This window comes from Pseudomonas sp. WS 5411, from assembly GCF_012985595.1.
In the GTDB taxonomy this organism is placed as follows: domain Bacteria; phylum Pseudomonadota; class Gammaproteobacteria; order Pseudomonadales; family Pseudomonadaceae; genus Aquipseudomonas; species Aquipseudomonas shahriarae.
Map to the genome: position 1 here is coordinate 1 of NZ_JAARMC010000022.1, position 55217 is coordinate 55217.

Sequence of the window (55217 nt, forward strand, 5' to 3'; positions counted from 1 at the left end):
CTTCATCTTTCACCGGCACAGCGTACATCCGCTGGATTGCTATCGGCTATTGAGGGCGGGTTATGAACATTTGGGCTAAGTGGGTCGAAGAAGACCAGCGTTTTGCCTTCGGGCTCGCCGACAATGGGGGATACGAAATCACCCGGGAGCAGCATCGCCAGTTGCTGGATGCATGTTCGACCGGGAAAGTTTTACGTCCAGGCAAAGAGGGCGAGCCGTTGGTTTCGGATACTGCCCCGCCATCCTTGGAAGAACTGCAAGATCGTGAGCGGATTTGGCGCTCTGCTGAGCTTTCCCGTTATGAATGGGTGGCTACCCGTCACCGCGATGAGCAGGACATGGACAGCGCCACAACGTTGTCGCCGCAGCAATTTGCGGAGTTTTTGAAGTATCGCCAGGCGTTGCGAGAATGGCCGTCTGTAGATGATTTTCCCGACGTAGCAGTTCGACCTACTCCGCCGAGTTGGCTGATAGACGTAACACAATAACGCCCCGCTCAGACGGGGCGTTTTTGCATCTGTCGCAACAACAAAAATATTCCCCACGGCCTCGCTTATGCGGGGTCTTTTCGTTTCTGGAGATTGAGCCCCATGAGTTTCTTTCACGGCATTACCACCTCTCTGATCGACACCGGCGCGCGCACTATCTCGCTCCCGTCGTCCTCGATCATTGGCCTGTGCGACACCTTCACCCCGGGCGTGCTCGGTGGCGGTAGCGCCAAGGCAGGCGAGCTGAAGCTGATCACGTCTGAGCGTGAAGCCATTGCCGCGTTCGGCACTGACTCGGCGATTACCCGAGCTTGCCAAGCAATCTATGTCAGGGCAAAGGCTGTAATCGTCGCCGTTGGCGTCCCTAAGCTCGCTGACGCCGCGCTGCAAACGACCGCCATCATCGGTGGCGTTCTGGCCGATGGGCAGCGTACAGGCCTTCAGGCGCTACTGGACGGCAAGAGCCGCCACAACGCCCAGCCCAAGTTGCTGATTGCCCCGGGGCATTCTGCTACCCAGGCGGTGGCCACCGCCATGGACGCACTGGCTGGCAAGTTGCGTGCGATTGCAATTATTGATGGTCCAAACACCACTGATGAGGCCGCCATGGCCTACGCGTTGAACTTCGGCAGTAAGCGCATTTACCTGGTGGATCCGGGTGTGCAGTTTTGGAGCACTGTCGAAAGCGCAACCGTGGATGCCCCGGGATCGGCTTGGACCGCGGGCTTGTTTGCTTGGACTGATGCCGAGTATGGCTACTGGGCGTCGCCATCGAACAAAGAGTTTGTTGGCATCACCGGTACCACCCGGCCGGTGGAGTACTTGGACGGCGACGAGACGTGCCGGGCCAACCTGCTCAATAACGCGAACATCACCACGATCATTCGCGATGGCGGTTACCGCCTGTGGGGCAATCGTACTTGCTCCGCTGATGCCAAGTGGTCGTTTGTTACCCGTGTGCGTACCTGCGACATTCTTATGGATGCCATCCAGGCGGGCCACAAGTGGGCTGTAGACCGCTCTATCACGAAAACCTATGTCTCGGACGTGACCGAAGGTCTCCAAGCGTTTATGACCGACCAGAAGAACGCTGGCGCGGTGATCAACTTCGAAGTCTACGCGGACACCGAGCGGAACACGGCCAGCCAGATTGAGCAGGGGAAAATTTACTGGCGCATTCGTTTCACCGACGTGCCGCCGGCCGAGAACCCGAATTTCCTGATCGAAGTCACCAACGAGTGGCTGACCGAAGTACTTGAAGCAGCCTAAGGGGGCCGAGTAATGATTCCTGAAATTTTGAGCCAGTGCGTCATGTTCATGGATGGCGTGAGCTTTTCCGGCGACGTGCCGACCATGACCCCGCCAAAGGTCAAGGAAAAAACCGAGGAATACCGGGGCGGCGGCATGAGCGGGTCTGTTCAGCTGCCCATTGGCCTGGAGCCAATGGACGCTTCCTGGGTCACCAATGGCGTTCGTAAAGAGTCGCTGAAGTTCTTCGCCCTGGCGGACAGGACAGCTTGCAACGTGGTGTTCCGTGCCTCGTTTAAAGACCAGAAAGGCCGCACGAAGCCGGTCAAAGTGACCCTGCGAGGTGCGCTGAATGAAATTGATATGGGGGACTTTGAGGCGGGCAAAAAGTCCGAAATCAAGCACGCCATGTCTGTGACCTACTACAAGCTCGAAATTGACGGGCGTGTGATGTACGAGATTGATGTTGTGAACATGGTTCAAGTGATCAACGGTGTTGATCAGCTTGCCGGTGACCGTGCCGCCCTGGGCCTTTAAGGATTATTGATATGACCAACGTATCTCTCGCTGCACCGCTCCCGGCCTGGCTGACCCTGAGCGACGAAGGCGTTACCGTAACGCTCAAGCACAATGCCAATTTCAATGGGGTTGTGACCGATAAGCTGATGATGCGCGCGCCCAGCGTAAAGGATGTTATGGCCGCAAAAATCGCCGGCAATGGTGACCATGAAAAGGTGGAATTGAACTTGTTTTGCAGCCTGCTAACGGCCACTGAGGCAGAACTCACAAGCCTCAAATACAAGGACTACATGCGCCTTCAGGCGGGCTATTTTCGCCTGGTTGAAGAAGACGACGTGTAACGAGGGCACGCTGAAGGTGCTGGCCAAGCGCTTGGCAAAAGAGACGGGTTTCTCTTCTGCCGAGATCCTGGCCATGCCCTTTAACGTGATGGTGTGGTGGCTCACGGATTGAGCCGCCGCTGTTCTTCCCGACGTATAGGGCGCGCACATGGCAAACAAACTGGCTCTTGGCCTGGTGATCGGCGGCGCCGTCAGCTCGACGGTGGGGGCGGCGTTCAAGGACGTCAGCAACAAAATAAAGAAGCTGGAGGAACAAGGCTCTAAGGCGCGGGTGCTGGAAAAAACCATCGGCGAAACTATGCGCTTGCGTGATGAATGGCGCAAAGCGCACATGGCCGGCGACAAGGGTGCCGCTGCGCTACAGCGAAAGCTTGAGAACAATCTGGAGGGGCTGCGAAAGCAGGGCGTTGAGGTGCGCAACCTGACCAAGGCCTATGGCGCTATGGGTCAGGCGGCGGCCAAGGCTGAGTTAAAGGCCAAGGGCCATATGCAGATTGATGCCGGCAAACAGCAGCTGAAAAGCAGCATTGGCCAAGCAGCGGCGGCTACCGCGTCAATGGCCATCCCGACAAAGGTTAGTGCTGACTTTGGCGCGATCATCCGAGACATTGCGATCAAGGCGAACATTGCCAACACGCCTGAAGAAGCGCAGATGTCGAAAACGATCATCGGCACATCGCGTGATACCGGCATGGCGCGCAATCAGGTGGCCGAGGTGGTCAACGCGCTGGTGGGTGCCGGCATGGAGCTGGATAAGGCTCTGTCATACGCGCCTGTGGCGGCCAAGTTTGCAATTGGCCAGGGTTCGGACGGCGGCGAAACGGCCCGAATGATCAACGCCCTGGGACAGAACGCCAAAATATCCGACCCAGCCGTGATGCAGCAGGCGCTGGAGGCTATCGCTTATCAAGGCCAAGCTGGCAGTTTTGAAGCGGCTGACATGGCTCGGTGGTTTCCTGACCTATTGGCAAAAATGGGCAATATAGGCATTACCGGCATGGATGCCGTGACGCAACTTGGTTCAATGCTTCAGGTGCAAATGAAGACCGCCGGCGGCGCTGATGAAGCGGCCAACAACCTCAAGAACTGGATGGAGAAAATCGGTTCTGGCGATACGGTCAAGGCCTACAAGGACGCCGGGATTGACTACCAAGGGTCGATGAATACCGGCCTGCAGAATGGTAAATCCACCCTTGAATCCAGCTTTGAGCTGGCACAGAAGTACATTGCGGCAACGGATCCGAAGAAAGCTGCAGCGATGGCGGCCGCTACGGCGAAGATCAGTAAGGAAACTGACCCCGAGAAAGCCAAGGCAATGATCGCGTCCCTGGAGCAGGCTTTGCGTACCGGGGATTTGTTCGCCGACATGCAGGTTAAGGGCGCTTTGACGGCCTACCTGCAGAACAAAGAGCTGTATGCCCAGCTCAAGAAAGACTCGGCCAGTGCCACTGGAATCCTTGATAAGAACCTTGAAGAGCGCCGGCAGGCGTCGGCTCAGAAATGGGCAGAAATGGCCCAGGGCATGGACGAAGCTATGCGCGCCATTGGTGACGCATTCCGGCCGGTCACTGACAAAGTGGCGGATGGTTTGGCCTATGTCACCCAGGGGCTGGCAAAGCTTTCGGACGAATCGCCCCGGGTTGTGACGGGGATCGGCGCCGCAGTAGCTGCTGTGATCGCGTTTCAGACCGCTATGAGCGGGTTCAAGATTGCCAAGGGCCTGCTCAACATCGGGCGCGGCTCGCTGATGGGTAATCCGAACATCCCGCAAAAAGTCATAGTTACCAATATGCCCATGGGTGGGGCCGGTGGCGGTGGTTTGGGTGACCTCGATGACACTGGCGTAAAAGACGGCAAGGACAGGAAAGGCAAAGGCAAGGGCGGCGGCCGGGACAGTCGAAGCCCTGGGCGCGGGCAGGGGGTGAACCTCAAGGGGCCGGCATTGTTGGCGTTGATTGATGCCGGATTCAAGGCAAAAGACACCTACGACAACGCCGAAACGCAGGACGAAAAGGCCGAGGGCTACGGCGCGGCCGCTGGCAGCTTTGCCGGTACGCTCGCCGGCGCGGCCGCTGGTGCGGCCATTGGTTCGGCTGTTCCGGTGATCGGAACCATTGTGGGCGGCTTGATTGGGGGCTGGCTGGGAAGCATGGGCGGCGATGCCCTCGGCGGCGCCGTTGGCAAGTCCATGTTTGGCTCCGACGAGTCCAGCAAGGTCATGCCGGTGGCGGGGCCTTTGATGATGAGGGATGCCGGCAAGGACATACCGCCGGTGCTTGGTGATATTGCGAAGTCGTTTGAGCCCGCGCGTACTGGTCCGCTCATGATGGCCAGCCCTGGCCAAGGTGTGTTGTCGACAGCGCCTGGTGCAGTCAATCCGGGGGACGCCGCGCGATCCATGATGCTCCCCCCAGCCAGCGCTGATGCAGCGGTGGGGCCGCTTGCGGCGCCTCTGGCGGCGGCGGTGGTGGCGAAGGTTCAGCCGGCGAAAGTCGATGCAAAGATAGACATCAACGCGGCGCTGACAGTGACAGTACAAGGCGACGTGAAAGACCCGACCGAGCTTGTGGCCCAGTTGCGGCCGTTGATGGAGCAACAACAACGCGAGATCGCCCAGCAGTTGGAAAATCGCAAGCTCTACGATGCGCCGCATATCTAGGAGGAAATATGGAAGCACTGGTACAGCTACAGTCTGGCCTGAAGTACCTGGCCACGGCCGGTGAAGAGGGGCGGCGCAGTATCGACGGGGTGATGGGGCCGGTAAACGGTGCGATCAGTGAAATTACCGGGGCTGCCGATGCCCTGGAGGATCTGCCGTTTATTGGCCCGGCGGTGGGGGCGAAACTACAGCGGGTTATGCGCGGAATTTCCACGGCCCAGGCCAAAGTGGGCCAGGTGATCGCAAAGTACAACCGGGCCACTCGGGCGCTATCGAATGTTGATGAGCGCATGGGGGTCTTGAAAGATCAGGCCGGACGCGCAGCACGAACGATTAACAAAATCGCCGGCATGATTGACCCGTCACTGGCAAACATCATCCCCACCGGTGCATTTGCCACGGACGCAACGCCGGCGAAAGAAGCGGTTAAGCCGTTTCCGCATCTGCTGATTCTTCAGCCGCTGGACCCGAAGGCCCAGCCGTATTACTTCAACCTTGATACGGCGGCTTTCGACTCGTTGCGGCGCTCGACTGAATATCGCTGGGCTTCCCAGGAGCGGTTAACGCGGCGTTCGGCCCAGCAGGCCGTGGGCATGGGGGACGAAAAAATCACGCTGAAGGGCGATATTTTCCCCGGTTTCAGGGGGGGATTAGGTCAGCTCAATACGCTGCGTTCGATTGGCTCAAAGCTCAAGCCTTTGACCCTTACGACGGGCTTTGGCTTTGTCCTGGGCACTTGGTGCCTCAAGACCGTTGAAGAGGATCAAAGCGCCCTGATGCAAGGCGGTATCCCCCGCAAACAGGCGTTTACCTTGGAGTTTGTGCGCTATGGCGACGACATGCAGAACATCTGACGGGGATACGCTAGACACCATTTGTCATAACTTTTATGGCCATCTGGTGGGCACGGTTGAGGCGGTGCTGGCGGCCAATCAGGGCCTGGCGGATGAGGAACAGCCTTACCGTACTGGTGTGGTGATCGTTCTGCCGGATCTGCCAGGCCCCGTGGATGAGCAGGTGGCCCTGTGGGACTGAGTTAGTTCACTGCTTCCAGGCATTCCTGGCGTTCTTTTTCGTAGCTGTCTATGCCTTCATCGAACTGTCGTTTATTGAGGCCTATCAGGCCTTGCCATGACGACGAGGCGCTGATAGAGGCCTCGTTGCAACTATGGAACGGAGTAAACAGCACGCCGAATTTCATGCCTTCATTTTGAAGTGCGATCAAGTCCTGGGCCTGCTTGCGGCGGGCTACAGGATCGATTTTTTCGCTAAGTATCTGCGCGTTGCCGCGTTCCACTGCCGCATCCAGGCGGGTAATAAAGTCCTTCGCTTCACGCTTCGTTGGTTCGGCGGCTTGGCTGGAAAGTGCAACGCCGGCGAGCAGCGCGGCAAATAAAGTCCGTTTCATGGGGTTCCTTACTGACTGAGGTCGAGGACCGGGATTCTATGGGCGGTTGAATACCGAGTCTATTCAGCGTTACGCGTAACGCCTTTCTCTCAATTGCGCCTGGCGCGCTCTCTTGGCCAATGCCTATGACCCCCCAATTTAGAATCGTTGCGAACGGTTCCGACATTACGTCTCTGATCAATGATCGGCTTTTGCTGCTGCGCACCACGGACAAGCCCGGGATGGAGTCGGACGAGTTTGAGTTGCGTATTGATGATCGTGATGGCCTGGTGACACTGCCCAAGCGCGGCGCAGGGATCGAGGTCTACCTGGGCTATGCCGAAACCTCCCTGGTGCGTCTGGGGCGTTATGTGGTCGATGAGATTGAGGTTTCAGGCCCGCCGGATACCATCGTTATCCGTGGAAAGGCCAGTGACATGCGCGGTACCGGCAAATCCATCCGCAGCGGTAGCTGGGAGGACGTGCCACTGTCAAAAATCGTTTCCGATATTGCGGCGCGCAACGGATGGGCCCCGGCCTGCACCGTGGCTACGAAGGTTGTACGCGCTGACCAGCTCCACGAATCGGACTTCAGCTTTGTCACGCGCCTGGCCAAGCAATATGACTGCACTGCCAAGGTCGGTGATGGCAAGTTGATGGTAATGCAGCGCCAAGCGGGGTTGAGTGCCAGCGGCAAAGTGATTGGCGTTATCACCCTAACGCGCAGTGACGTAAGTCGCTGGCAGTTTCGCTTGGGCGACCGTAACGCGCACAAGGCCGTGGCGGCCAAGCATCAAGATAAGAAGACGGGCAAGTTGTCGGTGGTCTCGCTGGACAACGATGACGTGCCGGACGGCCTGCCGGCAGTACACACCGACCGGCATATTCACCCAAACAAGACCGCCGCCGAATCTGCGGCCAAGGCGCGCTTGGCGGCGTTTAACCGCTCGACAGCCGGCGTGCGCCTGGAAATGCCGGGCCGCACGGATCTGTTTGCCGAGCGCTCTATCAACGCCCAGGGCTTCAAGGTGGGGCTTGATGGTGAGTACCTGGTGGATTCTGTGGAACAGACATTCACCCAAGCCGCCTGGTCCACCACCATCGAGTGCAACGGCGGCAAAAAGGGCAAGGCCAAGGCCAAAGGCAAGAAGTCGAAGAAGGCCGCGAAGCCCGTCAAGGTGGTCAGCCTGGCGTAACAGTAATTCCCCTTACCCCGCAGTGCGCGGTTCAGTCATATTAGGAGCTTGCATGGCTATTACTCAGCAGCAACTGCTGCAAATTCTTCCAAACGCCGGCCACCAAGCCGGCGTTTTTGTTCCTGTGCTCAATACGGCGATGAGCAAACACGGAATTGTCACCCCGGCACGGATCGCCGCGTTCATTGCCCAAGTCGGGCATGAGTCGGGTCAGTTGCGCTATGTGCGTGAGATCTGGGGCCCCACGGCGCAGCAGGCCGGATATGAAGGCCGTGCCGACCTGGGCAACACCGTTAAGGGGGATGGCTCAAAGTACCGTGGCCGGGGGCTGATCCAGATCACTGGCCGGGCCAATCACGCGGCTTGCGGTGAGGCCTTGGGCCTGGACCTGATCAATCAGCCTGAGCTCCTGGAGCAGCCGCAGCACGCTGCAATGTCGGCGGCTTGGTTCTGGTCGACGAAAGGCCTGAACACCCTGGCAGACAGGGGCGAGTTCATGAAGATCACCCGCCGGATCAATGGCGGCACCAGTGGGATGGCCGACCGCCAGGCGCTGTACACCCAGGCGCTGAAGGTGCTGGCATGACGCCCGGGCAGATCCTGTCCGTAATCCTGCTGGCGATGGCGATCTGCGCCGGAGGCACCTGGCAGGTGCAGGAGTGGCGCATGGGCAAGATGCTGGTCGAGCAGGCCGGCCTGCACCAGAGCGAGCTGGACAGGATCAGCGCGGTGGCCATCAAGCAAGTGCGCGACGAGCAGGACAGGCGCCTGGGGCTGGAGAAAACGCTGGCCACCTCCGATCAACAACACACCCGAGAACTTTCCGATGCTCAACGCAACCAGGCCCGCCTGCTTGACCGCCTTGCTACTACTGATTTGCGGCTGTCAGTCCTTCTCGACGCCACGGATTCAGCCAGTGGCTGCAACGTGCCTACCGCCCCCGGCGCCGTCGGCGTGGTTCATGGAGCCCAGAGAGCCCAACTTGACCCAGCGCATGCTCAACGAATTATCGCCATCACCGATGCCGGCGACCAAGGATTGATCGCGCTGCGGGCGTGCCAGGCGTATGTCAGGACCATTGCGCCCTGACCCACATTCCCGGTCGCAAAAATTAACATGACCCCCAATAAGCACCCACTTTGCAAAGGATTGCAAAAATGACAAACCCAATCGTTCCATGGATGGGCGGCAAACGTCGTCTGGCTGACCGCCTTATTCCACTGTTTCCACCGCACGAATGCTACGTTGAAGTGTTTGCTGGTGGCGCTGCGCTTTACTTCATGCGCCCTCAGGCTGCACCAGTCGAAGTTCTTAACGATATCAATGGCGACCTGGTGACGTTGTACCGGGTCGTGCAGAACCACCTGGAGGAGTTCGTGCGCCAGTTCAAATGGGCGCTCAGCTCGCGCCAGGTATTTGAGTGGCAGAAGATGACCAGGCCTGAAACGCTCACCGACATTCAGCGGGCTGCGCGGTTTTTCTACCTGCAGCACCACGCATTTGCGGGCAAGGTCAGCGGACAGACCTTTGGCACAGCGACGACGGGCCCAGCTATCAACCTGCTCCGGATTGAGGAGAACTTGTCAGCCGCGTGGCAGCGTCTTTCCGGAACCTATGTCGAAAACCTCGGCTGGCTTGAATGTGCCGAACGTTACGACCGGCCTCACACCTTCCATTACATGGACCCGCCTTACTGGCAGACCGCCGGGTACGGTGTGGACTTTCCGTTCGAAAACTATGAACGGATGGCTGACTTCATGCGGCGCTGCAAAGGAAAGGTGATGGTCAGCATCAATGACCATCCGGACATAAGGCGGGTATTTGAGGGGTTCCACTTTGAAACTGTGGATATTCGCTATTCCACGACGAATCAGCGGCAAGGGAAGGCTGAGGTCAGCGGGGAGTTGGTGATAATGAATTGGAAGCCCTCTGACCTTGGCGGGCTTTTCTAGGTCAGGCGCTCTATCAGTCCCGGGCCTTTGTTCCTTACGTTGCCCACTGCCATATCGACCCTGAACCATTCGAAAGCCTCGGACGGTTCGCCCTGGTGCAATACCATCTGCTCGGCACGCTCCTTGGGTGTGGCTGGGTCCAGCCATTCCCTGGCCAGTTCGGGCGTCAGCACCACGGGCCGCCGGTCGTGAATGTCCACCATGCCGCCGGCGCTGTCTGCGGTGATGATCACAAAGCCGTCATGCTCGCCTTGGCCTTCATCTGTGTCGGGTAGCTGGCCTATGGTCGCACACAGCACTGGCGCGCCATCCCGCCGGCGGATCAGGTAGGGCTGTTTCTTTGGCCCCCCTTCATCAACCCATTCAAACCAGTTGTCCACGGGCGTGATTGCCCGGTGCGGCCAGATCGCCCGGAAGAATGGGCCGTGGGCCACTTTCTCGACTCGAGCGTTTATCGGCGCAGCACGGTCCTTGGCCCAGTGTGGTCGCCAACCCCACCGCACCAGGTCTGCGTGCAGGGTTTCATCCTGCTGGTGGAGCAGGGCGACCTGGGTGGTTGGTGCTACGTTGTACCGCTCAAACGGTGCCTCACCCACTGAGTTTGCCAGGGCGTTGGGCATGCTCAGTACCGCAACGAAGTCATGAATTCCGCTGTACTGTGAAAGTCTTCCGCACATCGGCAAGCCCTCGGTAGAAACTTCAGCTTAGATCACTCGGCAGAATCTTCATGGGGGTACTTCCCCAGGCCCCGTTTGTAGCCCGCGCAAGCGCCCATTCAAGTGAATTGAGCTTGCTTGTGACAAAACCCAGGTCTGTATTGCAGCTAGAAAGAGCGCTATCTGACGCCTTGAGCTCTGCGCGAAGCTTGTCGCGCTCGGTAGATAACTCAGCGTGCATTCGCACCAAGCCGTAGATGCCCTCTCTGGCTTTGCGAAGCTGCAGTTGCAGTTCCTGAATCTCATTCTCTAGGAGCAGCGCGTGTTGTTTGTGCATTTCTAGAGGCGTAGGGCATCCAAGCCACTCGCAGGTGTCTTCATCGATGTTCATGGTTGGGGAATCCGAAAACTGTATATCCATACAGTAATCGAGATTTGTGCGGACAGAGGTTGCGAGACGACGAACTGCAGGTGTTCCCGACGATCAGTCAGGGAGCGTTGAGAACGGCCAAGGTTAGCTTGATGAACTCTTCGTTGCGGTCGATGGTGTCCAGCGCGCCGCGAACGTTGTCGGCAACTTCGGTGCCGCCTTGCTGCTCAACCCAGTTCGTAAGCTCCATGATGGCTGCTTCAAGGGCGAGTTGGTTTTCGTTGATTTTGGACAGCAGGGAAGGGAGCAGGTCAGAGTTCGGCATCGGTGTTCCTCCTTGGAGTGAACAGCGTAGCAGTTGGGTTGCTTGGTGGTGGATTGTGAGCGGTCGGCAGGACGCCGGGGGAGGGGTGAATCTCGTACCAATTTTTGTACCACCGACCGCGTTTCGCTATCGAATGGTGGGTATCCCAAAGTAGGCAAGCCCCGTATTTCCTGGACTTGCCCCCTTTGGAAAACCCAGAAATACCCAAAATTAATATTATTAGTATGGATCAGAAACTGATAGAGAGCCTTTAAATAAAGGCTGTAAGCCGATGATTGGTTAGGGTTGTAGCGCAAAGCGCATTGGCGCGCAGATATGGCAAAAACGCTTCTGTCAGCCCTGGGCATGTAGGACTGATACAAAAGCCTCAGGGCCTTTGAGAGGGGCTTTTTGTCAGCGTTGCGTCGAGTAGGAGTCGTTGAAATCAGGGACGAAGATGAACGGTAAAACGATTCGTTGGGCCACCCATTTATTACTGTGCGTAGGGGTACTACAACGTTGTTGATCGGTGAAGCCGCAGATGCCACTGACCATCATAGGGTTATGGGGTTTGGGGATTGCACTGCTGATTGGCGTTGCTTTTAAGTGCGCAGGCATCACTTTCAGAAAGCCGCGGCGCACTGTTCTATCGAGCGGGAATAAAAAAATCCGCTGCCAGACAGCTGGCAGCGGATTTTTCAGGAAGCCCGGCGTGACCTGTGAACAGCCTTGGGTCAAGGCGGGGCTCTTTTGGCGCTGCAGGTGATCAGCTGTGCAGGGTTTCGGCCGCGTACAGCGTGTTTTCCAGCAGGCAGGCACGGGTCATCGGGCCAACACCACCCGGCACCGGGGTAATCCAGCCGGCACGGGGCAGGGCGGTTTCATACACCACGTCGCCCACCAGCTTGCCGTCGTCCTGACGGTTGATGCCCACGTCGATCACGATGGCGCCTTCCTTGATCCACTCACCCTTGACTAGGCCCGGCTTGCCGGCGGCGACTACCACCAGGTCGGCACGGCCAACATGGCCCGCCAGATCCTTGGTGAAGCGGTGGGTCACGGTCACGGTGCAGCCGGCCAGCAGCAGTTCCATGGCCATTGGGCGACCAACAATGTTGGACGCGCCGACGATCACGGCGTCCAGGCCGTACAGGTCGACGCCGGTGCTTTCCAGCAGGGTCATGATGCCCTTCGGCGTGCAGGGGCGCAGCAGTGGAATACGCTGGGCCAGGCGACCGACGTTATAGGGGTGGAAACCGTCGACGTCTTTGTCGGGGCGGATGCGCTCCAGCAACAGGGAAGCATCCAGATGCTCCGGCAGCGGCAATTGCAGCAGGATGCCGTCGATATTCGGATCGTCGTTGAGGCCGTCAATCAGGTCGGTGAGGGCCTGCTGGGTGGTGTCGGAAGGCAAGTCGTAGGCCTTGGAAATAAAGCCGACCTCTTCACAGTCTTTACGCTTGTGCGAGACATAAACCTGGGAGGCAGGATCGCTGCCGACCAGGATCACCGCGAGCCCCGGCGTGCGCAGGCCAAGCTGGCGACGCTCGGCGACACGTTTGGCGATCTGCTGGCGCAGGCTGGCGGCGATTGATTTGCCGTCGATAAGTTGTGCAGTCATTACGCGTGATTAACCATCGAGAGGGGGAGGAAAAGTGCGCGCATTCTCGCACGCCAGGACGTGAGGGCAAAGGCGCTTGGTCTGCAAATTCCCCTAACCCCTTAAATAAAATGAATTTTTTTCAAAAAAGATTTGACGGCCCCTGGGGGCGTCTATACTATTCGTCGCACTTGTCGGGCACAGCCTAGCACTGGTTAAGAAGGTCGAGCGCAATAGCTGTTTTATTGTGTGAGGCTGGAAGCATTTAGTTTGTAGTCCTCCAAGAGTACAGATTAATCAGGCGCCCGTAGCTCAGCTGGATAGAGCATCCGCCTTCTAAGCGGATGGTCGCAGGTTCGAGTCCTGCCGGGTGCGCCATTAGGCAGCTTTGGCACAAGTAGCGCAAGATGGTGGGCGTAGCTCAGTTGGTAGAGCACGGGATTGTGACTCCCGTTGTCGAGGGTTCGATCCCCTTCGTCCACCCCATATTTCAAAAGGCGCCAGATTTAACGGTCTGGCGCCTTTGTTTTAAAAGTTTCAAGCCGCGGATGTGGTGGAATTGGTAGACACACTGGATTTAGGTTCCAGCGCCGCGAGGCGTAAGAGTTCGAGTCTCTTCATCCGCACCAAATACAGCGTCACCCTTGCCATGGGCTAGGTTGGGGCTTAACAGAGAAGGCAATTGGCTTCTTTGTCACGCAATATGGTGGGCGTAGCTCAGTTGGTAGAGCACGGGATTGTGACTCCCGTTGTCGAGGGTTCGATCCCCTTCGTCCACCCCATATTCCGAAAGGCGCCAGATTTAACAGTCTGGCGCCTTTTTTGTTTTAGCGGTTTGCGTATTCGGCGGCTGCAGGTACTGGGTCGCAGGGGTGGGGCGCTTCGTCGTATTTTTGTTTCTCGATGATGCCGAACTACCCGCCGGCCTTGCGTGCAAGGTCGGCTGTCAGGGAGATGGTCGCTGGCTGCTTCTATATATAGAAGGGTTGGCACAGAGCCCTGGCGTGATTGGCTGTATTTGTCACTGGGGCGAGGAGCATTCGTGCATTCGTACCTGTAAATTGCCTGCTGTTTTTTTACCCGTTTTCAGTAGGGTGACTTCTTGAGTTTGACCCACTAGAATGCATGCCCTTGATTCTTGGGTCGGAAACGGCCGGCTAACGTCTGTGCAACGAGGAATATCCATGCAAGTTTCTGTTGAAAATACTACTGCTCTCGAGCGCCGCATGAGCATCACCGTGCCGGCAGAGCGCATCGAGACCGCGGTCAACAAGCGTCTGCAGCAGACTGCCCAGAAGGCCAAGATCGCTGGTTTCCGTCCAGGCAAAGTGCCGATGAGCGAAATCAAGCGCCGTTTTGGTGCTGATGCACGTCAAGATGCTGTCGGTGACGTGATCCAGGCTTCCTTCTACGAAGCGGTTGTCGAGCAAAAGCTGAACCCGGCTGGCTCGCCTTCCATCGAGCCTAAGTCCCTGGAAGCTGGCAAGGACCTGGAATACGTTGCTGTATTCGAAGTGTTCCCGGAGTTCACCGTTGCTGGCTTCGAAGGTATCGAAATCGAGCGCCTGAGCGCCGAAGTGGCCGATGCCGACCTGGACAACATGCTGGAAATCCTGCGCAAGCAGAACACCCGTTTTGAAGTGGCCGATCGCGCTGCCCAGAACGAAGACCAGTTGAACATCGACTTCGTGGGCAAGGTTGACGGCGAAGTGTTCGCTGGCGGCTCGGCCAAGGGCACCCAGTTGGTACTGGGCTCCAACCGCATGATCCCGGGTTTCGAAGACGGTCTGGTTGGCGCTAAAGCCGGCGAAGAGCGCGTTCTGAACCTGACTTTCCCTGCTGACTACCAGAACCTGGACCTGGCTGGCAAAGCCGCCGAGTTCACTGTGACCGTCAACAGTGTTTCCGAGCCTAAGCTGCCAGAACTGAACGAAGAGTTCTTCGCCCAGTTCGGTATCAAGGAAACCGGTATCGAAGGTTTCCGCGCCGAAGTTCGCAAGAACATGGAGCGTGAGCTGCGCCAGGCCATCAAGTCCAAGGTCAAGAACCAGGTTATGGACGGTCTGCTGGCCTCCAACCCGATCGAAGTGCCTAAGGCCCTGCTGTCCAACGAAGTGGATCGCCTGCGCGTACAAGCTGTTCAGCAGTTTGGTGGCAACATCAAGCCTGATCAACTGCCGGCCGAGCTGTTCGAAGAGCAAGCCAAGCGCCGCGTTGTGCTGGGTCTGATCGTGGCTGAAGTGGTCAAGCAGTTCGACCTCAAGCCAGACGAAGATCGCGTTCGCGAAATGATCCAGGAAATGGCTTCGGCCTACCAGGAGCCTGAGCAGGTCGTGGCTTGGTACTACAAGAATGACCAGCAGCTGAACGAAGTCCGTTCGGTTGTGCTGGAAGAACAAGTTGTGGATACTGTTCTGCAGAAGGCTAAGGTGACCGACAAAGCGGTCTCTTACGAAGAAGCAGTCAAGCCGGCAGAAGCAGCACAAGCCGACTGATTGTCCAACTCGTTTGAAAATACACCCATAAGCCAGCCTCGCGCTGGCTTATGCGTATTCAAGACATGACTATTTGGGAGTAACTGCAGAGCATGTTCCGTAATTCGTATATTCAGCAGAACTCTGATATCCAGGCCGCAGGCGGCCTGGTCCCGATGGTTGTCGAGCAATCTGCTCGTGGCGAACGCGCCTACGACATCTATTCGCGCCTGCTCAAGGAGCGAGTGATCTTTCTGGTTGGTCCGGTAGAGGACTACATGGCCAACCTGATCTGTGCGCAACTGCTGTTCCTTGAAGCGGAAAACCCGGACAAGGACATCCATCTTTACATCAACTCCCCAGGCGGTTCGGTGACAGCCGGCATGTCGATCTACGACACCATGCAGTTCATCAAGCCGAACGTGTCCACCACTTGCATTGGCCAGGCCTGCAGCATGGGTGCATTCCTGCTGACAGCCGGTGCTGAAGGCAAGCGTTTCTGCCTGCCTAACTCGCGTGTGATGATTCACCAGCCACTGGGCGGTTTCCAGGGCCAGGCGTCGGACATCGAAATCCACGCCAAGGAAATCCTGTTTATCCGTGAGCGCCTCAACACGCTGATGGCCAAGCACAGCGGGCACACCCTGGAAGAAATCGAGCGCGACACTAACCGCGACAACTTCATGAGTGCCGAAGCCGCACGTGAATACGGGCTGATCGACGCCGTGATCGACAAGCGCCCCGCTTAATATAAGCAGCTCAAAATAGGCCTGGTCGGCATGTCCGACCACCGGCGGGCTTGAAAAAGCCCGCATAAGCCTTCATCTTGTGTTGCAAGCCTATCGGATTTGGATCGAACGAATGACTGACACCCGCAACGGCGAGGACAACGGCAAGCTGCTCTATTGCTCCTTCTGTGGCAAAAGCCAGCATGAAGTGCGCAAATTGATTGCCGGCCCCTCGGTCTTTATCTGCGACGAGTGCGTCGACCTGTGCAATGACATCATCCGTGAGGAGGTGCAGGAGGCACAGGCCGAGAGCAGCGCGCATAAATTGCCTTCGCCTAAAGAAATCAGCGGCATCCTTGATCAGTACGTGATTGGTCAAGAGCGTGCAAAGAAGGTTCTGGCCGTAGCGGTGTACAACCACTACAAGCGCTTGAACCAGCGTGACAAGAAAGGTGATGAGGTCGAACTCGGCAAGAGCAACATCCTGCTGATCGGTCCTACAGGCTCGGGTAAAACCCTGCTTGCAGAAACCCTCGCTCGCCTGCTGAACGTTCCCTTCACCATCGCCGACGCCACCACCCTCACTGAGGCGGGTTACGTGGGTGAAGATGTCGAGAACATCATTCAGAAACTGCTGCAGAAGTGCGATTACGACGTAGAGAAGGCCCAGATGGGTATTGTCTATATCGATGAAATCGACAAGATTTCGCGCAAGTCTGACAACCCGTCGATCACCCGGGATGTTTCCGGTGAAGGCGTGCAGCAAGCCCTGCTGAAGCTGATTGAAGGCACGGTCGCTTCTGTACCGCCCCAAGGCGGCCGCAAGCACCCGCAGCAGGAATTCCTGCAGGTTGATACGCGTAACATCCTGTTTATCTGTGGCGGTGCGTTCTCCGGCCTGGAAAAGGTTATTCAAAACCGTTCCACCCGTGGCGGCATCGGTTTCAGTGCAGAAGTGCGCAGCAAGGAAGAAGGCAAGAAGGTGGGCGAGTCCCTGCGTGAAGTCGAGCCTGACGATCTGGTCAAGTTCGGTCTGATCCCGGAGTTCGTTGGCCGTCTGCCGGTCCTGGCGACGTTGGACGAGCTGGATGAGGCTGCTCTGATTCAGATCCTCACCGAGCCGAAAAACGCCCTGACCAAGCAATACGCCAAGCTGTTCGAAATGGAAGGTGTAGACCTCGAGTTCCGTGCTGATGCGCTTAAATCGGTGGCCAAGCGGGCACTGGAGCGCAAGACCGGTGCGCGCGGTTTGCGTTCGATTCTCGAAGGCGTATTGCTCGACACCATGTACGAAATCCCCTCGCAGTCCGAGGTGAGTAAAGTGGTGATCGACGAAAGCGTTATAGAAGGTAAGTCCAAGCCACTGTATATCTACGAAAACAGTGAGCCGGCTGCCAAGGCTGCGCCAGACGCGTAAGCGTTTCGCAGTTTCGGTACAAACAAGGGGCCTCTAGGGGCCCCTTTGTTTTGCATAGGAATTTTTACTGTGTGTAACTGCCAGCATTGAGCTTGTTTTTTTTACACGCAGCCCCCATCTTGGTTTCAAGCTTACTTTCATCTGTCATAGAGGCGAAATCATGAAGACAACCATTGAATTGCCTCTCCTGCCATTGCGTGATGTGGTTGTGTATCCGCACATGGTTATCCCGCTGTTCGTGGGGCGCGAGAAGTCTATCGAAGCCCTCGAGGCCGCGATGACGGGCGACAAGCAGATCCTGCTGTTGGCCCAGAGAAATCCGGCTGACGACGATCCAGGCGAAGACGCCCTGTATCGCGTCGGCACTATTGCTACCGTTCTGCAATTGCTCAAGCTGCCAGATGGCACCGTCAAGGTGCTGGTCGAGGGCGAGCAGCGCGGTGCGGTCGAGCGCTTCATGGAGGTGGATGGCCACCTGCGTGCAGAAGTGGCGTTGATCGACGAAGTCGATGCGCCTGAGCGTGAATCCGAAGTTTTTGTACGCAGCCTGCTTTCCCAGTTCGAGCAATACGTGCAACTGGGCAAAAAAGTCCCGGCTGAGGTCCTGTCCTCCCTCAACAGCATTGATGAGCCAAGCCGCCTGGTCGACACCATGGCCGCGCACATGGCGCTGAAGATCGAGCAGAAGCAGGACATCCTCGAAATCATCGACCTGTCGACCCGGGTCGAGCACGTCCTGGCCCTGCTGGATGCCGAGATCGACCTGCTGCAGGTTGAGAAACGCATTCGCGGTCGCGTGAAGAAGCAGATGGAGCGCAGCCAGCGCGAGTACTACCTGAATGAGCAGATGAAGGCCATTCAGAAAGAGCTCGGCGACGGCGAAGAAGGCCACAACGAGATCGAAGAGCTGAAAAAGCGCATCGACGCCGCTGGCTTGCCTAAAGACGCGCTGACCAAAGCCACCGCCGAGTTGAACAAACTCAAGCAAATGTCGCCGATGTCCGCCGAAGCCACCGTGGTTCGTTCCTACATCGACTGGCTGGTGCAGGTGCCGTGGAAGGCCCAGACCAAGGTACGCCTGGACCTGGCGCGTGCCGAAGATATCCTCGACGCCGACCACTATGGCCTGGAAGAGGTCAAGGAACGCATCCTCGAATACCTCGCCGTGCAAAAGCGTGTGAAGAAGATTCGTGGCCCGGTATTGTGCCTGGTCGGTCCTCCTGGCGTGGGTAAAACCTCCCTGGCCGAGTCGATCGCCAATGCCACCAACCGCAAATTCGTGCGCATGGCCCTCGGTGGTGTGCGTGATGAAGCGGAAATTCGCGGTCATCGCCGGACTTACATCGGTTCGATGCCGGGAAGATTGATTCAAAAGATGACAAAGGTTGGCGTACGCAACCCTCTGTTCCTGCTCGATGAAATCGACAAAATGGGCAGCGACATGCGGGGCGATCCGGCATCGGCCTTGCTCGAAGTGCTCGACCCCGAGCAGAACCACAATTTCAACGACCATTACCTGGAAGTCGACTACGACCTGTCCGACGTAATGTTCCTGTGCACCTCCAACTCCATGAACATCCCGCCGGCGTTGCTGGACCGGATGGAAGTGATTCGTCTGCCGGGTTACACCGAAGACGAGAAGATCAATATCGCCGTCAAATACCTCGCGCCCAAGCAGATTTCGGCCAATGGCCTGAAGAAGGGCGAGATCGAATTCGACGTCGAGTCGATCCGCGACATCATTCGTTACTACACCCGCGAGGCCGGTGTACGGGGCCTTGAGCGCCAGTTGGCGAAGATCTGCCGTAAGGCGGTCAAGGAACATGCCCTGGAAAAACGCTTCTCTGTGAAGGTCACCGCCGATGCTCTGGAACACTTCCTGGGCGTGCGTAAATTCCGCTACGGCCTGGCCGAGCAGCAGGATCAGGTAGGGCAGGTGACTGGCCTGGCGTGGACCCAGGTGGGCGGCGAATTGCTGACCATCGAAGCGGCGGTTATCCCTGGCAAAGGTCAATTGATCAAGACCGGTTCCCTGGGTGACGTGATGGTCGAATCCATCACTGCCGCGCAGACCGTGGTGCGCAGCCGCGCACGCAGCCTGGGGATCCCCCTGGACTTCCACGAGAAGCACGACACCCACATCCACATGCCGGAAGGGGCTACCCCCAAAGACGGCCCCAGCGCTGGCGTAGGCATGTGCACGGCCCTGGTATCGGCCCTGACCGGCATCCCGGTGCGCGCCGATGTCGCCATGACCGGGGAAATCACCCTGCGCGGCCAGGTATTGGCCATTGGTGGCCTGAAGGAAAAGTTGCTGGCGGCCCACCGTGGTGGCATCAAGACGGTGATCATTCCGGAAGAGAATGTTCGCGACTTGAAGGAAATTCCTGACAACATTAAGCAGGATCTGCAGATTAAACCGGTTAAATGGATTGACGAGGTCCTGCAAATTGCGCTGCAATACGCGCCGGAGCCCTTGCCAGATGTGGCTCCGGAGATAGTCGCGAAGGACGAAAAACGCGAGACTGACTCTAAGGAAAGAATTAGCACGCATTAATACGTTTAAGCCTGGTGGCTTCCTTGACAGCTTTTTAGAGCCCTTGTTATAAAGCGGCTCTTAAGTGTCTGTAGGCCATTCAGCACTGGTTTTTGCTTTCACCAAAAAACTTAGAATCATACTCAATAGATATAAGGGGACTTAGAGTGAACAAGTCGGAACTGATTGATGCTATCGCCGCATCTGCTGATATCCCGAAAGCCGCTGCTGGCCGTGCGCTGGACGCAGTAATCGAATCCGTCACTGGCGCTCTCAAGGCCGGCGACTCCGTGGTACTGGTAGGTTTCGGTACTTTTTCTGTGACCGATCGCCCAGCTCGCACTGGCCGTAACCCACAGACTGGCAAAGCACTGCAAATCGCTGCTGCCAAGAAACCAGGTTTCAAAGCCGGTAAAGCCCTGAAAGAAGCCGTTAACTAAGCTTCGTTCAAGCCTTTGCCTATCCGGGCTGGACGCTGGTCTGGCCTGGCAGCGGAGCGGCAACTGACCCGAGTATCCATCGGGTCGCTACGCCGGGGGGCGGGTTCAATACCCGTCCGTTCCGCCAGTTACGAGAAGGCGCATCCTCGGATGCGCCTTTCTTCTATCCGGATTCTACCCACGCTCCACGGTTGCCTAATTTTGAAGTTCAACCGTTTCTGGGGGACGCATGCTGCAGAATATCAGGGACAATTCACAAGGCTGGATTGCCAAGACCATTATCGGCCTCATCGTTGTATTGATGGCTTTCACCGGTATCGAGGCCATTTTCCAGGCCACGACCAACAGCCAGGACGCGGCCAAGGTCAACGGTGAAGAAATCAGTCAAAACGAGCTGAGCCAGGCCGTCGACATGCAACGTCGGCAGCTGATGCAACAACTGGGCAAGGACTTCGATGCGTCCTTGCTGGATGAAAAAATGCTGCGCGAAGCGGCCCTCAAGGGCCTGATCGAGCGCAAGCTGCTGCTGCAAGGCGCGGCGGATTCGAAGTTCTCCTTCTCGGAAGCTGCACTGGACCAAGTGATCCTGCAGACCCCGGAGTTCCAGGAAGACGGCAAGTTCAGCGCTGAGCGCTTTGACCAGGTGATCCGTCAACTGGGCTACAGCCGTATGCAATTCCGTCAGATGCTGACCCAGGAAATGCTGATCGGCCAACTGCGTGCAGGCATTGCCGGCAGCGGTTTTGTCACCGATCAGGAAGTCCTGAACTTTGCGCGCCTGGAAAAACAGACCCGTGATTTCGCCACCGTCAGCGTCAAGGCCGACCCGGCCGCAGTGAAACTCACTGACGACGAGGTCAAGGCTTATTACGACCAGCACGCCAAGGAGTTCATGACCCCGGACCAGGTCGTCATCGACTACCTGGAGCTGAAGAAGGCTTCGTTCTTCGACCAGGTAACGGTCAACGACGATGAGCTGCAGGCCCTGTACGAGAAAGAAACCGCCAACCTCGCTGAACAGCGTCGTGCCGCGCACATTCTGATCGAAGTCAACGACAAGGTGACCGAGGCCCAGGCCAAGGCCAAGATCGACGAAGTCCAGGCACGCCTGGCCAAGGGCGAAAGCTTCGAGGCCCTGGCCAAGGAGTTCTCCCAGGATCCGGGCTCGGCCAACAACGGCGGCGATCTGGGTTTTGCAGGCCCTGGCGTCTACGATCCTGAGTTCGAAAGCGCCCTGTACGGCTTGAACCAGGACCAGGTCTCGGCACCGGTACGTTCCAGCTTCGGCTGGCACCTGATCAAGCTGCTGGGTGTTGAAGCGCCAGAAGTGCCATCGTTCGCCAGCCTGAAAGACAAGCTGACCCGCGAGCTGAAGACCCAGCAAGTGGAGCAGCGCTTCGTCGAGGCGACCAAGCAACTGGAAGACGCGGCATTCGAAGCCTCCGACCTGGCCCAGCCAGCTTCGGACCTGAAACTGACCGTGCACACCTCGGCGCCGTTTGGCCGTGAAGGTGGCGAAGGCATCACGGCCAACCGTGCCGTGATCCAGGCAGCTTTCAGCCCTGAAGTGCTGGATGAGGGTGCCAACAGCACCGCCATCGAACTGGATCCGGAAACCATCGTAGTCCTGCGCGCCAAGGAGCACCGCAAGCCGGAGCAACTGCCGCTGGAAAGCGTGGCGACCGCCATCCGTGCCCAGATGACCAAGGAGCGCGCAAGCGCTGCGGCGAAGGCTCACGCTGACGAGCTGATCGCCAACCTGCGCGATGGCAAGCTGGCGTTGGACAAGCCGGTTGATGGTCAGGCCTGGAAAGTCACTGAAGCGGCCACCCGTGGCCAGGAAGGCGTTGAGCCTGCCGTACTGCAGGCACTGTTCCGCATGGCCAAGCCTGTTGCTAAAGACAAGCCGACCTTTGCTGACGTGACCCTGCGTGATGGCAGCTTGATGATCGTGCGCTTGAACAGCGTCACCGAAGGGGCTGCGCCAACCGAAGAGGAGAAGGAGCAGTATCGTCGCTTCCTCGCTTCGCGCGTCGGCCAGCAAGACTTCGCTGCGTTCCGCAAGGAACTGGAAGCCAAGGCTGACATCAAGCGCTTCTGATGCTGTGATAGCGTCTCCAAAAAAGACCCCGGCCTGAAACCGGGGTCTTTTTTTGCCTGTTTGTCAGGTGCGGCGAGGCTGTAGGGTGGTGATCAATGCCAGCGTAGCCAAGGCGGCAACGACCCAGGGAAACCACATGACGCCCCATCCCTGAAGCAGTATGCCGCCCAGCAGCCCACCGCCGGCAATCCCCAGGTTCCACACCGTCACCAGCATCGACTGGGCTGCATCCGCCGAGTCACCGGCCGATTTGGCCAGCGCGGTTTGCAGCAAGGCAGGCAAGCCGCCAAATGCCAGGCCCCAGATGGCGACTGACAGGTAGACGACCTCGGTAGAGGCGATCCACAGCCCCAGGGCCAATGCCGCAGCGGCAAACAGCGTGCAACTGCTCACCAGCAAGATCTGCAGCAGGCGGTCAATCAACAGGCCGACGATCCAGATTCCCATCAGCGCGGCCAGGCCAAATACCAGCAACACCCGGTCGATGTCGGCGCTAAGCCCTGCGGGCACCAGGAACGGCGCGATATAGGTGTACAGAATGTTGTGCGCCAGCACGTAGGTGAAGGTCACCCACAGCACCGGACGCACCCCCGGCAAACGCAGGACCTGGTGCAAGCCCAGGCGCTGTTGCGCACGTTGCCCGGCAAAGTCCGGCACCTGCCAGCGCACCCACGCCAGTAGCAGCACCGTCAGCCCGGTCATGATCGCAAAGCTCAAGCGCCAACCCACTGCAGTGCCCAGAAACGTTCCAGCAGGTACTCCAAGGGATAACGCCAGGGGCGCGCCCAGCATTGCCACGGCAATCGCCCGGCCCTGTAGGTGCGGCGCCACCATGCGGCTGGCATATCCTGCCAGCAGTGCCCAGAGCAAACCCGCGAACACCCCGGCCAACAGCCGTGCGACCAGGGTCAGCCAATACACGCTTGATAGTGCCGTGACACTGTTGACTAGCGCGAAGCCACCAATGGCTAGCATCAGCAAGGGGCGGCGGCGCCAGCCACGGGTGGCGATGGTCAGGGGGATGGCGGCCAGCAACGAGCCGAGGGCATACAGCGTGACGAGCTGGCCGACCAGCGCCTCGCTCACCCCGAGGCCGGCGCTCATCTGGGGCAGCAGACCTGCGGGCATCGCCTCGGTGAGGATGGTGATGAAGCCGGCGGTGGCCAGCGCCAGCAAGCCCGCCATGGGCAGGCGTTCGCGCTGGCTGGGCAGGCATTGCGGTGTACTGCAGTCATTCATGTGGCTCGGCTCCGTATTCAAGGCATCAGGACATCGGGGCAGAGTAGGGGGCTGAACCACTTGGAAAAATGGGCTAAGGTTCCGAACTTATCGGACGTTTATGTCCGTAATTCGCAGGAAGTGACAATGGACAGTCTGGGCAGTATGTCGGTGTTTGTGCAGGTCGCGGAGACCCGCAGCTTTACCCAGGTCGGTCGGCTGCTGGGGGTGTCGTCCTCGGCTGTGGGCAAAAGCATTGCGCGCATGGAGCAGCGTCTGGGGGTGCGGCTGTTCCATCGCAGTACCCGCAGTATCACGCTGACGGCCGAGGGCGCGCTGTTTCTCGAGCGTTCGCGGCGGATCCTGGCCGAGGTTGAAGCGGCCGAGCAGGAGTTGACTGAAGCAGCGACCACCCCCCGAGGCAAATTGCGCATCAGCTTGCCCCAGGTCAGGGGCCTGTTGATGCCGGTGCTGACCGAGTTTATGCGGGCCTATCCAGAGATTGAGCTGGACGTGGATTTTTCCGACCGCATGGTGGATGTGATCGAGGAAGGCTTCGACGCTGTGGTGCGCACCGGCAAGCCCGAGGACTCGCGGCTGTCGGCGCGGCTGCTGGGGCACTATCGGTTGGTGCTGGTGGGAGCGCCGCAGTACTTCGCCTTACACGGCGTACCGGCCTGTCCTACGGACCTCAACCATCATGCCTGCCTGCGTCACAAGTTTTGCGCCACCGGCAAGCTGGAGAGCTGGCCCCTGCGCCATTTACCCGGCGAACCCGAGCCGGTGCTGCGTGCACCGTTGGTCAGCACTACCATCGAGTCGCTAAAGCACGTAGTGCACGAAGGCCTGGGGATTGCCTGCCTGCCGGACTTCATGGTCCGCGTATCCGTCGAGCAGGGCCGCCTGCAGCGGGTGCTGGACGATTACCTGGAGCACAGTGGCAGCTTCTGGATGCTCTGGCCGTCGAGCCGACATGCCTCGGCCAAACTGCGGGTGTTTATCGATCATATGAGCGCCAGGCTTTTTCCTGCACCGCGCGTCGAGCCGGCCAGTGACGTTTTACCGACAGGAATCCGCGCGCGCACCCGGTGATCTGTTGCACAATACCGCCCTGACCGTTTTCCTCAGGATGATCAATGTCGACTTCATTTCACTTGCGTGGCCTTGCGCTCGCGCTGGTGCTGGCAGGCGCCACGGGCTGCTCGTCGCCCAAGACCGCTATCTACGAACATGAGAATTTCGACGATTCCGGTACGTTTTCGCGCAATTACCCGGTCAGCGATGTCGCGGCCTGCGAAGCGGCACGCCGGGCGTTGCTCAGCCAGGGCTACATCATCACCAGCAGCGACCCGAAGCTGGTGAGTGGTAACAAAAGTTTCCAGCAGACCGGCGAGACCCATCTGCAGATCAGCTTCAACGTGGTGTGTGCCGAAGATGGCAGCGGCGAGCATCATGCGACGATGTTTGCCAACGCCCTGCAGGATCGCTACGCGCTGAAGAAGGTCAACAACTCCGCCAGCCTGGGGGTGGGCGTGCTGGGTTCGGTGTCGATGCCGATTGGCTCCACCGACGACTCGATGGTCAAGGTGGCCAGCGAGACCGTCACCTCACCCAAATTCTATGACCGCTACTTTGCCTTGGTGGACGTGTTCCTGCCTCAGGAAGTGAAGGCCGCCGAACACATTCCCGAAGCGCCCAAGGCCGATCTCGGCGTGCCGGAGCCCAAGCCCGCGCCGGTGCTGGACAAGGTGCAAGCGCCGCAGGAAGCGCCCGCCATGCCTGTCGCACCGCCCGTCTCGGAGCCGCTTGCACCACCGGTGGAAGCCACGCCGATTGCGCCAGAGGCAGTACCGGCAGAAGTGCCAGCGCCGACTGCGCCTGTGCTGCCGCCACCGACAGAGACCATCCCGCCGCTGCCGGCCAACGGGCAGTAACTAGACGCCGGCCGGGTCGGCTTTATCGACGTCGATCCCGTAGCGGCTGATCGCCTCGCCGACTTTGGTGCGGCTGATCAGGCCGTCATCAGCCAGGGCCTTCAATGTCGCCAAGACGATGAAATGGCGGTCCACCTCGAAGAACTCGCGCAGCGCTTCACGGGTATCGGACTGGCCAAAACCGTCAGTGCCCAGCGCGACAAAGCGCCTGCCTGTGACGAATGGGCGAATCTGATCGGCGAAGATCTTCATGTAGTCGGTGGCAATCACCACCGGCCCCGGGTGGTCCGCCAGGCATTGCTCCACGTAGCTGGTGCGTGGCTCGTCCTCGGGGTGCAAGAGGTTCCAGCGCTCCACCCCAAGGCCCTCACGGCGCAGTTCGGTGAGGCTGGTAACACTCCAGACGTCACTGTCCACGGCAAAGTCCTCACGCAGCAAATCTGCGGCGGCGATCACTTCGCGCAGGATCGAGCCACTGCCCATCAGTTGCACCTGGGCTTGCTGACCCGCCTTCAGTCGATACATGCCCTTGAGAATGCCATCCTCGACACCTTCGGGCATGGCCGGGTGCGGGTAGTTTTCATTGAGCAGGGTGATGTAGTAGTAAATGTCCTCCTGTTCGACGTACATGCGCCGCATGCCCTCGCGGATGATTACCGCAAGCTCGTAGGCAAAGGTTGGGTCGTAGGATACGCAGCAAGGAACCACCGAGGCCAGCACATGGCTATGCCCATCATCGTGCTGTAAGCCTTCGCCCATCAGTGTGGTGCGCCCGGCGGTGGCCCCCAGCAGGAAGCCACGGGCCCGCGCATCGCCTGCGGCCCAGGCCAGGTCGCCGACACGCTGGAAACCGAACATCGAGTAGAAAATATAGAAGGGCAGCGTCATCAGGCCGTGGTTGGCGTAGGACGTGCTGGCAGCGATCCACGAAGAAAACGCGCCGGACTCATTCAGGCCCTCCTGTAGGATCTGCCCGTCTTTGCTCTCTTTGTAGTAGCTCAGTTGCCCGGCGTCCTGCGGGGTATAGAGCTGACCCACGGCAGAATGAATACCGATCTGGCGGAACAGGCTTTCCATGCCAAAGGTGCGCGATTCGTCCGGCACAATCGGCACGATCAACTTGCCGATGTTCGGGTCTTTCAGCAGGGTGCCGAGGATGCGCACGAAGGCCATGGTAGTGGAAATGGCACGCTCGCCAGTGTCTTTGAGTTGGGTGGCAAACGCTTCGAGCGGCGGCACTTGCAGGGCCGGTACCGAACTGTGCCGGGCAGGAACATAACCGCCCAGGGCCTGGCGCCGCGCGGCAAAGTAACGGCCTTCTTCGCTGTCGGCAGCGGGCTTGAGATAGGGGATTTCAGCCAGTTGGTCGTCAGCCACCTCCAGGCCGAACCGGTCGCGGAACGCCTTGACGGCCTCGGCGCCCATTTTCTTGAGTTGGTGATTGATGTTCTGGCCTTCGCCTGCCTCGCCCATGCCAAAACCCTTGACGGTTTTCGCCAGGATCACCGTAGGTTGCCCGGTATGGCGGACTGCGGCGGCATAAGCGTTGTAGACCTTGTCGGGGTCATGGCCGCCCCGTGAGAGCTTCCAGATATCGTCGTCGGAAAGATCCTCCACCAGTGCCAGCAACTCCGGGTATTTGCCGAAGAAGTGTTCGCGCACGTAGGCACCGTTTTGCGACTTGTAGTTCTGATAGTCGCCATCTACGCATTCCATCATGCGTTGGCGCAGCAGGCCACTGCGGTCCTTGGCCAGCAGGGCATCCCAGCCACCGCCCCAGATGACTTTGATCACGTTCCAGCCGGCAGCGCGATACAGGCTTTCGAATTCCTGGATGACTTTGGCGTTGCCACGTACCGGGCCGTCGAGGCGTTGCAGGTTGCAGTTGACCACGAAGATCAGGTTATCCAGTTTCTCGCGCCCCGCCAGGGAGATCGCCGCCAGGGATTCCGGCTGGTCCATCTCGCCATCCCCCAGGAACGCCCAAACCTTGCGCCCCGCCTCAGGCTTGAGGGAGCGCAGGTCCAGATAGCGCATGAATCGCGCCTGATAGGCCGCAGTGATCGGCCCCAGGCCCATGGACACGGTAGGAAACTGCCAGAAGTCCGGCATGAGGCGGGGGTGGGGATAGGACGACAGACCCTGGCCGCCGGCCTCGCGGCGGAAGTTATCGAGTTGTGCTTCGTCGATGCGCCCTTCGAGGTAGGCGCGCCCGTAGATGCCTGGCGAGGAGTGCCCCTGGATATACACCAGGTCGCCGGCAAAGGTCTCGGTTCGACCACGGAAGAAATGGTCAAAGCCTACGTCGTAGAGTACCGCGGCCGACGCATAGGTGGCGATATGCCCGCCCACGCCCGAGTGTTTACCGGCGCGCAAGACCATGGCCATGGCGTTCCAGCGGATAAACGCATTGAGCCGGCGTTCGATTGCCAGGTTGCCGGGGTAGGGCAGTTGCCGGTCCACCGCGATGGTGTTGACGTAGGGGGTGGTGACCCGCCCATGGAAGTCGCCATGTCGCGCTACGTCGAAATCCAGCAACTGATCGATCAGGTAATGGGCGCGGGGGCGACCTTCGGTGGACAGCACCGATTCGATGGACTCCAGCCATTCGCGGGTTTCCTGTGGATCGTCGTCGAGTCTTACTGCGTTGTTCGCGTTCATGTGAGGCTCCAGGTGTGCGGATACCAGCGTGCGGTTTCCTTGTGGGAAGGTGATTCGGCACGCTGCAAAAGTAATTGCAATTGCAACTACATGCCTGAATTTAGCGCGGGATGCGCTACCATTGCAACCTTCTCGAATTCCCCGGATGGTGTTGCATGTCGTCGAAAGAGCCTGATGTCTGGTTCCGTTTTGTCAGGGCCCACAGGACAGTCATCCGTGAAATCGAACGGCGCCTGGCCTTGGCCGACCTGCCGCCATACGCCTGGTACGATGCCCTGTGGGGCCTGGAAAGCGGTCCTGATGGCACTCGGCGCATGCATGAATTGGCCGATGTGCTGGCGATCGAGCGCTACAACCTGACGCGATTGGTGGACCGCCTGGAAAAGGACGGCCTGGTGGTGCGCTCGCGCTGCGAAGGTGACGGGCGCGCCGCGTTTGCCTCGATCACCGATGAGGGCCGGGTGTTGCGTAAAAAGATGTGGGGCATCTACGAAAGTACTGTGGATGAACTGTTCCTCTCGCAACTCGACGCCGAGCAACGCCAGGGCTTTGCCGATGCGCTGGAGCGCACGGCCGGGCTGGCGATGCAGGCCAGTGTGCAGACCCGCGGACGGCGCAGGCCTGAAACACCATAGGCAAGGGCATGCTCTTGCTCATTTGAGGGCGTACTGTTGCAGCGCGCGCTCCACTTGTCGCACCTCGATCCGTCCCTCGTCTGCCAGCGCCTTCAGGGCCAGCACGGCAATCCAGTAGCGGTCAGGTGCCGTCGGTTGGACTGAGCCGGCCCCCAGCGCGACAAACCGTGCATCCACATGGGCCGCCAACGGGTCGACGATGGATTGCGGATAGCCGGTGACAGCGATCACCGGGCTGTGGTGGGCCGCCAGGCAATCGCGCAAGTGGCAGCTACGCTTTTCGGCCAGAGGGTGTAGGCGGTTCCAGCGCTCGGCGGCGCGTGCTTCCCGCGCCAGCCGGGTGTAGCTGGGGCAGCTCCATAACTGCGCCGATACGTTCCAGTCGGTCTCCAGCAGCCTCGCTGCATGCAGGACTTCTTCAAGTGCGCGGCCAGCCCCCAGCAAGCGCACGTGCAATTCGCCGGGTGGCTCGCGCCCGATCCGATACATCCCCTTGATTGCATCCTGTCGGTGCTGTGGCGCCAGTCCAGGTCCGTCGTCCTGGTCATGCAGGGCCAGGTAGTAAAATCCGGGCCTGCCGTCGACATACAGCGCGTGCAAACCCGCCAGCACAATCGCTCGGGTTTCGTCGCCGGAGGCTGGATCGTATGGGGTGCACTGCGGGTTGCTGGCCAGCCATAGCGCAAGTGAAGGGTGCGCGCCGTGGCGCCCGGAGGCGGGGCGGGTGTGGATGTCGTTGCACAGAATCCCGCGTTGATCGGTGCCCTGGCAGAGGGCACGCAACTGCGCCGATGAAGTGGCGTTATGCAGGTACAGCAGTGGTTTTTCCCCGGTATTACGCGCAAACCAGGTGGGCCAGGCGGTGATGCGCCTGGAGTGGGATTGGCCGCGAATGACCCAGGCTTGCCGGCGTGTCGCCGGGTGGAACTCCAGGGTGTTGGCCATGGCCATCACTGTATACAGGGGCGAGCTGCGGGGTGATTGTTGATCGTTGAGGGTGTCGATGCAGATTCGTGCGGATTGCGCAGTGCTGGCAGTCATGAGTCACGTCCCATGGCAATGGAGCGCATCACCCTACTGGAAGTTGACATGTGATTGCAATTGCAATGATTGCAGTTGCATTTAAATCGCTCGGTTAAATCCGCGCCTGGCTGCTGCGTTTAATCTTCAAGCCCAGGAACGTCATGCCCCTGTCTTTTTTTCGTCATGACGGCACTTTACGCTGGTGATGCAGGTCACTTGAGTCACCTGCTTTGATTAAACAAGGAGTCGACGATGGACGATTATCAAGAAGAGCTGCTGGAATACCAGGCCTTTGAACTGGACCCTTCGCACCCGGCCGACGACGCCACCGAGCTTTAGGCAGGCGTCAGGCGGAATGCCGCTGACTGCGGCGAAATTCCCCTGGGGTCTGGCTGTTCCAGCGCTTGAAGGCCCGTTGAAAGGCTTCCGCTGAGGCGAAACCGAGCAAGTAGGCAATTTCCCCAAACGCCAGTTCGGTATCGCGAATGTAGGTCATGGCCAGGTCGCGACGGGTGTCGTTGAGAATGGCGCGAAACTGCGTGCCTTCCTCGGCCAGTTTGCGGCGCAAGGTCCAGGTCGGCAGTTTCAGGCGTGCCGCCACTTCTTCCAGGTCGGGTTCCCGGCCGCCATTGAGCATCGGCCCCAGCAAACGTGTGATGCGCTCGCGCAGGCTGCGGGTGCGGGTCAGTTGTTCCAATTCCCGTTCACACAGCTGCAGCAGCAAGTGCCAGGTACTGGGGCAGTGCTGCGGGTTGCGCAGGCCGAGGCTGTGCTGGCTCAGGCGCAGTTGATTGAGTTCGGCGCCGAACTGGATCGGGCAATCTCCCAGCACGGTGTAGCTTGCGCTGTAGTCCGGCGCGGCGAATTCGATTTCGATCCGCTCGGCCAATACAGGCTGCTGGCACAAGGTCGCCATCTGCTGCAGCCAACCGGCCAGAATCGAGTCCACCACGAAGCGGTTATAGGCGTTGTAGGGGCTGATGGAATAGAAACGCAGCCAGGCACCCTGGGCGTCTTCATGAAAGCTCGACTGGCCACGGTAGTTGGCGCCGTACAGGGCCTCGAAGCGCGTCAGGGTGCGCGCGGCTTCGCGCACGTTGGGCGCCTGGGCGGCGGTGACGCCGGCCAGGCCAAGTTGATTCATGCGGCTCAACTGGCCCATGCGCAGGCCCAGGCTGGGGTCGCCGGTCAGTTGGATGGCTGCATGGCCCAGGCGCATATAGCGTGGGATCGACAGGCGCGCACCGGGCTCACTCAAGCGCGCCGGGTCGAGGCCGTACTGCAACAGCAGCGGCTGCGGGTCCAGGCCATGGCTGAGGATGGCGTCGGCCAGGGTATGCACGATGCCCACCGATAAGTCCCCGAGGCGCATCGGTGCCGGTTTCATGGGCTTACAGCCACACGTTCAGCAGGCGCGCACCACGCGCGTTGCTGTCGGCGAAAACTTGGCCCTGGGCACTGAGAAAGCTCTGGCCGCTGGTGCCCTGGTCCCAGAATTGCCCGCGCATGAATACGCTCATGCCCGCACCCGCGAGGCTGATGGGAGGCTGGCTGATCAGGCTCAGACGATGCCAGGCTTCGCCTTCACTGAGCTCTTCGGGCTTGAGGCTGACTTCCGGGGGCGTGGACACGCTCTTGAAGCCGCGCCATGGCTTGTCCCAGGTGTCGCGGCCAATCACCAGTGCCGGCACGGCCACCAATTGCGCACCTTGTTCGTTGAGCTTGCGGTAGTTGTCGGGGTACCAGCTGTCGCTGCCGATCAGGATGCCCAGGCGCCCGGCCGGGGTGTCGATCACGCTGATCGCGTTTTCGTCGCCCGGGGCGATAAAGCCGCGCTCATCGAAGATCGGGTAGAGCTGGCGCTGGGGTTGGCCCAACGGCAAGCCATCGCGGTCGAACACCAGGCTGGTGTTGTACAGCGCGCCATGACCGACCTGCAATTGGCCCTGGCTGACGCTCGGGTTGGGCAGGGCGATGGAGCCGGCCACCAGGGTCACTCCGAACTCTTTGGCCAGACCGCCAAACAGCACCTGGTAATCACGTGCCATGGCCGGCGCCTTCATGCGCAGGTAGGCATCGTCCAGGCGGTTATCGCCCTGGGCACTGATCAGTGCGCGCAGGAACAGCAACGGATTGCTTGCCGACAGCCAGTTCATCGCCTCTTTAAGGCTGGTGGCCTGATACAGCTGGTTTTTTTCGCCACTGACCATCAACCAGGTGCCGACGTGCTCCGGCAGGACCACGATGGTTTTGTCGTTGATCAGGCCCATGTCCCGGGCATTGCGCAGATAGGCCGAGAGCTTCAGGTGCAGGCGTTCCAGGCTCTGGTAGTCGGCGGGGAACAGCTCCGGCTGGATGCCCAGCAGGTTGCCGTGATCGGCGGGAGTGCCCTCGTTCACCGCCAGGTTGATCCGCAGGTCCGACAGGTAATGCCCCACAGGGCGCTCCTGGGTCCAGACCAGATAGGCGGAAACGGCGGCGACCAGGGCCATGGTCAGGGTCAAAGCAAGTAATTTACGCATGGGGGAACAGACAACAAGCCGTGTGCAGGGTTCGCCCCTAGGGTAGGGCCCGTCGTCCCGCTTGCCAAGGGGCGCTGCACATTTGGATCAATAAGTTGTCAGTTTCAGTCATTGAGCGCTAAGGGCGGGGCTCTTAGTCTGTGGGACATAAACCGATGGCCGGCCATTCGAGCCTGCCACGTCCCGTGATGATCCGTTGTGGAGCTGTACCATGACCGCTGCTGCCTACCCGCACCTGCTGGCCCCGTTGGACCTGGGTTTTACCACCTTGCGCAACCGTACCCTGATGGGGTCGATGCACACCGGCCTTGAAGAAAAGCCCGGCGGCTTCGAGCGCATGGCCGCGTATTTCGCCGAGCGTGCCCGAGGCGGCGTCGGCCTGATGGTCACCGGCGGTATCGGCCCGAACGATGAAGGCGGGGTGTACTCCGGGGCAGCCAAGCTGACCACTGAAGCCGAAGCGCTGAAGCACAAGATCGTCACCCAGGCCGTACACGAGGCGGGCGGCAAGATCTGCATGCAGATCCTTCACGCCGGGCGTTATGCCTACAGCCCCAAGCAGGTTGCGCCGAGTGCGATCCAGGCGCCGATCAACCCGTTCAAGCCCAAGGAGCTGGACGAGGAAGGCATCGAGAAGCAGATCAGCGACTTTGTCACCTGCTCTCTGCTGGCCCAGGTCGCCGAGTACGACGGCGTCGAAATCATGGGTTCCGAAGGTTATTTCATTAACCAATTCCTCGCCGCCCACACCAACCATCGCACCGATCGCTGGGGTGGCGCCTACGAAAACCGTATGCGTTTGCCGGTGGAAATTGTGCGCCGGGTGCGCGAAGCCGTCGGGCCGAATTTCATCATCATCTTCCGCCTGTCGATGCTCGACCTGGTGGAAGGCGGCAGCACCTGGGAAGAAATCGTGCAGTTGGCCAAGGCCATCGAGCAGGCGGGCGCGACGATTATCAATACCGGTATCGGCTGGCATGAAGCACGCATCCCGACCATCGCCACCAAGGTGCCGCGCGGCGCGTTCAGTAAAGTCACGGCCAAGCTGCGTGGCGCGGTGCAGATCCCGTTGATCACCACCAACCGTATCAACACCCCGGAAGTGGCCGAGCAGATCCTCGCCGAGGGCGATGCGGACATGGTGTCCATGGCGCGGCCGTTCCTCGCCGACCCGGAGTTCGTCAACAAGGCCGCCGCTGGCCGGGCCGACGAGATCAATACCTGCATCGGCTGCAACCAGGCCTGCCTGGACCACACCTTCGGTGGCAAATTGACCACCTGCCTGGTCAACCCGCGCGCCTGCTACGAGACCGAGCTCAATTACCTGCCGGTCAAGCAGATCAAGAAAATCGCCGTGGTCGGTGCCGGCCCCGCCGGCCTGGCTGCTGCCACCGTGGCGGCGGAGCGCGGCCATCAGGTGACCCTGTTCGATTCGGCCAGCGAGATCGGTGGCCAGTTCAACGTGGCCAAGCGCGTGCCGGGCAAGGAAGAATTTTTTGAAACCCTGCGTTACTTCAAGCGCAAGCTGCAGACCACCCATGTCGAACTGTGCCTCAACACCCGGGTCGATGTAGCGCAACTGGTGGCCGGTGGTTATGACGAGATCATTCTCGCCACCGGTATCGCGCCGCGTACCCCGGCGATTCCTGGCGTGGAAAACCCCAAGGTGCTCAGCTACCTGGACGTGCTTCTGCAGCGCAAACCGGTGGGCAAGCGCGTTGCGGTGATCGGCGCCGGTGGTATCGGCTTTGACGTGTCGGAGTTCCTTGTGCACCAGGGCGTGTCCACCAGCCTGGACCGCGAAGCGTTCTGGAAGGAGTGGGGCATCGACACCCTCCTGCAGGCGCGCGGTGGCGTGGCCGGGATCAAGGCCCAGCCCCATGCCCCGGCGCGTGAGGTGTACTTGCTGCAGCGCAAGGCTTCCAAGGTTGGCGACGGCCTGGGCAAGACCACCGGCTGGATCCACCGTACCGGCCTGAAGAACAAAAAAGTGCAGATGCTCAATAGCGTCGAGTACCTGAAGATCGACGACGCCGGCCTGCATATCCGGATCGGCGCCGAGGGCGAGCCCCAGGTGCTGGCGGTGGACAATATCGTCATCTGCGCCGGCCAAGACCCGTTGCGCGAGTTGCAGGACGGCCTGGTCGCCGCTGGCCAGAACGTGCACCTGATCGGGGGGGCCGACGTGGCTGCCGAGTTGGACGCCAAGCGCGCCATCAACCAGGGCTCGCGCCTCGCCGCCGAGCTGTAAGGCGACACGAGGGGCGGTGTTAGACTACCGCCCCTTTTTTTATGCAGACATGCACTGATGGGTCCTTTCGACTGGCTTCCCCATGCGCCCCTTGAACCTTTGCAGCTGGAGTGGCTGAACGGGGTCGAGGTGGCCGTGTTGCGCCTGGACCGCATTGACCCGCTGATCAGCGGCAACAAGTGGTTCAAACTCACCGGGCACCTGGTCGAGGCGCAACAGGCGGGGGCCAGCGGTATCATCAGTCTGGGTGGCGCCTACTCCAATCATCTGCATGCCCTGGCGGCGGCCGGCAAACGCTTCGGTTTTGCCACCGTCGGCCTGCTGCGTGGGCACCCACAAGACACCCCGACCGTCCTCGACCTGCAAGCTTTCGGCATGCAACTGCACTGGCTGGGCTATGGCGGTTACCGCGCGCGCCATGGGCCGGACTTCTGGTTGCCTTGGCGCGAGCAATACCCGGATTTGCATCCCGTGCCCGAAGGCGGCGGCGCAATGACAGGGGCGTTGGGCTGTGGCGTGTTGGTCGAGCAGGTGCGCAGGCAGTTGCACACCCTGGGCTGGGCCGATTACCACGGCTGGTGGCTGGCAGCCGGTACCGGTACCACCCTGGCGGGCCTGGTGCTGGCGGAGGCGGGTGCCCATCTTGTGTACGGGGCCCTGGCGGTGCCGGATGACCACGGCGTTGCGCAGAACGTGCAGGCTATCGTGCAGGGCGGGTATGAGTTGCTGGATGCCAGCCGTGGCGGCTTTGCAAAGGTCGATCCGTTATTGCTTGAGTTTATCCAGGCCACCGAGCGGGCCAGCGGCCCGCTGTTGGAACCGCTTTACACCGGCAAGGCGCTGCTGGCGCTCAAACAACAGATCGAGGCCGGGCGCTTTGCCCCCGGCACTCGCCTGATTTTTGTGCACACCGGTGGCCTGCAAGGCCGTCGGGGTTTTGTGGGTTAACGCTTGGGCAACATGCGCAACACGGTGTTATCCCGCATAAAGTAGTGGTGGTACAGACCCGCCGCGGCATGCAGGCCGATCAGCCAATAACCGAGGGTGCCGCCCAACACATGCCAGCCCTCGATCTGCTTGGCCAGGTCCTTGTTCTCACCAATCAGCGGTGGCAACTCGATCCCGTAGAACCACACCGAATGCCCTTCGGCACTGACGATCAGCCAGCCAAAGATTGGCATGCCGATCATGAACACATACAGCGCCACATGCATCAGCGTCGCCAGCAGGGCTTGCCATTGCGGCGGCGCGGGTAAAATCTTCGGCGCCACGCCAAGGCTGCGGGCAAACAGGCGCAGCCAGACCAGTACGAATACGGTCAGGCCGAACATGAAGTGCATTTCCTTGATCAGGGTGCGGCCGCCGCTACCCTTGGGGAAAATCCCGCGAAACTCAATGGTGGTGTAGACCAGCACCAGCAGCACTAGCATCAGCCAGTGCAAGGCGATGGACATCGTACTGTAACGGGACTCGCTGTTTTTCCACGGCATCGCGTCTTTCCTCACTCATCAGGGGCAAACCTCCGTTCTTTGGCGACGAAGTCCCTTTAGCCTAAACCTGTTATGCAAGGTTTGCCCGAGTGAGGGGCGATGTATTGACGTCGATCAGGCGCTTTGCGGCATTTCACCACGGGCCAGGCGCTGATTGATGTCGGCGATCACGCCGGGCAGGTCGGTGATGGTGTCGATCAGGTAGTGCGGGCGCGAGCCGGCAAACAGCGTTTCGATGCGCTGGCGTTCACAGGCCAGGGTCGCCGGGTCCAGGGCGCGGAACTGCTCGTAGGTCAGGCCCAGGGCGTTGCCTGAGCAGGTCAGCGCCACGGTCCACATCCCGGCGCGGCGGCCTTCGAGGATGCCCGGCACGGTGTCGTCGATCTTCACGCAGGCGGCCACGTCATCGATACCCAGGGCGATCACGTTGGCCAGGGCCTGGGCCGGCCATGGGCGGCCATTGGGTACTTCGTCGGTGGCCACGACGTGGTCGGCGATGTAGCCGTTGGTGGCGGCCAACTCGACCACTTTGTCCATCACTTGTTTGGGGTAGCCGGAGCAGGAGCCGATCTTGATCCCTTGCGCACGCAGCGCGGCAATGGTCTCCAGGGCGCCGGGAATCAGCGCCGAGTGTTCGGCGATCTTCTCGATCTGCAACGGCATGAAGCGCTCGTAGATGGCGGTCACGTCATCGTCGGTCGGCGTGCGGCCGAAGGCCTTGCGGTAGCGCTCGGCGACTTGCGGCTGATCGCACAGGGTGCGGATGTGGTCCCACTTGCCCATGCCCATCGGGCCACGGGCTTCTTCGATGGAGACCTGCACGTCGAACTCGGCAAACGCTTCGACAAAAATCTGCGTAGGCGCGAAGGAGCCGAAGTCGACCACGGTGCCGGCCCAGTCAAGGATGGCGGCCTGCAGGGTGTTGGGGTTCTGATAGTTCATGGTTTAAATCCTGTCAGTAAGGGGTAGGAGTCGGCTTGCCGGCGATGGCGGCCGTGAAGGCCCCATCGTCGAGGGAATCAGATTTCGAGTACTTCCATCTCTTGCAGCGCCTGGGCAATCGCCGCCACCGCCGCTTGCATCTCGGCCTGGTTGACATGGCCGATGCAGCCGACGCGGAAGGTCTCCACCTGGGTCAATTTGCCCGGATACAGAATGAAACCCTTGGCCTTGACCCGCTCGTAGAAGTCTTTGAACTGGTAGCGCGGATCGTTCGGCGCATGGAAGGTGACGATGATCGGCGCCTGGATCGCGCTCGGCAGGAAGCTGCGCAGGCCCAGGTCGGCCATGCCATCCAGCAGCGTCTGGCAGTTGGCGGCATAGCGCTGATGGCGCGCCGGCAAGCCGCCTTCTTCGTTGTATTGCAGCAGCGCTTCATGCAGGGCGGCCACCACGTGGGTCGGCGGGGTAAAGCGCCATTGCCCGGTCTTGGCCATGTAGGCGTGCTGGTCGAACAAATCCATGGCCAGGGAGTGGCTGTTGCCCTGGGCCGCGGCCAGGGCCTCTTTTTTCGCAAACACAAAACCCATGCCTGGCACGCCTTCCAGGCATTTGCCGGAGGCGGCGATCAGTGCATCGAACGGCACTTGGGCGGCGTCGATGGGCAGCGCGCCAAAGGAACTCATGGCGTCGATGATCAGGTGCTTGCCGTGGCGCTGGATGACCTGGGCGATCTCCGGCAGCGGGTTGAGAATGCCGGTGCTGGTTTCGCAGTGGATCAGCGCGATATGGGTGATGCTGCTGTCAGCCTGCAACAGCCGGTCGACATCGGCGGCGGTGGTGGGTTGGTCTTCGGCGGTTTCGAAGGTGCTGAACGGGCGGCCCAGCACTTCGCAGATCTTCGCCAGGCGCTTGCCGTATGCGCCGTTGATCAGCACCAGTACCTTGCCATCGCGGGGTACCAGGGTGCCGATGGCAGCTTCGACGGCGAACGTGCCGCTGCCCTGCAAGGGCACGCAGTGATGGCTGTCGCCACCGTTGATGATCGCCAGCAGTTGCTCGCAGAGGCTGGCGGTCAGTTGGTTGAAGCGGTCATCCCACGAACCCCAGTCAACCATCATCGCCTGGCGGGTGCGGGCGGAGGTGGTCAGGGGCCCAGGTGTGAGCAGGATCGGCGCGGCAGTACTCATTCTCATGTCCTCGCAAAGCAGGGGGATGAAGCTACGGGACATAAATTGCAGTTTGGCTTGTCATCAATCAAATTGTTTGTTGTTATGCCAGCCATCAGTGAGGCCGATAGCTATGAATCTTTTCCAACTCCGTGCATTTGACGCCGTGGCCCGGGACGGCAGTTTTACCCGTGCCGCCGCGCGCCTGTTTATCAGCCAGCCAGCCGTGACCGGGCATATCAAGGCGCTGGAAGAGCACTACCAGATCACCCTGCTGCGGCGTACCGCGCGGCGCGTCGAGTTGACGGAGGAGGGCATCAAGCTGGCGGCCATTACCCGCAGTATCTTCGGCCTGGTGGATGAAGCGCAGACCCTGCTCGAAGCCAACCGCCAATTGCTCACCGGGCGCCTGGAAGTGGCGGCGGATGGCCCGCATATGGTCATGCCGATGCTGGCCAAGCTGCGTGCCCGTTACCCGGGGATTACCGTCAACCTGCGCCTGGGCAATGCCCAGGAAACCCTGGCGGCGCTGCTGTCCGAGCATGCAGATGTGGCCGTGTTGACCGAAGTCGAGCCGCGCAAGGGCGTGCACCTGCAACCCTTGAGCGAATCCCGTATCTGCGCCTTGGTACCGGCTGGCCACCCATGGCTGGCGGACCCGGCGGGTATCCGTCTGGAGCAGTTGGACCAGGTGATCATGGTACTGCGCGAGCCCAGTTCCATTACCCGCCGTACCTTCGACGACGCCTGTGCCAAGGCCAGCGTGCAGCCCAGGGTGTTGCTGGAACTGGACAGCCGCGAAGCGGTGACGGAAGCGGTGGCTGCCGAGTTGGGGGTGGGCGTGGTGTCGTCGGTGGAAGTCAGCCGCGATCCGCGGGTGCACGCGATTCCCATCCGTGGTGACGGGCTGCTGAACCAACATATGCTCGGCTGCATGGAGCGGCGCCGGGAGTTGCGCTTGATTCAGGCGTTTTTCGAGTTGGCTTCGGGCTGATCTTCGCGCAGGCTTTCACGGACGATCTCCAGAAAGGTCGCCACTACCCGCCGCGAACTCTGCTCCTTGAGGCACACCAGTGTTTCCTTCATGCGCTGGGTGCAGTCGCGGATGGGCATGGCATACACCCGTGAATCGGCGCCGAACTCCGACGCCGACACCACGCCCACGCCAATCCCCACTACCACGGCCTCGCGCGCGGCTTCGCGGCCTTCCACCTGGATCGCCGGGCGGATGCGCAGCCCGGCCTGGTGCATCTCGCGCTCCAGGGTCTGACGGGTCACCGAGCCGGTTTCCCGCAGGACCAGAGGCGTGTCGTCCAGATCCGCCAGTTCGATGGACTCGCGCCCGGCCCACGGGTGGTTGCGGGCGACGAACGCCAGCATCGGGTCATCACGCAAGGGGATCGAAAGCAGGCGCTCATCGTCGACGTCACGCCCCACCAACGCCAGGTCGGCCTGATAGTTGTACAGGCGGTACAGCGCATCATCGGTGTTGCCGGTCTCGATTTTCACGGTGATTCCCGGATAACGTTCGCAAAACCGGGCGATTTGCGGCAGCACATGCACCGGGGCGTCCACCGCCAGGGTCAGGCTGCCGGTTTGCAGGGCCTTGGAGTCTTGCAGCAGCTCCTGGGCTTCGGCGGCGATGACAAACAGGCGCTGGGTGATACTCAGCAGGCGCTCGCCGAGGTCGGTCAGGCGCACCGAGCGTTTGTTGCGATGGAACAGCAGCACGCCAAAACGCTCTTCAAGCTTGCGCACTTGGTCGGAAATGGCCGGCTGGGTGAGGAACAACCGTTCGGCCGCCAACGTGAAACTGCCATGGACAGCCACGGCATGGAAGGCTTTGAGTTGGGCGTGGGAAACCGACATGGTGCGACCTCTTACAAGCTGAGCTTATATTTGAAATACGATAAATCGATTTTACCTATTAGTCAGCCATTGCTTTGATAGCCCTCAGTCGCCGTAGGTTGAGTCCTACAACTTCGGCGATCATGAGCCCTTGCGTGCAACCTTGCAGGACTCATCTGACCAGTACCCGGTGCTCTGCCACCCGGTACTGCAGTGCAAAACAATAAAAACACAGGCAATTGCTTCTCGATTCTGCCGGCACACTCACACCTGAGGTCAGAACCACCATGAATATCCCTATGGGTAGCATCAAGCGTTGGCGCGTGCAGATTTTCGCCATCACCTGGCTGGCATATGCCGCTTTCTATTTCACCCGCAAAGCATTTTCCGTGGCCAAGTTAGGGATCGTTGACGACCCTAGTTTCCCGCTGGACAAGATGATGATGGCCAACCTGGATGGCCTGTACCTGGCGGCCTATGCCGTCGGCCAGTTCACCTGGGGCATGCTCGCCGACCGTTTCGGCCCACGGGTGGTGGTGTTGGGCGGGCTGGTGATTTCGGCGGCTGCCGCCCTGGTCATGGGCACGTTTGCCACCTTGCCGATCTTTGTCACGTGCATGTTGATCCAGGGGTTGGCGCAATCCACCGGCTGGTCGGGGCTGTGCAAGAACCTTGGTAGTTTCTTCCCGGCGCAACAGCGCGGGCGGGTGCTGGGCTTATGGAGCTCGTGTTACGCGTTTGGCGGGCTGGTGGCCTCGCCATTTGCCGGCTGGTGGGCCTACACCCTGATTGGCAGCTGGCACGCGGCATTTATCTCCAGTGCCGCGGTGGTGGCGGTGGTGGCGGTGCTGTTCTTTATTTTCCAGCGCAACACGCCACAGGACGTCGGCCTGCCAGAAGTGGAGCCCGAGCCGGCAATGAGCGCCGAAGAGCAGGCGGCGGCGAAAAAAATCAGCATCCTTGAGCCGTTGCGCGAGATCTTGCGCAACCGCACGGTGCTGACCCTGGGCCTGGCGTACTTCCTGTTGAAACCGGCGCGTTACGCGATCCTGTTGTGGGGCCCGGTGATTGTCTATGAGCAGATGCCCTCGGTGGGCAAGGTCGGCGCGGCCATTGTGCCCACGGCGTTCGAGCTGGCGGGGTTGTTGGGGCCGATCATGATTGGCCTGGCGTCCGACAAACTGTTCGGCGCCCGGCGCATGCCGGCCTGTGTTCTCAGTTTGTTGGCGCTGACCGTGTCCCTGGCGCTGTTTATGGGGGCGTTGCATACCGGCAGTGTGATGTTGGTGATGGCTTTGCTGTTTGTCATGGGCCTGACCCTGTACGGGCCGGACTCGATGATCAGCAGCACGGCGGCCATTGACTTCGGTACCGCCAAGGCCGGCGCAACGGCGGCGGGCTTCGTCAATGGTTGCGGCTCGGTGGGCGCGATCCTCGGTGGCCTGCTGCCGGGCTACTTCGACACGGTGACGGTGTTTATCGTGTTCGCCGGCGCTGCCCTGTTTTCCTCGCTGGTGCTGATGCCTTATTGGAACGCCCGGCCTGCGGTATTGGCGCAAGTGGGCGACTTTGTGCCGGATCGCACTGTGGCAATCAAACCCCTGCGCACCTGAGGTACCTGCAACGCTGGCCGGTTTTTTGGTGGAACGATGGGTTCTTGCCCTATAAACTCTGCGGCCAAAGCGCCGGCCAGTAGACGTCTCGGCGCCACGGATATCAAGAGAGTGAGTCATGGGCGCACAGTGGAAGGTTAAACATAAAGAAGCGGCATCCAATGCCAAGGGCAAGATTTTCGGCAAGCTGGTGAAGGAAATCACCATTGCCGCCCGTAACGGTGCGGACACCGCGACCAACGCCCACCTGCGTCTGGTGGTCGAGCAGGCCAAAAAGGCCTCGATGCCCAAGGAAACCCTGGAGCGCGCAATCAAGAAAGGCGCGGGCCTGCTCGGCGAGACCGTGCAGTACCATCGCGTGACTTATGAAGGGTTCGCCCCGCACCAGGTGCCGTTGATTGTTGAATGCGTGACCGACAATATCAACCGCACCGTGGCGGAAATCCGCGTAGCTTTCCGCAAGGGGCAACTCGGAGCTTCGGGCTCGGTGGCCTGGGACTTCAACCATGTAGGGCTGATCGAGGCCTCGCCGGACACCCCCGATGCCGACCCGGAAATGGCCGCCATCGAAGCCGGTGCCCAGGACTTTGAGGAAGGTGAAGAAGAGGGCACGACCCTGTTCATCACCGAGACCACCGACCTGGACGCGGTGCAGAAGGCGTTGCCGGAGCAGGGTTTTACCGTGTTGTCGGCGAAGTTGGGCTACCTCGCGAAAAACCCGGTCAGCGGCCTGAGCGACGAGCAGATGGCTGAAGTCGAAGCCTTCCTGGAAGGCCTGGACAACCATGACGACGTGCAGGACATGTTCGTCGGCCTGGCGGGCTAAACCCGGCCTGGAATTATGGGCACGGGCTTGTGTGTGAGCGGGCTTGCCCGCGATTGCGGTGTATCAGATGGCACATCAGCTGGCTGACCCACCGCTATCGCGGGCAAGCCCGCTCCCACATAAGCCCGCTTCCGCATTTGCAGGGCGTTTCAGAGTGAGGACAGCAGTGCCTCGATCTCTTCGAACGCCGGACGCGCCAGCACCTGCGGCTGGCAGCAGTGGTCCCGCAGCGCCTCCAGCACCTGGCGCTGGTCATCGCTCAAACCTGCGTCAATGCGCTCCAGCAACTCCCCCAGCAACACCCCGAACGCCCGCACTTCAATGCGCTGCAACGCCCTGGTTTCCAAGGTGTCGGCCGTGGCATGGAATGACGCCGCGCCAAAGTCCCCCAGCAAACAATCACCCCCGGCATTCCACAGGATATTGTGGCCATACAGGTCGCCATGGGTGATGCCATGCCGGTGCAGGTGTGCGGCCACGGAGGCGATGCCGCGCGCCGTGCGCAACGCCACAGCCATGCTGAAACGGCTGGCGGGGTCGTAGATGTCCCGTGTGCAGGACGCCAGGCTGGGTAGGCCGGCGAGGTTGCGGTAGCTCGGGTCGATCAGGTCCATCACCAGCGCGGCCTGGTCATCGGGGTGGCCGATTACCCGGCCTTGCACCTTGATCAGGTTGGGGTGCAGCCCGGCGGCAATGCAGGCCTGCATTTCATGCAGCGGTGAACCGTCGCTGGTGATGGTGCCCTTATAGAGTTTGACCGCGACCGGCTCGTTCGACGGTTTGCGCAGTGCCTTGCGAATCACCCCCGAGGCGCCTTCGCCGAGCACCTCGGCCAGCTCCAGTTCGGCCCAGGGAATATTCGCTGTGTTGTCGTCAATTGCCAGTTCGACCGCGCTTTCCACCGGGTTGCCGGCATAGGCCAGCCAGGTCAGGCGCGGCAGCGTCAGCAGCCATTGCGGCAATTGCGTCAGGCGGTTGGCGGCGATGCGCAGCAGTTCGAGGTTGTGGCACTGGGCCAGGCTCGCCGGCAGTTGCTCCAGGCGATTACCGGCCAGCATGAGTTTTTGCAGCAGCGGCCGTTCGCCGAGTTCATCCGGCAAGTGGCTGAGACGGTTATCGGTGAGGATCAACCAACGCAACTGCGGCGGCAGTGCAGCGGCCGGCACCTGCTCGATCTGGTTGGCCTTGAAGCCGACCATGCTCAATTGCTGGCATTGCCCCAGGCACGCCGGCAGTTCGGTGAAGGCGTTGTCCGAGCAAAACAGCACGCGCAGGTGGGGCAGCCGGTGCAGGTCGTCGGGCAGACTGCGCAGGGCGTTGCCGCTCAGGTTGAGGATTTCCAGGGAGTCGGCCAGGTCGAAGATTTCCCGGGGGAACTGCGTCAGGCCGCAGGACAGGTCCAGGCGCTTGATGCCAGCCAGTTGGCCAGCCTTGAGTTGGGCAAGGGTATCCATGAACAGCTTAGGTCACTCGACAAGATCAAAGGCGCTCATGATAGCGACTTGAGCGCCAGCGGGCTGACTTGTTGCAACTGCCCCAGGCGGCTGCGGGTGCGCGCCAGGTCAATCGCCTGGCCTTGCAGGGCGTGGTCCAGTGGCTGTTGGCCCAGCAGGGTCAGCTGCTTGTCCTGGTCGTACAGCACGTCGATCAGGTTGATAAAGCGCTGTTGCACGGCAATCGGGCAATCGCCGAGCAGCGGCAGGTCGTCGATGATCCAGTGGTCGAAATCCTCGCACAGCAGCAGGTAATCCATCACGGCGGTGGGCTGTTCGCACAGGTCGTTGAAGGTCAAGGCCAGGCTGCGCGCCTGGTACCAGCGCACCTGCAGTTGCCGCGAGCCGACCGCCAGCGCCAGGGGCGGGCCATCGGTGGCGGGCAGCCCCAGTTCACGGCGCTGGGCCGGGGTGCCCGGCCACACGTACTGGCCATGGGTGAAGCGCTGCAGCTGGTGGTTCTGCGCCAGGCCCCGGTAGTCCTGGGGCGCGCTGACTTCCATGACGTCCATGCGCGCGCTGATCAAGTCAATCACCGGCTTGAAGCGCTGATGGTACAGCGGGTTGGGCAGCAAGCCCTGGGGCGGGTAATTGGAGGTGACCAGCAGCAGGATGCCCCGTTGGAACAGGGCCTTGAACAGGCGAGTGATCAACATCGCGTCGCCGATGTCATGCACATGGAACTCGTCGAAACACAGCACCCGGCAGCCGTCGAGCAATTGATCCAGGGTGGCGCCCAGGGCATCGGCCTGCTGGCGGTGGGCAAACATGCCGCGGTGCAGGCGGGCGAAAAAGTCGTGGAAATGTACCCGCTGTTTGTCAGGCAAGGGCAAGGCCTGGAAAAACCCGTCCAGCAGCCAGCTTTTGCCCCGGCCGACAGCGCCGTGCAGGTACAGGCTGCGGGTCGGGCGCTGGGCCAGCAGGTGTGCGGCCTGCCGCGCCATAGCGTCGATCACCCGCACCTGGCTGGGGCTGAGGGTGTAGCCCTGTTGCCGAGCCTTGTCCGCGAAGAAGCGCTGAATGGCTGGCGCGCTGTCGTGGGCGGTTTTTTTGCCCAGCAGGCGTTTGAGCAGGGGCAGGCGCCGGGGGCGGCTCTCTCGAAAAGGCATGGCGTTGGCGTCCTAGAACCGGGTGGTCTGCTTGAGCAATGGGGTGGTCGGCTCGTCCTCCGGGCTGACCATCGCATAGTTGTAGCCGGGGCTGGACCAGTATTCGGCCTGCAGTCCATCGGCACTGCGGCTGCCCCGTGGCAGCAGGGTGTTTTGCGGGCCGGGCGGGCGAATATAAAAACTGATGCGCCGGCCCTGCGGGTTCTCGTAAAGCACCATCGCTGCCGCGCCCTGATCGGTGCTGAGCAGCCGTGCGCTGACCGGGCTGAAGCCGGCCTGGCTGAGGTCTGGCAGGCGATGGGCCTGGGCGAAGTAACGGTCGAGCCAGGCTTGCATATCGCCATTGCCCTGCACCTGGTAATCGGCGGGCATGATTGGGTTCTGGGCAAACAGGCGGTACGCCTGCATGGCGTCGGTCATCGGCAGTGCGCTGGCGACCAGGGTCGCCTGCCGCGCTTGCCAGCCACCCAGGCCGCCCAGACCGACGGCGAGCACCAGCATGGCGGCAGTGGCCAGCTGGCGGCGCGACTGGTGCTTGAGACGCTGGCGAATCTGCGCCGGATCCAACTCGGGGTTGGCCGCTGGCGGCGCACCGATGGCCGTGCGCAGGTGCTGGGCATCCTGTTGCCAGGCGTGGACCTGGGCCGCGACCTCGGGGTGGGCGGCGAGCCAGATCTGCAGTTGGCGGCGATCCGGCTCGCTGAGCTGGTGATCGACGTACGCGTGCAGGTCGCGTTCGTTGGGGGGCAGGCTGATCATTTGAGTATCCGCAGGGAAGGGCGGGTGATGTCGCCGTCGCTGAGCTGGCGCAAGGCCTGGCGGGCGCGGGACAGGCGTGACATCACGGTGCCGATGGGCACGTCGAGGATATGGGCGACTTCCTTGTAGCTCAAGCCTTCCACCGAAACCCACAGCAGCAGGGCGCGTTGCTCGCTGCTCAACTGGTCGAAGGCTTGCAGGGTCGATTGGGCGATCACCGTACGTTCGACTGACGGTTGCGCGTCATCACGGCCGGTGAAGAACTCCAGCATCCGCGCATAACGCCGCGAACGCCGGTGCGCGTCGAGGAACTGCCGGTAGAGGATCGAGAACAGCCAGGCGCGCAAATCGCCGTCGACGCGCTTGTTGCGCCAACTGACGATGGCGCGCTCAAGCGTGGCCTGCACCAGGTCGTCGGCGCTGCTGGGGTTGCGTGTCAGGGATACGGCAAAGCGCCGTAGCCTGGGGAGGAGTTCACGCAATGAGTCGTCGAGTTCGTGCATGGCAATCTTGGTCACTGTGCTTGGACCAGGAAGACGTCCGGCCTTGGAGGTTATTCCAGGGATTGAAAAATAAACAGTGCGGGTGGGAATAGAGCGTGTCGACGCTCGTCCTGCTTCTCTCTCACCTGTGGCCGCTGGCCCTGGAGCACTGCATGCTAGATCAACCATCCCCCTCACGCCCGCCGCTGGGGCGCGCCAGCCTGATGCTGCGCCTGGCCGCTATCGGCGTGGTCGTCGGTGCCGCCGCCGGGGCGTTTGCCTACGTCAACGGCACACTCGACCCGCAGCGGTTGCGCCCCCAGACCCTGGTCAATGCCCTGGAAACCAATAACGGCGTGCACCCCGGCTACCGGCGCAACCATTCCAAGGGTGTATGCGTGGCGGGCTATTTCGAGAGCAGTCCTGCGGCGCGTGCCTATTCCCGTGCGCAGGTATTCAGCGAGGCCCGCACCCCGGTGATCGGCCGTTTTGCCTTGCCCAGCGGCAACCCCTATGCCCCGGACAGCAGCGTACCGATCCGCAGCCTGGCCGTGCAGTTCAACCAGGCCAACGGCCAGCAATGGCGCAGCGGGATGAACAGCATGCCAGTGTTCCCGGTGGGCACGCCCGAGGCGTTCTACCAGATGCTCAAGGCGGGGACTCCCGATCCGGCGACCGGCAAGCCCAACCCGGCCAGTATGCCGGCGTTTTTTGCCAGCCATCCGGAGACGGCGCCGTTCCTGGCCTGGGTCAAGACGGCCAGGCCATCAGCCAGCTATGCCACCGAGCGTTACAACGGCATCAATGCGTTTTACCTGGTGAATGCCGACGGGCAGCGCCAGGCCGTGCGCTGGGGGCTGGTGCCGATGAGCCAGGACGTCAGCGCAGCCGCTGCGCTGCAAGGGGCGGATTTCCTCCAGGCCGACCTGGAGCAACGATTGGCGGCCGGCCCCCTGCGCTGGCAGTTGCAGATCACCCTGGCCAACCCCACGGACCCGGTGGATGACGCGAGCAAGGCCTGGTCTGGGGCGCACACGGTGCTGGATGCCGGCACGCTGGTACTCGAGCGCAGTCAGCCGCAGTTGGACGGTGATTGCCGCGATATCAACTTTGACCCGCTGATCCTGCCCAGTGGTATCGAAGCTTCCAATGACCCGCTGCTGGCCGCACGTTCTGCTGCCTATGCCAGTTCCTACCTGCGCCGTACCGGCGAAGTCAGCCACTTGCACAGCGCCTCTCAGGAGTCCCGGCCATGAAGACTCAACCGCGTTTTTTCGCCCCGCTGGCGCGCCTGCTGCACTGGCTGATGGCGCTGATGGTCATTGCCATGCTGTTTATCGGTGCTGGCATGGTGGCCTCGGTGTCCCAGCGCCATGCATGGTTGTTGCACCTGCACAAGCCATTGGGCATTGCGATTCTGCTGTTGGTGATCGTGCGCCTGGTGGTGCGCTTTGCTACCCGCCAGCCACCGCTGCCTGCCGATTTGCCGGCGTGGCAGGTGTTGGCGGCCAAGGCGTCGCATCTGCTGCTGTATGGCTTGATGCTGGCGCTGCCGTTGTTGGGATGGGCGATGATTTCGGCGGCCGGTGACCCAGTGATGCTGAGCAGTTCTTTGCAGTTACCGGCGTGGGTGCCGGCCAACGCGCAGTTGTTTGCAATCCTGCGCAAGGCCCATGGGTATCTCGCCTATTTGCTGTTCCTCACGGTGTTGCTGCATTTGGCGGCGGCGTTGTTCCATGGCTGGGTTCGCCGGGATGGCGTTTTGCAAAGCATGCTCGGCAAGGACTGAGGCCCCAGGGTCGCCCACCAGTATCCCAGGGCCAGTAGGTTGATGGCGGCGCCCAAGGCACAAACACCGAGCCAGCCGGCCCAGGCGTACATCAGGGTCGCGCCGAGCGAGCCCAGGGCGCTGCCTGCCGAATAGAACAGCATGTAGCCGGCAGCCAGGCGGCTCTGGGCTTTGGGGCGCACGCTGTAGATCAGGCTTTGGCTGGTGACATGCACGGCTTGCAGGCCGAGGTCGAAGGCAATCACCCCAAGCAACAGTGCCCACAACGAAGACTGGGTCAAGGCGATGGGCAGCCAAGACACCAGCATCAGCGCCAGGGCCGCGCCGCTGGTCCACTGTGCCCAGCCTCGGTCAGCCAGGCGCCCGGCATGGGCCGCTCCCAGCGCGCCGGCGGCACCGGCAAGGCCGAACAGGCCGATCTGGGTGTGGGACAACGACAGCGGCGGGGCGCTCAAGGGCAATACCAAGGGCGTCCATAGCACCGTGCCCGCGGCAAAAATCAGCAAGGCCAGCACCGCGCGGTCGCGCAGCACTTTTTCCTCGCGCAACAGGCTGAACACTGAACCGAGCAACTGGCGATAGGCGCCTGGCGCCCGGGGCTGCTCGGTAGCGGGCAAGACACGCCAGAGCAGCAGCGCCATCAGCAACGTCAAGCCAGCCGACAGCAGGTACACCGAGCGCCAGCCGGCCAGGTCCGCCATGAGCCCGGACACCGTGCGCGCCAGCAGCAGGCCAACCACGATGCCACTGGTCACCAGGCCCACCACATGCCCCCGCTGCTCGGGACGCGCCAGGTTTGCGGCGTAGGCCACCAATACCTGGGCCACCACGGCGAGCAAGCCCGTCAGCAACAGGCCAGCCAGAAACCCCACGCTGCTGTTGGACAGGGCGACCAGCAATACCGCGCCGGTGGACAGCAGTAACTGGCCGACGATCAAGTGCCGACGGTTGAGCAGATCGCCCAACGGCACCAGCAGTAATAAACCGAGGCCATAGCCGACCTGGGTCAGGCTGATCACGATGCCGACGGTGGCGGGGTCCATGGCGAACGTCGTGGCCATGGCATCCAGCAGGGGTTGGGCGTAATAGACGTTTGCCACCGACAGGCCGCAGGCAATGGCGAACAGCAGCACCACGGCGCCGCTTAACGATGATTGGGGCATGCTGAGTTCTCATTGTGGTTGTTAAATAAAACCAGTTGTACGGTAGGTGTTCTGGTTTTATATTGCAACTACATTTTTTTTGTCAGGCAGGCGTTATCCATGGTCAAACTCACCCGCTTTGAAAGTGCCGAATGCCCGGTGGCGCGCTCGCTGGAGGCAATTGGCGATGGCTGGGCGCTGTTGATCATTCGCGATGCATTCGACGGCATCCGCCGTTTTGGCGAGTTTCAGCGCAGCCTGGGTATGGCCAAGAATATTCTTTCGGCACGCTTGCGCAGCCTGGTCGGCCACGGGATTTTCGAGATTGTCCCGGCCTCGGATGGCAGTGCTTATCAGGAGTATGTGTTGACGGAAAAGGGCAGGGGGCTGTTTGCCGTGATCATTGGGTTGCGGCAATGGGGCGAGGGGTTTTTCTACGCCGAGGGCGAGGCCCATTCGGTGCTGTTGGACCGTGAGCACGGACAGCCGCTGCAGGCTTTGCACGTGCAGGCGGCAGATGGCCGGGTGCTTGGGCCGCTGGACTGCGTGCGAGTGGCGGCGCAGTCCGAGGCTGAGGGTTAACGGCGCTTATTGGGGCAGGGTCAGCGCAGTACGTTGACCATGTCCGCCACGGTGCTCAGCACGTCCTTGCCCAGTTGCCGGGAGCGTTTGCCGGACCAGCCGGTGCGTGGATCGGGCGCATCGTCGTTGTCCTTGAACGGCATTTCCAGGGTCAGGGACAGGCAATCGAATTTCTCGCCCACGCTGTTGCACGCCAAGGTCATATTGGCCTGGCCCGGCAAGTCGCGGGTGTAGCCATGGGTGGTCTGGAAGTCGCGGGTCAGTTCGCTCAAGTGGCTGCGAAAGTGTTTTTCCAGGGCCTCGATACGCGGGGTATAGCCGGGGTTGCCTTCACACCCTGCGGTGAATACGTAGGGGATTTCTTCGTCGCCGTGGATATCCAGGAACAGGTCGACGCCATATTTTTCCATTTGCTGCTGGACGAACAGCACTTCCGGGCTCTGTTCCTGGCTTGCGCTTTGCCAGGCGCGATTGAGGTCCTGGCCCATGGCGTTGGTGCGCAAGTGACCGTGGAACGCGCCATCCGGGTTCATGTTCGGCACCAGGTACAGGTCGGCGGATGCCAGGAGTTTTTTCAGTTCAGCATCACCTTCCTGCTGCAGGCGCTCGATGATGCCTTCCATAAACCACTCGGCCATATGCTCGCCAGGGTGCTGCTGCGCAATGATCCACACTTTGCGCTGCCCGGCGTCACCCTTGCCACGGCGTAGCAGGGGAATATCACGGCCTTCGACACTCTTGCCGGTGGCCAGCAATTGCGTACCGGCGCGGTTCAGTGCCTGCTCGATCAACCAGGCGTGTCGCTCGCGACTGTAGGGTTCGAAGTAGGCGAGCCAGGCGTGTTTTTGCTCGGCCTGCAGTTCGATGTGCAAGGTTTCGCCATCAAAGCGCGTCGGCACCCGGAACCAATTGATGTGGTCGTAGGACGCCACAGCGTTGTAACCGCTCCAGGCATGTTTGTAGGAGGACTGGCCGGCGTTGCTCAGGCGAAAGGTATGGGTATGACCAATGTGCATGCCTTCGGCCTTGAAGTGAAACCATTGGAAGTGCTGGCTGCGGGTATCAGGTTTGATCGCCAGCAGTAACTGATGGGCATCGCTGGTGTCGAGCACCTGGATATTGCCACTGTCGAAGTCGGTGCTGATTTTGATGGAGGTCAAGGCCACGGTCATAGTCTGATTGCCTGAATATGAGAGTTGTGGCGGGCAGTTTACACAGACGCGGGGTAAAGTCTGGACGCAAATTATTGCGAAAAGGGAGGGGGCGTCATCCTTGACGCAGCCGCAGCTTAGAGTCTGTGAGATTGATTCTCAAGTGCTATCTTGGAAAGAAGCGGGCCAGAGCGCTTGATCGGCTTTCTTTCGGTGATTGTCTTTTGCTACCATGCGCGCCATCGAGCAACACACAGTCTTCATTAGCCTGAAGCCACGCCAGAATAACTGGCAAAAAAAAGACCCGGCCAAAGAGCCGGGTCAAAAACCGTGATTAGCCTGATGAGGAGATATTCCAAGAGTCCGACCTAAGGTCTCTTGGCCTATCGACTGATCTCGCGACCAGCTGCTTGCAATAATAATCATTATCATTTGCAAGTCAAATGTTTTTATCCGTCTGATAGAAATATTTTTCCTTCTGTTCCTGCACGCCTATCTGGCTATGAGGCTTTGCCGCCTGCCAGTTGCAGTGGACGCTCCAGCATGGCCTTGGCCATATCAATCAAATACACCACTGAAAACGCCAGGTCTCGGGTGCCCCCCAGCTTGTTGTTCGCCAACTCATACGCGATGGCGGCGGCGCTGCGCAGCAGGTCCGAGGCATGCACCAGGGCTTCTTCGCTGCTGACATGGGGGTTGGCCTCGAAAAAGGCCACATCGTCCACTGGCTCCGTGTCCTCTTTCAAGTAGTAGTCCAGTGCGCGTCGGGCGGCTTCGCTGCCCTGCAAGAACTTTATTTCATCGTCATCAGGTGTGCCAGGCAGGTGATCCAGGGTAGTGGTCATGAGGTCGGTGCTCTGGGTGGGAAGGTGAACAGGTGGGGTTGATAATAATACGATCTGTATTTATGTCATTTGATTGATTACTACAAACTGTTTATTGTCGCCCTGAATTCATCCGGTATTGTGTGGCCCATGGATAAATGGATAGCGTTGGTCAAAGCCAACATGAAGGCCCGCAAGGTCACGCAGCATCAACTGGCCGCACGCTTGGGCATGTCCCAGGGCGGCATTGGCCACTGGCTGGGCAAGCGCCGGGTGCCCAGCCTCGCCGATATGAACCGGGTGCTCGAAGAGCTGGGCCTGGGCTATCTGGAGACGGTGCTGGTGATCCGCGAAAAAAGCGACGCCCCGGCGAACGACGATGCCGCGCCGGTCACTCAATACAATCCGTATTTTCGTTACCCTGTGACCGACTGGAAACACCCCTGCCAGGTGCACGAACAGCGGCCAGCCTATGGCGCCACGCGTTTTGAGGCGAGCGATTACGAGGCCGACGGCGAGGCGTTCTGGCTCCAGGTGAGCGGCGATGCGATGACCGCGCCCAGTGGGCCGAGTATTGCCGAAGGGATGATGATCCTGGTGGACCCGGCCCGCGAAGCCGAGCCCGGTACATTGGTGGTGGCCCAATGGGCCGGCAGCAGCCAGGCGACCTTTCGCAAGTTGATCGAGGAAAGCGGCCAGCGTTACCTGGTGCCGCTCAACCCGACCTACCCCAAAGCCCTGCTCACCGATGACTGCCGGATCATCGGCGTGGTGGTACAGGCCACGGTGAAGTTCTAGGCCTGGGCTTCCAGCTCCACCAAGGCGCTGCCTTCGCCGACCATTTCGCCTTCCTGGCAATACAGTGCCTTGATCACGCCTCCGTGGGGCGCGCGGATGCTGTGCTCCATCTTCATCGCTTCAAGCACCACCAGTTGCGCACCGGCCTCCACCGTCTGCCCGACTTCCACCAGCACCCGCACGATGCTGCCGTTCATGGGTGCGCTCAGGCCGCCCTGATGGGCTTGTCCGGCATCGACGGCGGCGATCGGGTCAAACAGCGTCACGCTGCGCATCTCACCTTGCCAGCGCAGGAACAGCGTCTGCCCATGGCGCACGGCCAAGTGCGAACGGCGGATGCCAGCATCCTCGATCAGCAATTGTTCGCCACGCAGTTGCGGCGCGGTGCTGGTTTGCAGTGTTACCAGGCGATCCTGGCCGTCACTGCTCAAATGCAGGGATGTTTCGGCAGGCAGGCCCGCACGAAAGCCCAGGGTTGCAGCCCACGGCGAGGCAGGATCGTCCTGCCGCAGGCGGGAGGGCTGGCTTTGCATGAAAGCATGACCGGCCGCCTGCCAGAACTCATCACTCAACGCACTGGCGGCAGGCAGCAGTTGCTCCTGATAACGCGGGATAAACCCGGTATCCAATTGCGCTGCGGCAAAGGCGGGATGGCCGATGATGCGCCGTAAGAAGCCCAGGTTGGTCTTCAAGCCGCCGACCGCAAACTCGTCGAGCATGCTCAACAGGCGCAGGCGCGCCTGTTCGCGGTCCTCGCCCCAGGCAATCAGTTTTCCAAGCATCGGGTCGTAGAAGGGCGAGACGTCGTCCCCTTGCTCGACGCCACTGTCCACCCGCCGTCCCGGGCCAGGCGCCGATTCGCGGTACAGCGCCAGATGCCCGGTGGCCGGCAAAAAGTCATTGGCCGGGTCTTCGGCATACAGCCGCACTTCAATCGCGTGGCCGCGCAACGGCACCTGCTCCTGGGTCATGGGCAGCGGCTCGCCTTGCGCCACGCGAATCTGCCAGGCCACCAGGTCCAGGCCGGTGATGGCCTCGGTCACCGGGTGTTCTACCTGCAAGCGAGTGTTCATTTCCATAAAGAAAAACTCACCGCGCGCATCCAGCAGAAACTCCACGGTGCCGGCGCCCACATAGCCAATCGCCTGTGCGGCACGCACCGCTGCCTCGCCCATGGCCTGGCGCAGGGCAGGGCTGAGGCCGGGGGCCGGTGCTTCTTCGACGACCTTTTGATGGCGACGCTGGATCGAGCAGTCGCGTTCATTGAGGTACAGGCAATGGCCGTGCTGGTCGGCAAACACCTGGATCTCCACGTGGCGGGGCTTGATCAGGTACTTCTCCACCAGCATCTGCGCATTGCCAAACGACGACAGCGCCTCGCGCTGGGCCGAGGCCAGGGCTTCGGCCAGTTGGCTTTCGTCCTCGACCACTTTCATGCCCTTGCCGCCGCCGCCCGCCGTGGCCTTGAGCAGCACCGGGTAGCCAATGCGCGCGGCGGCCTGGCGGAAGGTTTCCAGATCCTGGCCGGCACCGTGGTAACCCGGCACCAGCGGCACGCCAGCGGTTTCCATCAATGCCTTGGCCGCCGACTTGCTGCCCATGGCATCAATGGCCGAGGCGGGCGGGCCAAGGAAAATCAGCCCGGCCTCTTCAATCGCTCGGGCAAAGCGTGGGTTTTCGGAAAGAAAACCATAGCCTGGATGAATCGCCTGGGCGCCGCTGGCCTTGGCCGCGGCGATCAGTTTGTCGATCTGCAGGTAGCTGTCGGCGGCCTTGCTGCCGCCCAGGTCCACCCGGATATCGGCTTCTCGGCTGTGGCGCGCATCGCGGTCCGTGGCGCTGTGCACGGCAACGGTGGTCATGCCCAGTGCCTTGGCCGTGCGCATGACCCGACAGGCGATTTCGCCCCGGTTGGCCACCAGTACGCAGGTAATCAACGGTGCACTCATGAACGTGGCTCCTGGGACTGCCAACTGGGCGCACGCTTTTGCAAAAATGCGCGCAAGCCTTCCTGGCCCTCGGCGCTGACGCGGATGCGCGAGATGGCGTTTTCGCAGTAACGGCGCAACGCCGGAGTCAGGGCGCCATTACCCACTTCGCGCAACAAATCCTTACTGGCGCGCATGGCGGCCGGGCTGTTGAGCAGCAGGTTGGCGATCCATTGCTCGACGTGCTGATCCAGCGCATCCAGCGGGTAGCTTTGCGCCAATAGCCCGATGGCCTGGGCTTGCTGACCGTCGAAGCGTTCTGCGGTCAGGGCATAGCGGCGTGCCGCGCGCTCGCCAATCGCCTGCACCACAAACGGGCTGATGACCGCCGGCGCGAGGCCGATGCGTACTTCCGACAGGCAGAACTGCGCATCCTCGGCGCCAATGGCCATGTCGCAGCAACTGATCAGGCCCAGGGCGCCGCCGTAGGCCGCGCCCTGGACCACCGCCAGTGTCGGGATCTTCAGCTTGGCCAGGTTGTACATCAACTCCGCCAATTCGCGGGCGTCGTCGAGGTTGGTGTGGTAATCCAGTTCGGCCGACTGTTGCATCCAG

Annotated in this window: 53 protein-coding genes and 4 tRNA genes (1 of these 57 running past the window's edge); 33 read left to right on the forward strand and 24 right to left on the reverse strand. The window is 60.7% G+C overall.

Translation table 11 applies throughout. From position 1 onward, the window contains the following. Positions 1-62: 62 nt before the first annotated feature. From HBR93_RS21855 to HBR93_RS21885, 7 genes are all read left to right on the forward strand, one after another. Entirely contained in the window at positions 63-488 is a 426-nt protein-coding gene (locus tag HBR93_RS21855; RefSeq protein WP_169877886.1) for a phage tail assembly chaperone, read from the forward strand. A 102-nt stretch (positions 489-590) separates the two neighbouring features. Beyond that, positions 591-1757: a phage tail sheath family protein gene (locus HBR93_RS21860; protein WP_169877887.1), complete on the forward strand. Its 1167-nt coding sequence runs from the start codon at positions 591-593 to the stop codon at positions 1755-1757. A 12-nt stretch (positions 1758-1769) separates the two neighbouring features. Then, a complete protein-coding gene (locus HBR93_RS21865; protein ID WP_169877888.1) occupies positions 1770-2273 on the forward strand; it encodes a phage major tail tube protein in 504 nt (167 codons plus the stop codon). 11 nt (positions 2274-2284) lie between these two features. Further along, positions 2285-2596 carry a phage tail assembly protein gene (locus HBR93_RS21870; protein WP_169877889.1) on the forward strand — a complete coding sequence of 104 codons (312 nt, stop codon included), beginning with the start codon at positions 2285-2287 and terminating at the stop codon, positions 2594-2596. A 148-nt stretch (positions 2597-2744) separates the two neighbouring features. After that, entirely contained in the window at positions 2745-5255 is a 2511-nt protein-coding gene (locus tag HBR93_RS21875) for a phage tail tape measure protein (RefSeq protein WP_169877890.1), read from the forward strand. A gap of 8 nt (positions 5256-5263) precedes the next feature. Next, entirely contained in the window at positions 5264-6109 is an 846-nt protein-coding gene (locus HBR93_RS21880) for a phage tail protein (protein WP_169877891.1), read from the forward strand. After that, positions 6084-6290 carry a tail protein X gene (locus HBR93_RS21885; RefSeq protein WP_169877892.1) on the forward strand — a complete coding sequence of 69 codons (207 nt, stop codon included), beginning with the start codon at positions 6084-6086 and terminating at the stop codon, positions 6288-6290. Before HBR93_RS21880 ends, HBR93_RS21885 begins: the two co-directional genes overlap by 26 nt. Before the next feature lies 1 nt (position 6291). On the opposite strand, the gene HBR93_RS21890 is transcribed toward HBR93_RS21885, so the two are convergent. After that, positions 6292-6663 carry a hypothetical protein gene (locus tag HBR93_RS21890; protein ID WP_169877893.1) on the reverse strand — a complete coding sequence of 124 codons (372 nt, stop codon included), beginning with the start codon at positions 6661-6663 and terminating at the stop codon, positions 6292-6294. A gap of 125 nt (positions 6664-6788) precedes the next feature. Here HBR93_RS21890 and HBR93_RS21895 point away from each other — a divergent pair, with 125 nt between their 5' ends. The 4 genes from HBR93_RS21895 to HBR93_RS21910 all read left to right on the forward strand — a co-directional run bounded on the left by HBR93_RS21895 (position 6789) and on the right by HBR93_RS21910 (position 9790). Next, entirely contained in the window at positions 6789-7838 is a 1050-nt protein-coding gene (locus tag HBR93_RS21895) for a contractile injection system protein, VgrG/Pvc8 family (RefSeq protein ID WP_169877894.1), read from the forward strand. Between the two features lie 52 nt (positions 7839-7890). Next, a complete protein-coding gene (locus HBR93_RS21900) occupies positions 7891-8424 on the forward strand; it encodes a glycoside hydrolase family 19 protein (protein WP_169877895.1) in 534 nt (177 codons plus the stop codon). Beyond that, positions 8421-8927, forward strand: a complete 507-nt coding sequence (locus tag HBR93_RS21905; protein ID WP_169877896.1) for a lysis system i-spanin subunit Rz — start codon at positions 8421-8423, stop codon at positions 8925-8927. Before HBR93_RS21900 ends, HBR93_RS21905 begins: the two co-directional genes overlap by 4 nt. A 68-nt stretch (positions 8928-8995) precedes the next feature. Then, positions 8996-9790: a DNA adenine methylase gene (locus tag HBR93_RS21910; protein ID WP_169877897.1), complete on the forward strand. Its 795-nt coding sequence runs from the start codon at positions 8996-8998 to the stop codon at positions 9788-9790. Here the strand turns inward: HBR93_RS21910 and HBR93_RS21915 are convergent. From HBR93_RS21915 to folD, 5 genes are all read right to left on the reverse strand, one after another. Beyond that, complete coding sequence (locus HBR93_RS21915; RefSeq protein WP_169877898.1) at positions 9787-10467, reverse strand: SOS response-associated peptidase family protein; 681 nt, start codon at positions 10465-10467, stop codon at positions 9787-9789. The two genes, HBR93_RS21910 and HBR93_RS21915, sit on opposite strands and share 4 nt — an antisense overlap. Positions 10468-10489: 22 nt before the next feature. Further along, positions 10490-10837 carry a hypothetical protein gene (locus HBR93_RS21920; RefSeq protein ID WP_169877843.1) on the reverse strand — a complete coding sequence of 116 codons (348 nt, stop codon included), beginning with the start codon at positions 10835-10837 and terminating at the stop codon, positions 10490-10492. A 97-nt stretch (positions 10838-10934) separates the two neighbouring features. After that, the gene (locus HBR93_RS21925; RefSeq protein WP_169391005.1) at positions 10935-11141 is read right to left on the reverse strand and encodes a hypothetical protein; all 207 of its coding nucleotides are present in this window, start codon (positions 11139-11141) and stop codon (positions 10935-10937) included. 393 nt (positions 11142-11534) lie between these two features. Beyond that, entirely contained in the window at positions 11535-11858 is a 324-nt protein-coding gene (locus tag HBR93_RS21930) for a hypothetical protein (protein ID WP_169961061.1), read from the reverse strand. Between the two features lie 28 nt (positions 11859-11886). Next, positions 11887-12741: a bifunctional methylenetetrahydrofolate dehydrogenase/methenyltetrahydrofolate cyclohydrolase FolD gene (gene folD / locus HBR93_RS21935; RefSeq protein ID WP_057445013.1), complete on the reverse strand. Its 855-nt coding sequence runs from the start codon at positions 12739-12741 to the stop codon at positions 11887-11889. Positions 12742-13021: 280 nt separating this feature from the next. On the opposite strand from folD, the gene HBR93_RS21940 reads away from it, so the two are divergent. From HBR93_RS21940 to HBR93_RS21985, 10 genes are all read left to right on the forward strand, one after another. Next, positions 13022-13098: transfer RNA gene (locus tag HBR93_RS21940), tRNA-Arg, on the forward strand. 32 nt (positions 13099-13130) lie between these two features. Continuing rightward, positions 13131-13206, forward strand: a tRNA-His gene (locus tag HBR93_RS21945). Positions 13207-13264: 58 nt separating this feature from the next. After that, a tRNA-Leu gene (locus tag HBR93_RS21950) sits at positions 13265-13349 on the forward strand. 77 nt (positions 13350-13426) lie between these two features. Next, positions 13427-13502: transfer RNA gene (locus HBR93_RS21955), tRNA-His, on the forward strand. 402 nt (positions 13503-13904) lie between these two features. Next, positions 13905-15215 carry a trigger factor gene (tig, locus tag HBR93_RS21960; RefSeq protein ID WP_057441496.1) on the forward strand — a complete coding sequence of 437 codons (1311 nt, stop codon included), beginning with the start codon at positions 13905-13907 and terminating at the stop codon, positions 15213-15215. A gap of 92 nt (positions 15216-15307) precedes the next feature. Continuing rightward, positions 15308-15943 (forward strand): ATP-dependent Clp endopeptidase proteolytic subunit ClpP, encoded by a 636-nt coding sequence (clpP, locus tag HBR93_RS21965; RefSeq protein ID WP_029298421.1) that lies wholly within the window; start codon positions 15308-15310, stop codon positions 15941-15943. 112 nt (positions 15944-16055) lie between these two features. Further along, entirely contained in the window at positions 16056-17339 is a 1284-nt protein-coding gene (gene clpX / locus HBR93_RS21970) for an ATP-dependent Clp protease ATP-binding subunit ClpX (RefSeq protein ID WP_029298419.1), read from the forward strand. Between the two features lie 160 nt (positions 17340-17499). Next, the gene (gene lon, locus HBR93_RS21975) at positions 17500-19896 is read left to right on the forward strand and encodes an endopeptidase La (protein WP_057441499.1); all 2397 of its coding nucleotides are present in this window, start codon (positions 17500-17502) and stop codon (positions 19894-19896) included. Positions 19897-20042: 146 nt separating this feature from the next. After that, on the forward strand, positions 20043-20315 hold the full coding sequence (locus tag HBR93_RS21980) for an HU family DNA-binding protein (RefSeq protein WP_003174819.1): 273 nt from the start codon (positions 20043-20045) through the stop codon (positions 20313-20315). A gap of 229 nt (positions 20316-20544) precedes the next feature. Next, positions 20545-22416 carry a SurA N-terminal domain-containing protein gene (locus tag HBR93_RS21985; RefSeq protein ID WP_115128511.1) on the forward strand — a complete coding sequence of 624 codons (1872 nt, stop codon included), beginning with the start codon at positions 20545-20547 and terminating at the stop codon, positions 22414-22416. A 63-nt stretch (positions 22417-22479) separates the two neighbouring features. Here HBR93_RS21985 and HBR93_RS21990 read toward each other — a convergent pair whose 3' ends face one another. Continuing rightward, positions 22480-23655, reverse strand: coding sequence for an MFS transporter (locus tag HBR93_RS21990; protein WP_169961062.1), 1176 nt, complete (start codon positions 23653-23655; stop codon positions 22480-22482). A gap of 126 nt (positions 23656-23781) precedes the next feature. Between HBR93_RS21990 and HBR93_RS21995 the strand changes: the two genes are divergently transcribed. Next, positions 23782-24726, forward strand: coding sequence for a LysR family transcriptional regulator (locus HBR93_RS21995; RefSeq protein ID WP_169961063.1), 945 nt, complete (start codon positions 23782-23784; stop codon positions 24724-24726). A gap of 44 nt (positions 24727-24770) precedes the next feature. Beyond that, a complete protein-coding gene (locus tag HBR93_RS22000) occupies positions 24771-25568 on the forward strand; it encodes a DUF2242 domain-containing protein (RefSeq protein ID WP_120733513.1) in 798 nt (265 codons plus the stop codon). Here the strand turns inward: HBR93_RS22000 and aceE are convergent, their stop codons facing one another. Beyond that, entirely contained in the window at positions 25569-28229 is a 2661-nt protein-coding gene (gene aceE / locus HBR93_RS22005; protein WP_169961064.1) for a pyruvate dehydrogenase (acetyl-transferring), homodimeric type, read from the reverse strand. Positions 28230-28384: 155 nt separating this feature from the next. Here aceE and HBR93_RS22010 point away from each other — a divergent pair, with 155 nt between their 5' ends. Continuing rightward, entirely contained in the window at positions 28385-28864 is a 480-nt protein-coding gene (locus HBR93_RS22010; protein WP_057441509.1) for a MarR family transcriptional regulator, read from the forward strand. A gap of 18 nt (positions 28865-28882) precedes the next feature. Here HBR93_RS22010 and HBR93_RS22015 read toward each other — a convergent pair whose 3' ends face one another. The 3 genes from HBR93_RS22015 to HBR93_RS22025 form a co-directional block, all read right to left on the reverse strand. Next, positions 28883-29905, reverse strand: coding sequence for a pyruvate dehydrogenase (locus HBR93_RS22015; RefSeq protein ID WP_169961065.1), 1023 nt, complete (start codon positions 29903-29905; stop codon positions 28883-28885). Between the two features lie 328 nt (positions 29906-30233). Further along, positions 30234-31274, reverse strand: coding sequence for an AraC family transcriptional regulator (locus tag HBR93_RS22020; RefSeq protein ID WP_057441512.1), 1041 nt, complete (start codon positions 31272-31274; stop codon positions 30234-30236). Between the two features lie 4 nt (positions 31275-31278). Beyond that, the gene (locus tag HBR93_RS22025; RefSeq protein WP_057441515.1) at positions 31279-32409 is read right to left on the reverse strand and encodes a carbon-nitrogen hydrolase family protein; all 1131 of its coding nucleotides are present in this window, start codon (positions 32407-32409) and stop codon (positions 31279-31281) included. A 211-nt stretch (positions 32410-32620) separates the two neighbouring features. Here HBR93_RS22025 and HBR93_RS22030 point away from each other — a divergent pair, with 211 nt between their 5' ends. Next, entirely contained in the window at positions 32621-34660 is a 2040-nt protein-coding gene (locus HBR93_RS22030) for an NADPH-dependent 2,4-dienoyl-CoA reductase (RefSeq protein ID WP_057960055.1), read from the forward strand. A 57-nt stretch (positions 34661-34717) separates the two neighbouring features. Further along, entirely contained in the window at positions 34718-35608 is an 891-nt protein-coding gene (locus tag HBR93_RS22035) for a 1-aminocyclopropane-1-carboxylate deaminase (RefSeq protein WP_169961066.1), read from the forward strand. On the opposite strand, the gene HBR93_RS22040 is transcribed toward HBR93_RS22035, so the two are convergent. From HBR93_RS22040 to HBR93_RS22050, 3 genes are all read right to left on the reverse strand, one after another. Continuing rightward, positions 35605-36150: a cytochrome b gene (locus HBR93_RS22040; RefSeq protein ID WP_057960053.1), complete on the reverse strand. Its 546-nt coding sequence runs from the start codon at positions 36148-36150 to the stop codon at positions 35605-35607. The two genes, HBR93_RS22035 and HBR93_RS22040, sit on opposite strands and share 4 nt — an antisense overlap. A 114-nt stretch (positions 36151-36264) precedes the next feature. Continuing rightward, complete coding sequence (gene phnX / locus HBR93_RS22045; protein WP_169961067.1) at positions 36265-37092, reverse strand: phosphonoacetaldehyde hydrolase; 828 nt, start codon at positions 37090-37092, stop codon at positions 36265-36267. A gap of 77 nt (positions 37093-37169) precedes the next feature. Next, positions 37170-38279 carry a 2-aminoethylphosphonate--pyruvate transaminase gene (locus tag HBR93_RS22050; RefSeq protein WP_057444272.1) on the reverse strand — a complete coding sequence of 370 codons (1110 nt, stop codon included), beginning with the start codon at positions 38277-38279 and terminating at the stop codon, positions 37170-37172. A 112-nt stretch (positions 38280-38391) separates the two neighbouring features. On the opposite strand from HBR93_RS22050, the gene HBR93_RS22055 reads away from it, so the two are divergent. Beyond that, complete coding sequence (locus HBR93_RS22055; RefSeq protein WP_057960052.1) at positions 38392-39252, forward strand: LysR substrate-binding domain-containing protein; 861 nt, start codon at positions 38392-38394, stop codon at positions 39250-39252. Here HBR93_RS22055 and HBR93_RS22060 read toward each other — a convergent pair. Next, the gene (locus tag HBR93_RS22060; RefSeq protein WP_057441524.1) at positions 39222-40127 is read right to left on the reverse strand and encodes a LysR substrate-binding domain-containing protein; all 906 of its coding nucleotides are present in this window, start codon (positions 40125-40127) and stop codon (positions 39222-39224) included. The two genes, HBR93_RS22055 and HBR93_RS22060, sit on opposite strands and share 31 nt — an antisense overlap. Before the next feature lie 266 nt (positions 40128-40393). On the opposite strand from HBR93_RS22060, the gene HBR93_RS22065 reads away from it, so the two are divergent. Together HBR93_RS22065 and HBR93_RS22070 are read left to right on the forward strand one after the other, a co-directional pair. Beyond that, the gene (locus HBR93_RS22065) at positions 40394-41719 is read left to right on the forward strand and encodes an MFS transporter (protein ID WP_057441526.1); all 1326 of its coding nucleotides are present in this window, start codon (positions 40394-40396) and stop codon (positions 41717-41719) included. Between the two features lie 118 nt (positions 41720-41837). After that, positions 41838-42545 carry a YebC/PmpR family DNA-binding transcriptional regulator gene (locus HBR93_RS22070; protein ID WP_057441529.1) on the forward strand — a complete coding sequence of 236 codons (708 nt, stop codon included), beginning with the start codon at positions 41838-41840 and terminating at the stop codon, positions 42543-42545. A 149-nt stretch (positions 42546-42694) separates the two neighbouring features. Here HBR93_RS22070 and HBR93_RS22075 read toward each other — a convergent pair whose 3' ends face one another. The 4 genes from HBR93_RS22075 to HBR93_RS22090 are packed head-to-tail and all read right to left on the reverse strand — an operon-like array spanning position 42695 to position 46409. Continuing rightward, positions 42695-43999, reverse strand: a complete 1305-nt coding sequence (locus tag HBR93_RS22075; RefSeq protein WP_169961068.1) for a leucine-rich repeat-containing protein kinase family protein — start codon at positions 43997-43999, stop codon at positions 42695-42697. A gap of 35 nt (positions 44000-44034) precedes the next feature. Next, positions 44035-45147, reverse strand: a complete 1113-nt coding sequence (zapE, locus tag HBR93_RS22080) for a cell division protein ZapE (protein WP_169961069.1) — start codon at positions 45145-45147, stop codon at positions 44035-44037. Positions 45148-45159: 12 nt separating this feature from the next. After that, positions 45160-45906 carry an anti-sigma factor gene (locus HBR93_RS22085; protein ID WP_115128500.1) on the reverse strand — a complete coding sequence of 249 codons (747 nt, stop codon included), beginning with the start codon at positions 45904-45906 and terminating at the stop codon, positions 45160-45162. Continuing rightward, positions 45903-46409, reverse strand: coding sequence for a sigma-70 family RNA polymerase sigma factor (locus tag HBR93_RS22090; RefSeq protein WP_057441590.1), 507 nt, complete (start codon positions 46407-46409; stop codon positions 45903-45905). Before HBR93_RS22090 ends, HBR93_RS22085 begins: the two co-directional genes overlap by 4 nt. 152 nt (positions 46410-46561) lie before the next feature. Between HBR93_RS22090 and HBR93_RS22095 the strand changes: the two genes are divergently transcribed. Together HBR93_RS22095 and HBR93_RS22100 are read left to right on the forward strand one after the other, a co-directional pair. Beyond that, positions 46562-47644 carry a catalase family peroxidase gene (locus tag HBR93_RS22095; RefSeq protein ID WP_169961070.1) on the forward strand — a complete coding sequence of 361 codons (1083 nt, stop codon included), beginning with the start codon at positions 46562-46564 and terminating at the stop codon, positions 47642-47644. After that, the gene (locus tag HBR93_RS22100; protein ID WP_057441541.1) at positions 47641-48177 is read left to right on the forward strand and encodes a cytochrome b/b6 domain-containing protein; all 537 of its coding nucleotides are present in this window, start codon (positions 47641-47643) and stop codon (positions 48175-48177) included. The genes HBR93_RS22095 and HBR93_RS22100 overlap by 4 nt, the downstream gene beginning before the upstream one ends. Here the strand turns inward: HBR93_RS22100 and HBR93_RS22105 are convergent. Further along, positions 48075-49340 carry an MFS transporter gene (locus HBR93_RS22105; RefSeq protein ID WP_169961071.1) on the reverse strand — a complete coding sequence of 422 codons (1266 nt, stop codon included), beginning with the start codon at positions 49338-49340 and terminating at the stop codon, positions 48075-48077. The genes HBR93_RS22100 and HBR93_RS22105 overlap by 103 nt on opposite strands. A 99-nt stretch (positions 49341-49439) precedes the next feature. Between HBR93_RS22105 and HBR93_RS22110 the strand changes: the two genes are divergently transcribed. Then, on the forward strand, positions 49440-49901 hold the full coding sequence (locus HBR93_RS22110) for a helix-turn-helix domain-containing protein (protein WP_057960045.1): 462 nt from the start codon (positions 49440-49442) through the stop codon (positions 49899-49901). 20 nt (positions 49902-49921) lie between these two features. On the opposite strand, the gene HBR93_RS22115 is transcribed toward HBR93_RS22110, so the two are convergent. Further along, entirely contained in the window at positions 49922-51073 is a 1152-nt protein-coding gene (locus HBR93_RS22115) for a M14-type cytosolic carboxypeptidase (protein WP_057441546.1), read from the reverse strand. A gap of 479 nt (positions 51074-51552) precedes the next feature. Further along, positions 51553-51897 carry a DUF3077 domain-containing protein gene (locus HBR93_RS22120; protein ID WP_057960043.1) on the reverse strand — a complete coding sequence of 115 codons (345 nt, stop codon included), beginning with the start codon at positions 51895-51897 and terminating at the stop codon, positions 51553-51555. Between the two features lie 129 nt (positions 51898-52026). Here HBR93_RS22120 and HBR93_RS22125 point away from each other — a divergent pair, with 129 nt between their 5' ends. Further along, on the forward strand, positions 52027-52674 hold the full coding sequence (locus tag HBR93_RS22125) for a LexA family transcriptional regulator (RefSeq protein WP_057441591.1): 648 nt from the start codon (positions 52027-52029) through the stop codon (positions 52672-52674). Here the strand turns inward: HBR93_RS22125 and HBR93_RS22130 are convergent. Then, positions 52671-54623, reverse strand: a complete 1953-nt coding sequence (locus tag HBR93_RS22130) for an acetyl/propionyl/methylcrotonyl-CoA carboxylase subunit alpha (RefSeq protein ID WP_169961072.1) — start codon at positions 54621-54623, stop codon at positions 52671-52673. The two genes, HBR93_RS22125 and HBR93_RS22130, sit on opposite strands and share 4 nt — an antisense overlap. Then, positions 54620-55217: the 3' portion of a gamma-carboxygeranoyl-CoA hydratase gene (locus HBR93_RS22135; RefSeq protein WP_169961073.1), read on the reverse strand. The gene runs 209 nt beyond the window's last position; 598 of the gene's 807 nt are visible here — the last part of the coding sequence; its start codon lies off the right edge, out of view — the gene reads right to left on this strand; the stop codon is at positions 54620-54622. The genes HBR93_RS22130 and HBR93_RS22135 overlap by 4 nt, the downstream gene beginning before the upstream one ends.

Excerpts from the sequence above, each read along its gene's own strand:
- HBR93_RS21855 (WP_169877886.1), top strand. The coding sequence starts at position 63 with ATGAACATTTGGGCTAAGTGGGTCGAAGAAGACCAGCGTTTTGCCTTC.
- HBR93_RS21860 (WP_169877887.1), top strand. The coding sequence starts at position 591 with ATGAGTTTCTTTCACGGCATTACCACCTCTCTGATCGACACCGGCGCG.
- HBR93_RS21865 (WP_169877888.1), top strand. The coding sequence starts at position 1,770 with ATGATTCCTGAAATTTTGAGCCAGTGCGTCATGTTCATGGATGGCGTG.
- HBR93_RS21870 (WP_169877889.1), top strand. The coding sequence starts at position 2,285 with ATGACCAACGTATCTCTCGCTGCACCGCTCCCGGCCTGGCTGACCCTG.
- HBR93_RS21875 (WP_169877890.1), top strand. The coding sequence starts at position 2,745 with ATGGCAAACAAACTGGCTCTTGGCCTGGTGATCGGCGGCGCCGTCAGC.
- HBR93_RS21880 (WP_169877891.1), top strand. The coding sequence starts at position 5,264 with ATGGAAGCACTGGTACAGCTACAGTCTGGCCTGAAGTACCTGGCCACG.
- HBR93_RS21885 (WP_169877892.1), top strand. The coding sequence starts at position 6,084 with ATGGCGACGACATGCAGAACATCTGACGGGGATACGCTAGACACCATT.
- HBR93_RS21890 (WP_169877893.1), bottom strand. The coding sequence starts at position 6,663 with ATGAAACGGACTTTATTTGCCGCGCTGCTCGCCGGCGTTGCACTTTCC.
- HBR93_RS21895 (WP_169877894.1), top strand. The coding sequence starts at position 6,789 with ATGACCCCCCAATTTAGAATCGTTGCGAACGGTTCCGACATTACGTCT.
- HBR93_RS21900 (WP_169877895.1), top strand. The coding sequence starts at position 7,891 with ATGGCTATTACTCAGCAGCAACTGCTGCAAATTCTTCCAAACGCCGGC.
- HBR93_RS21905 (WP_169877896.1), top strand. The coding sequence starts at position 8,421 with ATGACGCCCGGGCAGATCCTGTCCGTAATCCTGCTGGCGATGGCGATC.
- HBR93_RS21910 (WP_169877897.1), top strand. The coding sequence starts at position 8,996 with ATGACAAACCCAATCGTTCCATGGATGGGCGGCAAACGTCGTCTGGCT.
- HBR93_RS21915 (WP_169877898.1), bottom strand. The coding sequence starts at position 10,467 with ATGTGCGGAAGACTTTCACAGTACAGCGGAATTCATGACTTCGTTGCG.
- HBR93_RS21920 (WP_169877843.1), bottom strand. The coding sequence starts at position 10,837 with ATGAACATCGATGAAGACACCTGCGAGTGGCTTGGATGCCCTACGCCT.
- HBR93_RS21925 (WP_169391005.1), bottom strand. The coding sequence starts at position 11,141 with ATGCCGAACTCTGACCTGCTCCCTTCCCTGCTGTCCAAAATCAACGAA.
- folD (WP_057445013.1), bottom strand. The coding sequence starts at position 12,741 with ATGACTGCACAACTTATCGACGGCAAATCAATCGCCGCCAGCCTGCGC.
- tig (WP_057441496.1), top strand. The coding sequence starts at position 13,905 with ATGCAAGTTTCTGTTGAAAATACTACTGCTCTCGAGCGCCGCATGAGC.
- clpP (WP_029298421.1), top strand. The coding sequence starts at position 15,308 with ATGTTCCGTAATTCGTATATTCAGCAGAACTCTGATATCCAGGCCGCA.
- clpX (WP_029298419.1), top strand. The coding sequence starts at position 16,056 with ATGACTGACACCCGCAACGGCGAGGACAACGGCAAGCTGCTCTATTGC.
- lon (WP_057441499.1), top strand. The coding sequence starts at position 17,500 with ATGAAGACAACCATTGAATTGCCTCTCCTGCCATTGCGTGATGTGGTT.
- HBR93_RS21985 (WP_115128511.1), top strand. The coding sequence starts at position 20,545 with ATGCTGCAGAATATCAGGGACAATTCACAAGGCTGGATTGCCAAGACC.
- HBR93_RS21990 (WP_169961062.1), bottom strand. The coding sequence starts at position 23,655 with ATGAATGACTGCAGTACACCGCAATGCCTGCCCAGCCAGCGCGAACGC.
- HBR93_RS21995 (WP_169961063.1), top strand. The coding sequence starts at position 23,782 with ATGGACAGTCTGGGCAGTATGTCGGTGTTTGTGCAGGTCGCGGAGACC.
- HBR93_RS22000 (WP_120733513.1), top strand. The coding sequence starts at position 24,771 with ATGTCGACTTCATTTCACTTGCGTGGCCTTGCGCTCGCGCTGGTGCTG.
- aceE (WP_169961064.1), bottom strand. The coding sequence starts at position 28,229 with ATGAACGCGAACAACGCAGTAAGACTCGACGACGATCCACAGGAAACC.
- HBR93_RS22010 (WP_057441509.1), top strand. The coding sequence starts at position 28,385 with ATGTCGTCGAAAGAGCCTGATGTCTGGTTCCGTTTTGTCAGGGCCCAC.
- HBR93_RS22015 (WP_169961065.1), bottom strand. The coding sequence starts at position 29,905 with ATGACTGCCAGCACTGCGCAATCCGCACGAATCTGCATCGACACCCTC.
- HBR93_RS22020 (WP_057441512.1), bottom strand. The coding sequence starts at position 31,274 with ATGAAACCGGCACCGATGCGCCTCGGGGACTTATCGGTGGGCATCGTG.
- HBR93_RS22025 (WP_057441515.1), bottom strand. The coding sequence starts at position 32,409 with ATGCGTAAATTACTTGCTTTGACCCTGACCATGGCCCTGGTCGCCGCC.
- HBR93_RS22030 (WP_057960055.1), top strand. The coding sequence starts at position 32,621 with ATGACCGCTGCTGCCTACCCGCACCTGCTGGCCCCGTTGGACCTGGGT.
- HBR93_RS22035 (WP_169961066.1), top strand. The coding sequence starts at position 34,718 with ATGGGTCCTTTCGACTGGCTTCCCCATGCGCCCCTTGAACCTTTGCAG.
- HBR93_RS22040 (WP_057960053.1), bottom strand. The coding sequence starts at position 36,150 with ATGCCGTGGAAAAACAGCGAGTCCCGTTACAGTACGATGTCCATCGCC.
- phnX (WP_169961067.1), bottom strand. The coding sequence starts at position 37,092 with ATGAACTATCAGAACCCCAACACCCTGCAGGCCGCCATCCTTGACTGG.
- HBR93_RS22050 (WP_057444272.1), bottom strand. The coding sequence starts at position 38,279 with ATGAGTACTGCCGCGCCGATCCTGCTCACACCTGGGCCCCTGACCACC.
- HBR93_RS22055 (WP_057960052.1), top strand. The coding sequence starts at position 38,392 with ATGAATCTTTTCCAACTCCGTGCATTTGACGCCGTGGCCCGGGACGGC.
- HBR93_RS22060 (WP_057441524.1), bottom strand. The coding sequence starts at position 40,127 with ATGTCGGTTTCCCACGCCCAACTCAAAGCCTTCCATGCCGTGGCTGTC.
- HBR93_RS22065 (WP_057441526.1), top strand. The coding sequence starts at position 40,394 with ATGAATATCCCTATGGGTAGCATCAAGCGTTGGCGCGTGCAGATTTTC.
- HBR93_RS22070 (WP_057441529.1), top strand. The coding sequence starts at position 41,838 with ATGGGCGCACAGTGGAAGGTTAAACATAAAGAAGCGGCATCCAATGCC.
- HBR93_RS22075 (WP_169961068.1), bottom strand. The coding sequence starts at position 43,999 with ATGGATACCCTTGCCCAACTCAAGGCTGGCCAACTGGCTGGCATCAAG.
- zapE (WP_169961069.1), bottom strand. The coding sequence starts at position 45,147 with ATGCCTTTTCGAGAGAGCCGCCCCCGGCGCCTGCCCCTGCTCAAACGC.
- HBR93_RS22085 (WP_115128500.1), bottom strand. The coding sequence starts at position 45,906 with ATGATCAGCCTGCCCCCCAACGAACGCGACCTGCACGCGTACGTCGAT.
- HBR93_RS22090 (WP_057441590.1), bottom strand. The coding sequence starts at position 46,409 with ATGCACGAACTCGACGACTCATTGCGTGAACTCCTCCCCAGGCTACGG.
- HBR93_RS22095 (WP_169961070.1), top strand. The coding sequence starts at position 46,562 with ATGCTAGATCAACCATCCCCCTCACGCCCGCCGCTGGGGCGCGCCAGC.
- HBR93_RS22100 (WP_057441541.1), top strand. The coding sequence starts at position 47,641 with ATGAAGACTCAACCGCGTTTTTTCGCCCCGCTGGCGCGCCTGCTGCAC.
- HBR93_RS22105 (WP_169961071.1), bottom strand. The coding sequence starts at position 49,340 with ATGCCCCAATCATCGTTAAGCGGCGCCGTGGTGCTGCTGTTCGCCATT.
- HBR93_RS22110 (WP_057960045.1), top strand. The coding sequence starts at position 49,440 with ATGGTCAAACTCACCCGCTTTGAAAGTGCCGAATGCCCGGTGGCGCGC.
- HBR93_RS22115 (WP_057441546.1), bottom strand. The coding sequence starts at position 51,073 with ATGACCGTGGCCTTGACCTCCATCAAAATCAGCACCGACTTCGACAGT.
- HBR93_RS22120 (WP_057960043.1), bottom strand. The coding sequence starts at position 51,897 with ATGACCACTACCCTGGATCACCTGCCTGGCACACCTGATGACGATGAA.
- HBR93_RS22125 (WP_057441591.1), top strand. The coding sequence starts at position 52,027 with ATGGATAAATGGATAGCGTTGGTCAAAGCCAACATGAAGGCCCGCAAG.
- HBR93_RS22130 (WP_169961072.1), bottom strand. The coding sequence starts at position 54,623 with ATGAGTGCACCGTTGATTACCTGCGTACTGGTGGCCAACCGGGGCGAA.